This window comes from Novosphingobium aerophilum, assembly GCF_014230305.1.
Lineage (GTDB): Bacteria > Pseudomonadota > Alphaproteobacteria > Sphingomonadales > Sphingomonadaceae > Novosphingobium > Novosphingobium aerophilum.
In genome coordinates this window covers 1-57671 of record NZ_JACLAU010000008.1, presented here as the reverse complement: position 1 = coordinate 57671, position 57671 = coordinate 1, and the positions used below count along the sequence as shown (strand labels likewise).

Here is a 57671-nt window from a genome sequence, read left to right as displayed (position 1 = left end):
CGCCAGGACCCTGACCACGTAGCCTACTTTCCCATCGGCAGCGGATGCGGCCGCGGCGTCTGGCCGCCGTTGATGGCCCATTTGATCGCCTCGAGCGTCATGGTCCGCACCCGGGGATCGTCCCATGACGCGTCGGTGTGGCCCAGCCCGGTGTAGAACACCCGGCCCGCGCCGTAGGACTTGATCCAGGCCACCGGGAAGTCCGCATCGGTGCGGTGGACCATCGGCGCCTTGAGGTCGACGCTGGCCGGATCGAGCCGAGCCAGCACGTCGACCTTGTCGCGCGAATAGGGTGCGGGGCGCATCTGGTAGTGCTCGTCGCGGAACACCATCCCGGTTTTCCAGCCCTTCATCGCCGGAAAGTCCGGGCGCTCGACGATCACCTTGGCCTCGGCGATCATCCAGGGATGGTTGTCGAACACCCCGCCCAGCATCTCGCCATATTCGGGCCAGGCATAGGCCGTGGCGGTGGCGGTATGGACGCCGATGAAGCCCTTGCCGTCCTTGGCGACATAGTCGAGCAGGTCCTGCTTCTGCTCGGGGGTCATGTTCGTTTCGCCGTTGGTGTAGAACAGCACCGCGTCGAAGTAGTCGAGGTTCTTGCCCCGCGCCTGGCTCCTGCCGCCCTTGGCATAGTTGCCCTTGCCCCAGGTCTCGCCCTTGGTCACCCAATCGGTGTCGGTGCGGATGAAGGCAACATAGGCGCCGGATTCGCGGCCCAACTGTTCGATCACCGCGACCGCGTGGCTCACCGCCATGTGGGCGGACTGGTTGCCGGTCGACAGGTCGGCGACGATCAGCAGGCGCTTCTTGCCGGCATAGGGATCCTGATAGCCCGGCGGGGGCCGGCGCTCGGGCTGGGGCGCGGCCGGGGGTGGGGTTTGCCCCATCAGCGCGGCAGCGAGGGCTAGGGCGCAGAGCGTGCGACGGATCATTTGCGGTCCTCCGGGAGGGCAAAGGCGGTGATCGTGTCCGAGGCCAGCGGACTGTCGAGGAACGATCCGCCGGTGGCGGTGATCGCCACCAGCTGCCGCCCACCGACGTCGGTGTAGGTGATCGGCGTGGCATGGGCGGCGGCGCCAAGGCGGGTCTCCCACAGCAGCTTGCCCGTGGCCGTCTCATAGGCCCGGAAGCGCGAATCGTCCGAGGCGCCGATGAAGGTCAGGCCGCTGGCGGTGGTAATCGCGCCGCCGATGTTGGGGCGGCCGGTCAGGCGCACGGCCTCGGGCAGTTCGTCGGTCACCCCCAGCGGCACTTGCCAGCGGATCGCCCCGGTGCGGACGTCGACCGCGCTGAGCCGCCCCCACGGCGGGGCCTGGCACAGCAGCCGCGTGCCCTCCAGCTTGAACCGGCCGCTGACCGGGCCCCGCTCATAGGGCAGGGGCCCGGTCGAGGGGACCAGCGCGGTGACCTGGCCCAGGTCGCTGGTGTTGACCAGCAGCAGGCCCCGCGCGGGATCGAAGGTCGCCCCGCCCCAGTTGGCGCCGCCCTGCAGCCCGGGGAACGAGATCGTCACCTCATTGAAACCCACCGGCACGTAAAGCGCGCCGGGCTTCATCGCGTTCTTCGTGATCCAGTCGGTGCAGCCCTGCTTGAGCTCGGGGGTGAGGTCGGCGATCTCGGCCAGGCTGAAGCCGGTCCGCGCCAGCGGCGGGGTGGCGAGCGGCATCGGCTGGGTGGGCGCCGTCTGCTCGCCCGGGACCTGGCTGGCCGGAACCGGCCGCTCGGCCACGGGCAGCAGCGGCTTGCCGGTCACCCGGTCGAGCACGAACAGCAGCCCGTTCTTCGACACCACCGCCACGGCCGGACGCTTGCGCCCGTCCTTGCCGGTCCAGTCGAACAGGAGCGGGGGGGCCTGCAGATCGTTGTCCCAGATGTCGTGATGGACCACCTGGAAGTGCCACAGGTACTTGCCGGTCCGCGCATCGGCGGCGACCAGCGAGGTGCCGTAGAGGTTGTCACCCTTGCGGTCGCCGCCATAGCGATCGAAGGCCGGGGCGCCGAACGGCATGTAGACGATGCCGCGCGCCTGATCGACGGTGAGGAAGCCCCAGGCGTTGACGCCCGATCGCTTGTCGGCGCTGCCGGGTTCCCAGGTGTCATGGCCGGGTTCGCCCGGGCGCGGCACCGAATGGAAGGTCCACAGCAGCCGGCCGGTGCGCACGTCCCAGGCGCGCACGTCGCCCGCGGCGCCGCGGGGCGGGAACTCCTGCACCGCCGAGCCGGTGATGACCAGGTTGCCGAACACGATCGGCGGGCTGGTCATGCCATAGAAGCGGGCCGCGGCGCCCTGCAGCACCTCGGGCGTTTTCATGTCGACCACGCCGCTGGTCCCGAAGCCCTGGGCGAAATGGCCGGTCGCGGCATCGAGCGCGATCAGGCGGCCGTCCCGCGTGCCGAACACGATCCGCGGGGCGAGCTTGCCGTCACCCGGCCAGTATTCCACCCCGCGCAGGCTGGGCTGGCCCGGACCGGGGATCGGGGTGACCCACAGCTCCTTGCCGGTCGCCGGGTCGAGCGCCACCACCCGGCCGTAGGGCGTGGTGATGAACATGCGCCCGCCCACCACCAGCGGGGTGACCTGCGATCCGGCAAAACGGCTGCGGCCGGCGCGGCCCGGCACCGGGGCGCCACCCTCGGCGCTGCGCTGGGCCTCGGCATTGGCGTCGGGCGTCCCGGCCGTGGCCGTGCTCTCCGGCCGCATGTGATAGGTCCAAGCCGGCTTGAGCGAGGCGACATTGGCGGGGGTGATCTGGCGCAGGGGCGAGTGGCGCTGTCCGCCCTTGTCGTGCCCATAGGTCTGCCATTCCCCGGCCGGCGCCGCCAGCCCGGCCCCGGCCCATAGGGCTCCCGACAGCAACGCCGAGGCCAGCACGAGGCGACGCGGTGACATTGCGCTTCTCCCAAGCAATATGGTGGTCTTGCCAATTTTATGGACTAGTTCGTACATAACGGTTTGCTTGGCAAGACGGTTTCGCTAGAACGCCATCAGCGAGCGTCAGGGAACGAGGCTTACGGGGGAGCGATGGCAAAGACGATTCTGGTCCTCAGCGGACCGAACCTCAACCTGTTGGGCGAACGCGAGCCCGAGATCTACGGCCATGAGACGCTCGCCGATGTGGAGGCGATGTGCCGCGCCGCGGCCGAGCCCGCCGGCTTCGCGATCGACTTCCGCCAGACCAATGCCGAGCACGAGATGGTCGACTGGATCCAGCAGGGCCGCAAGGGCCTGGCCGGGATCGTCATCAACCCCGCGGCCTTCACTTATGCCGCCTATCCGGTGCTCGACGCCCTCAAGCTGGTCGACTGCCCGGTGGTCGAGGTGCACATCTCGAACATCCACCGGCGCGAGGCCGAGTGGCGCTCGCGCTCGATCATGACCCAGGTGGTCACCGGGATCGTCTCGGGGCTGGGCGTCCACGGCTATCCGCTGGCGGTGCAGCACCTGATCTGGCGCAGCGGGCGCGGCGCATGAAGCCGACCCGCGCCCGCCTTGGCATCCTTATGCTGATCAGCATGGCCACGCTGATCAATTACCTCGACCGGTCGGTGATGGGCGTCGCCAAGCCCGCACTGGTCGCCGAACTGAAGATCTCGCCGGAAGTCATGGGCCTGATCTTCTCCGCCTTTTCGTGGACCTACGCACTGGCGCAGATCCCGGGGGGCTATGTGATCGATCGGCTGGGCACCCGCCTGACCTATGCCCTGTCGCTCGGGCTGTGGTCGCTGGCGACGGCGATCCACGGCTTCATGACCAGCGTCGCCGGGCTCGTCTCCGCCCGGCTCGCGCTCGGCATCGCCGAAGCGCCGTGCTTTCCCGCCAACAGCCGGGTCTTGTCGACCTGGTTCCCGCAGCAGGAACGCGCCAAGGCCACCGGGGTCTATACCGTGGGCGAATACATCGGCCTGGGCTTTCTGATCCCTGTGCTCGCCTGGGTCATGGGGCACTTCGGCTGGCGTTCGCTGTTCTGGGTCGTCGGCGGCCTGGGCATCGCCTTTGCCTTCGTGTTCCACGCGATCTATCGCGAGCCGAACGAGAGCCCCAGGGCCAACCAGGCCGAGCGCGACCTGATCGCCGCGGGCGGGGGCTTTTCGGCCGGCGCGCCCAGCCTGGCCTTCTCGTGGGCGCGGGTGCGCCGTCTTGTCACCACCCGCCAGATCGCCGGGGCCTCGATCGGCCAGTTCTGCAGCAACTCGACGCTCGTGTTCTTCCTGACCTGGTTCCCGAGCTATCTTGCCGAAGAGCGCGGGATGGACTTCATCAAGTCGGGCTTCATGGTCTCCCTGCCTTACCTGGCCGCCTCGCTGGGGGTCATGCTGGGCGGAGTCGCCTCGGACTGGCTGATCCAGCGGACCGGCTCGCCCTCGATCGGGCGCAAGGCCCCGATCATCGCCGGCCTGTTGCTGTGCGCCTCGATGATGCTGGCGAACGTGCTGGAGAGCAACGCCGCAGTGATCGCGATCATGTCGCTGGCCTTCTTCGGGCAGGGCCTGGCCGGGCTCGGCTGGACGCTGCTGTCCGATGTCGCCCCGCGTGAGATGATGGGGCTCACCGGCGGCCTGTTCAACTTCTTCACCAACCTGGCCGGGATCATCACCCCGCTGGTGGTCGGCTTCGTGGTCGGCGCCACCGGCAGCTTCTATGGCGCGCTGGCCTATATCGGGGCGCTCGGCGTGGTCGGCGCCCTGGCCTACCTGTTCCTGCTCGGCCCGGTCGAGCGGGTCTCCATCGACTGACGCCGCGACGCACCCGTGCCAGGCCGCGCGGGTGCGTTTGCACGTTGACATGTACTAACTGGTTCACATAACAATCGTCACCAAGGGAGTCGCCTCTGTCCGGGCGATGACCCAGCAAACAGAAAATGGGAGGGGTTACCATGATCAAGTACCGCCTTGCGGCCTGCAGTTCCGTGCTCGCGCTGTCACTCTGTGCCGCTACCGCTGCCCAGGCGCAGTCGGCTCCGAATGCCAAGTCCGATGACGCCGCCGCCGCTGAAGAGATCGTCGTCACCGGTTCGAGCATCAAGGGTGTGGCCCCGGTCGGCTCCAACCTGATCAGCGTCAGCCGTGACCTGATCGAGAAGACCAACGCCCAGACCGTGCAGCAGATCCTCCGCTCGGTTCCCGCAGTGGTCGGCCTCGGGGCGGTCGGCCAGGGCTCGTTCGGCTCGGCCAGCCAGTCGGGCACCAATGCCCCGACCATCCACGGGCTGGGCGCTTCGGCCTCGAACTCCACGCTCAACATCATCGACGGGCACCGCATGCCCCTGTCGGGCGTGAACCACGCGCTGGGCGATCCCAACATGGTGCCCGCCAACATGATCGAACGGGTCGAGGTCCTGCCCGAAGGCGCCTCGTCGGTCTATGGCTCGGACGCGGTCGCCGGCGTGATCAACTTCATCACCCGCCGCAAGTTCGATGGCGTGCAGGTCACCGGCCAGGCCGGCTTCGGCGACAAGTACCGCACCTTCCAGACCGGCGTCGTCGCCGGCCATAGCTGGAGCACCGGCTGGCTGACCGCAGGCTACAACTATTCGCACCGCGATCCGCTGCGCGTCGCCGACCGCAGCTTCCTGGCCTCGGACCACCGCGCCGATGCGGCGGCGGCCGGGCTCGACCTGTCGACCGCGACCGCACAGAACCGCGCCAACCTGGCCTCGTTCAACTGCGATCCGGCCTCGATCCAGCCAGGCGGCACCACCAACATCTTCCGCTATGATCCGGTGACGCGGACCTATGGCAACCCGGTGTCCAACGCCCAGGCCAACGCCTTCTGCGATATCAACCAGAACGTCGACCAGATCCCGCGCGAACGCCGCCACAACCTGATGGTCAAGGCGCAGCAGGAAGTGGGCGATCGCCTGACCCTGAATGCCGACGTGCTCTATTCGAACCGCAAGAACCTGCAGCGCGTCTCGCGCGGCACGGCCGGGACCGGCGGCGGGGCTATCCTCGCCACGGTGTTCGGGCCGGGCAACACCACGGTCGGGGCTGGGCAGATCAACCCGTTCTACGTCGCCATGCCGGGGCAGACCTCGACCACGCAACAGGTCCGCTTCTCGGGAGATGACCTGTTCGGCCCCGGTGCGAAGATCGAATCCGGTGAGGAACACTACTTCGTCAACACCAAGGCCGAGTACAAGCTGTCGGATGCGTGGAGCGTCACCGCCGGCGCGACGGTCGGCTTCTCGAACAGCTTCGTGCGCGACAGCGGGCGCCTGAACGTCTCGGCCGCGCTGCTGGCCCTCAACGGCACGACCAACCAGGGCGGCAGCCTGACCACCATCTCGGTGCCGGCGACCGGGCTGATCGTCACCCAGTTGCCGCTGACCGCGGCCAACGCGCTGGACGTGTGGAACGCCGGGGCGGCCAACCGCACCTCGGCCGCGACGCGTGCCCGGCTGACCGACACGACCACCTACCGCTTCACCCGCCAGGGGCTGCAGAACTATCGCCTGCAGCTCGGCGGTGACATGTTCGCCCTGCCCGGCGGGGCGGCCAAGCTGGCGCTCGGCGGCGAGTACATCGGCTACACGATCCGCCAGAACGTCTCGCAGCCGCTCGGCATCGGGCCGGCCAGCACCGGTTCGTCGACGATCAACCTCGACTACAGCCGCAACGTCAAGGCGGGTTTCGTCGAAGTGCTGCTGCCGCTGGTCTCGCCCGACATGGGCGTGCCGATGGTGCATGCGTTCGACATCAACTTCGCCGGCCGCGTCGATGACTATTCGGACTTCGGTTCGACCACCAACCCGAAGATCGCCGTCAACTGGGAAGTGATCGAAGGGCTGAAGATCCGCGGCAACTGGTCGCGCTCGTTCGTGGCTCCGGCGCTGACCAGCTTCGGCGCCGACGGTCGCGGCACCACGGCGGAAACCAGCGTGGCCGGCGGGCCGACCAACCTGGCCGTGCCGATCGCCGCCTATCCGGGGGTGACCAGCATCCCCGGCGTGTCGTGCAACACCACCACCTGCACCATCGGCACGCCGACCATCCAGGGGTTGCAGATCAACGGCGGCAACAACGAACTGGTCCCGCAGAAGGGCACGAGCTGGTCGATCGGGGTCGACTTCGCGCCCAAGGCCGTGCCCGGGCTGCGCCTGTCGGCTACGTTCTGGCACAATGAGTTCACCGGTGGCGTGACCGCGCCGCTGGCCGGCTCGGCGGTCAACATTGCGGGCCTCCAGAACCTGCTGACGGTCTATCCCACCGGGGCGACCCCGGCGCAGATCGCCAACATCGTCGGCACCCGTCCGCTCACCACCTCGATCCCGGCGACGACCTACTACGTCTACGACTTCCGCCAGCGGAACGTCCTGAACCTGAAGGTCGAAGGGCTCGATGCCGATGCCCGCTACAGCCACAACACCGACTGGGGCAGCTTCACCCTCGGCGCGGCGATGTCGCTGAAGACCCGGTTCGATCAGAACTTCGGGGGCGGGCCGACCTTCTCCGTGCTCAACACGACCGGCTTCAACGGCACCTTCCCGTCGATCCGGCTCGACCTGCGCGGCGATGTCGGGGTGACCTATGGCCCGGTCTCGGGCACCCTGTTCGTCAACCACACGGGCGGGTACAAGAACTGGTCGGCAACCGCGGTCAACCCGGTGGTCTCGGTCAACGGCGTGCCCACCGGCGCGGGCGGCGATCCGGTCAAGGCCTATACCACGGTCGATTTCCACCTGGCGTGGGACCTGCCCAAGGCGCTGGCCGACTCGCAGGTCTATGTCGACGTGCAGAACCTGTTCAACACCAAGCCGCCGTTCTACTCCTCGACCCAGGGGTACGACACCTTCGCCGGCAGCCCGCTGCTGCGGATCGTGTCGGTCGGCTTCCGGACCCGGTTCTGACGCTTTGCCCCTGACTGCCCCGGCCCTGGCGCCGGGGCAGGCCACTTTGCCCATGGACCTGCCCGTGACCGCGCCCCTCCGTTCCCAACCCATTCGCGACGGCCGTATTCTGGCGGGATTGCTGGGGCGCGGGATTCTCGAATCGCGCACCCCCTGGCTTCAGGAGCAGGAAGCCGAGGCTCACGGGCTGCGGATGGTCTATTCGCTGTTCGACTTTTCCGATCGCGGGTGGGCCGATGCCGATCTGGGCGAGGTCGTGACGGCGGCGCAGCGGCTGGGCTTCGCCGGACTCAACGTCACCTTCCCGTTCAAGCAGGCGGTGATCCCCCTGCTCGATGGCCTGTCGGATGCCGCGGCCGGGATCGGCGCGGTCAACACCATCGCCTTCGTCGATGGCCGGCGGATCGGCCACAACACCGATGTCACCGGTTTCGCGGCCGGGTTCCAGTTGGGCTTGCCGGACACCCGGCCCGGGACGGTTCTGCAACTGGGTTGCGGCGGTGCCGGGTCGGCTACCGCCCATGCGCTGCTGGGTCTGCTCGATGCCGCGCAAGTGATGCTCTACGATCCCGACCCGACCCGGTCCGCCGCGTTGCACGGACAACTGGCTGCCCGCTATGGCGCCGATCGGGTCCGCGTGACCGACAGTCCGGAAGAGAGCGCCCGCCAGGCCGACGGGTTGCTCAACGCCAGCCCGGTGGGCATGAGCAAGCTGCCCGGGATGCCGATCCCCGCCGCCGCCATCGAGGCCCGGCACTGGGTGGCCGACATCATCTACTTCCCGCTCGAAACCGCCTTCCTCGCCGAAGCCCGGGCCAGGGGGTGCCGGACGCTCGACGGCAGCGGAATGGCCGTCCATCAGGCGATCGACGCCTTCGCGATCTTCACCGGCAGCAAGGCCGACCAGGATCGCATGCGGGCCAGCTTCTTCGCCTTCGAGGCGGCGTCCTTCGACTAGGCCGCGCCCTGCGGGGCCTGAGCCATGCCGCTGATGGCTGCCGCGCCCTCGCGCCTGGCTATGGGCCGTCCCTTGGATCGCAAGGGATTTCCGCCGTGAACCCGGAAAGTCTGTTCAGCTGAAGGACATATTGACTAAGATAGGCCAACTTAATGGTCGAAATGACAGATTCAGACGGCAAAAATGGTCCATAGATTATCTCCATCCTCATAATTTAGGAAAATCGCACATACCAATCGTGCTATGATCGAGGGCATGACAGAACCAACCTTCGCCCCGCCCTTCGCGCAGTTCGCTCCTTCATTGCGCCAGCCCACCCCGCTTCGGCGGGCGATCACCGCAGCCTATCGCCTGGACGAGGCGGAGGCCGTGCGGCCGTTGCTCGAGGCGGCGACCCTGCCCGAGCCGCTCTGCGCGCAGATCCGCGCCACGGCCAGCCGACTGGTCACCGGCTTGCGCCAGAACCGCCGGGGCAGCGGGGTCGAGGCGCTGGTCCAGGAATACTCGCTGTCGAGCGAGGAGGGCGTCGCCCTGATGTGCCTGGCCGAGGCGCTGCTGCGCATTCCCGACGATGCCACCCGTGACGCCCTGATCCGCGACAAGATCGCCGATGGCGACTGGACCGCGCACCTCGGCGGAGGCCGTTCGCTGTTTGTCAACGCGGCGAGCTGGGGTCTTGCGGTGACGGGCAAGCTGGTCGGCTCGGTCGACGAGCGCGGGCTGGGCGCGGCGCTGGCCCGGTTGGTGGCGCGCGCCGGGGAACCGGTGATCCGCCGCGGGGTCGATCTGGCCATGCGGATGATGGGAGAACAGTTCGTCACCGGCGAGACGATCGAGCAGGCGGTCGCCCGGGCACGCACGCTGGAGGCGAAGGGCTTTCGCTACAGCTACGACATGCTGGGCGAGGCGGCCACCACCGCCGCCGATGCCGAGCGCTATTACCGCGATTACGAAAACGCCATCCACGTGATCGGCGCAGCGGCCGAACGGCGCGGGATCCATGAGGGGCCGGGCATTTCGATCAAGCTGTCGGCGCTGCATCCGCGCTATGCCCGGGCCCAGGCCGACCGCGTCATGGCCGAGCTGCTGCCGCGGGTGCGGACGCTGGCCGGGCTGTGCCAGACCTATGGCATCGGGCTCAACATCGATGCCGAGGAGGCCGATCGGCTGGAGCTGTCGCTCGACCTCCTGGAAAGCCTCGCGCTAGACCCGGGTCTGGCCGGTTGGGACGGGCTGGGCTTCGTCATCCAGGCCTATGGCAAGCGCTGCCCCTTCGTGATCGACTGGATCATCGATCTGGCGCGTCGCGCCGGGCGGCGGATCATGGTCCGGCTGGTCAAGGGCGCCTACTGGGATGCCGAGATCAAGCGGGCCCAGGTCGATGGCCTCCCCGGCTTCCCGGTCTACACCCGGAAGGTCCACACCGATGTCAGCTATATCGCCTGCGCGCGGCAGTTGCTCGCCGCACCGGATGCGGTGTTCCCGCAGTTCGCCACGCACAATGCCCAGACCCTGGCAACGATCTATCACCTGGCCGGTCCCGACTTTGCCATCGACCGCTATGAGTTCCAGTGCCTCCACGGCATGGGTGAGCCGCTGTACGAGCAGGTGGTCGGTGCCGAGGGGCTCGACCGGCCGTGCCGGATCTATGCCCCGGTGGGCACGCACGAGACGCTTCTTGCCTATCTGGTTCGTCGTTTGCTCGAAAATGGCGCAAATTCCAGTTTCGTGAACCGGATTGGTGATCCGGCGGTTGGCATCGACGAACTGGTCACCGATCCGGCGGACCTGGTCCGCGCCATGCCCGTACCGGGCGCGCCGCATGACGGGATCGCCCTGCCGGCCCGGCTCTATCCCGATTGGCCGAACTCGCCGGGGATCGACCTGAGCAACGAGGATGCGCTCGCGGCCCTGTCGCTGGCCCTGGCTGAAAGCGCCGCCACGGCCTGGGATGCCGTGCCGCCGGGCTGTACGGCCCCCGCGCGGCCGGTCCACAATCCCGCCGATCACCGCGACGTGGTGGGGCATGTGGTCGATGCCGACCCCGCCTTCGCCCGAGCCGCAGTCACCCGCGCCGCCGGTTCGCGGTGGCCGGCCGAACCGGTCTTCAGCCGCGCCCGCATTCTCGACAGCGCGGCCGATGCCCTGCAGGCCCGGATGCCCGTCTTGCTCGGCCTGATCGTGCGCGAGGCCGGCAAGAGCCTGCCCAACGCCGTGGCCGAAGTGCGCGAGGCGATCGATTTCCTCCGGTACTACGCGGCGCAGGTGCGCACCACCTTTGGCGCGGCGCAGGTTCCGTTGGGGCCGGTGGTCTGCATCAGTCCGTGGAACTTTCCGCTGGCGATCTTCGTCGGGCAGGTCGCTGCGGCCCTGGCCGCGGGCAATCCGGTGCTGGCCAAGCCCGCCGAGGAAACCCCGCTGATCGCCGCCGAGGCGGTGCGCCTGCTCCACGCCGCCGGGGTGCCGGCCGACGCGCTGCACCTGGTCACCGGAGATGGCGAGATCGGCGCGGCGCTGGTCGCTGCTCCCGAGACCGCGGCGGTGATGTTCACCGGATCGACCGAAGTGGCCCGCCTGATCCAGCGCCAGTTGGCCGGGCGGTTGTCTCCGGCGGGGCAGCCGATCCCGCTGATCGCCGAAACCGGCGGGCAGAACGCCATGGTGGTCGACAGCTCGGCCCTGGCGGAGCAGGTGGTGGCGGATGTGATCGCCTCGGCCTTCGACAGCGCCGGGCAGCGCTGCTCCGCCCTGCGCGTGCTCTGCCTGCAGGAGGAGGTCGCCGATCGCACCCTGGCCATGTTGCGCGGCGCCCTGCACGAACTGCGGATCGGCCGCACCGATGCCCTTAAGGTCGACATCGGTCCGGTGATCACCGCCGCCGCGCGCGACACCATTGAGCGTCACGTGGCCGCGATGCAGGCCCGGGGCTGCGCGGTGGAGCGCCTGCCTCTGCCCGACGGGACACGGCATGGCACCTTCGTCGCCCCGACCATCATCGAGGTGGGGGCGGTCGGCGAGATTGGCGGCGAGGTGTTCGGCCCGGTGCTGCATGTCGTCCGCTTCCGCCGCGAGCAGCTCGGCCGGCTGATCGACGATCTCAACGCCACCGGCTATGGCCTGACCTTCGGGCTCCACACCCGGCTGGACGAGACGGTAGCGGCGGTCACCGCGCGGATCAGGGCGGGCAACCTTTACGTCAACCGCAACATGATCGGCGCCGTGGTCGGTGTGCAGCCGTTCGGCGGGCGCGGCCTTTCGGGCACCGGGCCCAAGGCGGGCGGGCCGCTGATCCTGGGCCGGCTGGTGGCGCGGCCGCCGGTCAGCCCGCTTCGCACATCGCACCTGGCGACCCCGATCCACGCCCTGGCCGACTGGCTGGACGCCACCGGCGATCGCGCCGGGGCGGAGCAAGCACGGCGCTATGCCGCCGCCTCGGCGCTCGGGGCCGAACAGGTGCTGCCGGGTCCGGTCGGCGAACGCAATGTCTACAGCCTCCATCCGCGCGGCGAGGTGCTGCTGTACCCGGCGAGCCCGGCCGGCCTGATCGAGCAGATGGCCGCAGTGCTCGCCACCGGAAACCGGGGCGTGGTGCGGGGCGCGGCGCTGCCGCCGGGCCTGCCGCCCATGGTGGCGGCGCAGTTCGCGATCGCGGGTGAGGGCCCCTTCGCGGCCTGCCTGGTCGAGGGCGATGCCGACCGGGTGCGGGCCATCACCCGCGAGGTGGCCGCGCTGCCGGGCCCGGTCGTCCCGGTCCACGCCGCCGACCCCGCGCGCGGGCTGGCCTATGCGTGCGACTGGCTGCTGGAAGAGGTGACGCTGTCGGTCAACACCACGGCAGCGGGCGGGAACGCCAGCCTGATGATGATCGGTTAGGGCCGGGGGACGGATCGAGACGGCCTGGGCGGCCCCGGGTATGGACGGGGCAAAAGCGAGCAGAATCGGGCTTTGGCCCCTCTCTCCTTGATCGTCGCCCCGGACCTGATCCGGGGCCCGGCTGCCCTCTGCGGCAGCGGCGCGAACAGAGAAGCCGGGTCCCGGGTCCTCGATCTGTGTCAGGGCAGGCCAGCCCGGGACGACGCGGGGTGCGAAGACAGATTGCAATGGTGATCGGGTCGTTTGCAAACGCAAGCCTCGAACCCCCACCCCCAACCCTTCCCTCCGTTGCGCCTGCGGCCCCATGGGGTCACGCCGCCCGCTTGTCCGGCCGCCCCGGGATGTTGCCGCGGGCCGGCGGCTCGGCTAGCGTCGGGGGGCGCACGGGCTGGAGATGCCGCCGATGGCCAAAGTGGTTCCCTTGCTGATGGTGGCGGCGATCATCGCGGCGCTGGCGTTCTGGCATGGCGCCACCGGGTCCTCCGCCAGCCGGGCCGCACTGTCGCTGTTTCCGGCGCTGCTCGCTATGGGCAGTTGGCGCACAGACCTCTTGCGCCAGCCTTGACCCGGCCCGCACCCCGATCGCCGGCGCGCCAGGCGGCGGCGCTGATGCTGCTGCTGCTCACCTCGGGCTGTTCGCGGCTGATCATGTTCAACACCGTCGTGCCCCGTGACGAGGGTGTGGTACGCGTGGTTCACGATGCGGCCTATGCCCCCGGGCGCCGTGGGATGATCGATGTCTATGCGCCGCGCGGCGCCTCGGGCGGGCCGGCGCGGCCGATCATCGTCTTCCTCTATGGGGGATCGTGGCGGTCGGGGACCAAGGACGGCTATGGCTTTGTCGGCCGTGCCTTTGCGGCGCGCGGCTTTGTCGTCGCGATCCCGGATTACCGGCTCGTCCCCGAGGTGCGTTATCCCGCCTTCGTCGAGGACGGGGCGGCGGCGGTGCGCTGGGTTCGCGCCCATGCCGGGGAATGGGGCGGCGATCCGTCACGGATCGTGCTCGTCGGGCACAGCGCCGGGGCCTACAATGCCGCCATGCTGGCTTACGATCCGCGTTGGCTGGGGCCCGATCGGTCGGCCATCCGCGGCTTTGCCGGGCTGGCCGGGCCCTATGACTTCGATCCGTTCGACGGTCCGATCGCCGCCGCCGCCTTCCAGGGCGCGGCGGAGGCGCGCGACACCCAGCCCGTCACTCATGTCGCCCCTGGCGCGCCGCCGGCCCTGCTCGCCACGGGGGACAAGGACACCACGGTGCGCCCGGCCAACTCGGAGAGTCTGGCCGCCCGGCTGACCCAGGTCGGCACGCCGGCCAGCCTGCGCCGCTATCCCCGGGTGGGTCATGTCGGCATCCTCACCGCGATCGCCAAGCCGTGGCGCGATCGCGCGCCGGTGGTGGACGATGTCGCGGCCTTTGCCGCCAGTGTGACCGCGCCGCGTTAGGGTTGGGCGTCAGGCTGGCGGTCGGGATGGGCGGCGGCCGCGGCGGGGAGGGCGCAGAGCGCAGCGTCGCAGGCCACCAGGCGGGGATAGGCGTCGAGCGGAACCTGGAAGCGGCGGGCGTTGTAGACCTGGGGGACGATCATGCAGTCGGCCAGGCTCGGGCTGTCGCCATAGGCGAAGGTGCCCCCGTGCCGCGCGATCAGCGCCTCCAGTGCGGCGAAGCCGGCATGGATCCACCGCGCGATCCAGGCCTGGACCTGATCCTCTCCGGCGCCCAGATCGTCCCGCAAGGCCTGCAGCACGCGCAGGTTGTTCAGCGGATGGATGTCGCAGGCGACCAGCGCGGCCATGGCGCGGACCACGGCGGCGGCGTCGGGATCGGCCGGGAGCAGCGGCGGGCTCGGCCAACGCGCCTCGATCCATTCCAGGATCGCCGGGCTTTCGATCAGGACGCGGCCGTCATGCTCAAGGGCCGGGACCAGCCCATGCGGGGCGAGGGCGAGATAGTCCGGCGCGGACTGTTCGCCCAGGCGCAGGTCGTGGGTCACCTGCCGGTACGCGATGCCCTTCAGCTCCAGGGCCAGGCGCACGCGGTAACTGGCGCTCGACCGCCAGTAGCCGTGCAGGACCAGCCCGCTCATCGGGCCGGCAGCACCGTGGCGCGGCATTCCCCGAAGCCGATCGGGGCGAAGCCCGCGGCGCGCGCGGTGGCGGCCAGGATCACCTCGTCCCCGTCCTCCAGGAAGCTGCGGGTCTCGCCCGAAGGCAGGGTGACCGGGGTCTTGCCGCCGGTCGACAGCTCCATCAGGCTGCCATAGCCATCGGGCGTGGGGGCCGAGATCGTGCCGGTGCCCAGCAGGTCGCCGGGACGCAGATCGCAGCCGTTCGAGGCGTGGTGCGCGACGATCTGCGCGACGGTCCAGTACATGTTGGTGGCTGGGCCATGGCTCAGCCGGTGCGGCGGCAGACCCGCGGCGCGCATCGCCGCCGTGGAGATCAGCACTTCGAGATCGACGGCGAGCGCACCGCGCGCCTGATCGCCGGCATCCCACAGATAGGGCAGCGGGGCCGGATCGCCGGCCGGGCGGGGCGGCTGCGCCGCGCGGAACGGGGCCAGGGCCTCGGCCGTGATCACCCAGGGGGAAACCGTGGTGTGGAAGTTCTTGGCCAGGAACGGCCCGAGCGGCTGATACTCCCAGGCCTGGAGATCGCGCGCCGACCAGTCGTTGAGCAGGCAGAAGCCCGCGACATGATCGCCCGCCGTGGCGATCGCGATCGGATCGCCCGGTTCATTGCCCTGGGCGATCCACACGCCCAGCTCCAGCTCATAGTCCAGCCGGGCGCAGGGGCCATAGACCGGCTGTTCGGCCTCGGGCGGCTTGCGCTGGCCCTTGGGACGCACCACCGGCACGCCCGAGGGCCGGACCGACGAGGCGCGCCCGTGGTAACCGATCGGCACGTGCTTGTAATTGGGCAGCAGCGGATTGTCCGGGCGGAACTGCCGGCCGATGTTGGTGGCGTGGTGGATGCCCACGTAGAAATCGGTGTAGTCCCCGATCGCGAAGGGCAGGTGCAGCGTGCAGTCGGCCGCGGCGTGGAGACAGGGCTCGGCCGCGGCACGCCGAGCCGGATCGGTCAGCAGCGCGAAGACTGCATGGCGCAGGGCCACGCGTTCGGCCGGGGGCCGGTCCATCAGGGCGTTCAGCGTCGGCGCGGCCAGGGCCGGGCGCACCGCCTCGGGCAGGCGTTCGGCCAGGGCGGCCAGGTCCAGGATGCACGCGCCGATCGCGGTGCCGATCCGCGGCCTGCCGTCCGCCGGGGCGAAGATCCCCAGCGGCAGGTTCTGGACTGGAAAGACCGGATGATCCCGGGCGGATTCGACCCAGCTGGTCGCGGCGGCTTCGTGGGTGTGGTCAAGCGGCATGGGATCAGCCTTCGTCCCCCGGCTGCCGGTGCAGCCAGTCGGCATGGCGGGGGGCCTGCTTGGTCTCGCTCCATTCGGCCAGCATCAGCGGCGCGACGCGGCGCAGCTCGGCATACTGGGCCTCGGTGCCGATGTCGGTGGCGAGCTCGACCCGGTGGCCGTTGGGATCGAAGAAATAGATCGACCGGAACACGCCGTGCCAGGTTGGACCCAGCACGTCGACGCCGTTCGCCTCGAGATGGGCCTTGGCCGCCAGCAGCGCCGCCTCGTCCGCCACGCGGAAGGCCAGGTGCTGGACCCAGGCCGGGGTGTTCGGATCACGCCCCATCTCGGGCTGCTGCGGCAGCTCGAAGAAGGCCAGCACATTGCCGTTCCCGGCATCGAGGAAGACGTGCATGTAGGGATCGTACTCGCCGGTCGAGGGCACGTGATCCTCGGCGAAGGCGGTGGTGTAGGTCATGCCGAGCATCCGCTCGTACCATTCGACCGTCTCGCGCGCGTCGCGGCAGCGGTAGGCGGCGTGGTGGATGCCGCCGAGCTGGATCGGGTGGGTCATGCCTCGGCTCCCTCGACGGTGAGCGTGCCCCGCCGGATCTGGTCGAGCTCCATCGACTTGAACAGAGCGGTGAAGTTGCCCTCGCCGAAGCCCTCGTCCTTCTTGCGCTGGATGAATTCGAAGAACACCGGCCCGATGCGGGGTTGGCTGAAGATCTGCAGCAGCAGGCGCGGATCGCCGGCCTCGGTCGATCCATCAAGCAGCAGTCCGCGCGACCGCAGTTCCTCGACCGGCTCGCCATGGCCGGGCAAGCGTTCGGCCAGCAGCTCGTAATAGGTTTCGGGCGGGGCCGGGACGAACGGGGTGCCGAGCGCGTTGAGCCGGTCCCACACCGCGTAGAGATCGTCGCAGGCGAAGGCGATGTGCTGGATGCCCTCGCCGTTGTAGGCCCGCAGGTATTCGGCGATCTGGCCGTTGCCGCCGGCGCCCTCCTCGTTCAGCGGAATGCGGATCTTGCCGTCCGGGGCGGTCATCGCCTTGGAGGTGAGACCGGTGTATTCGCCCTTGATGTCGAAATAGCGGATCTCGCGGAAGTTCGCGATCCGCTCGTAGAAGGCGGCCCAGTGCGCCATGCGCCCGCCATAGACGTTGTGCGTCAGGTGATCGATCAACCGCAGCCCCGCGCCCGCCGGATGGCGATCGCCGCCCGGTTCGAACACGAAGTCGATATCGTAGATCGACAGGTCTTCGCCATAACGGTCGATCAGGTAGATCAGCGATCCCCCGATCCCGCGGATCGCGGGCAGGCGCAGCTCCATCGGCCCGGTGGCCACCTCGACCGGCTCGGCCCCGCGCGCCACCGCCTCGGCATAGGCCCGGGCGGCGTCCTTCACGCGCCAGCCCATGCCGCAGGCCGAGGGCCCATGCTCGGCGGCGAAGTAGGCGGCCGGGCTGCGCGGTTCGTAATTGGCGATCAGGTTGATCCCGCCCTGGCGCCACAACTGGACGTCCTTCGACCGGTGCCGGGCGACCTGGACAAAGCCCATGGCGGCGAAGACCGGTTCGAGCAGCCCGCGCTCGGGCGCGGCGAATTCGACGAACTCGAACCCGTCGAGGCCCAGCGGATTGTCGGCCGGATGGTCGTGGTGGTCGGTCATGCACAGGCTCCTGGGGACGAAGGCGAAGGATGCGCGGCCTGGCCGCGGTTGTACACCCGGTCGGACGGGAGGACGGCATCGGGGGCGTATTCGGGGGTGTCGGCCAGCTCGGCATAGAGCGGGCCGAAATCGGTCTCGAGCGTCTGGCGCAGCAGATCCTCGAAGCTGTCGATCACGAAATAGGTCTGCTGATAGGCGTCGATCTTGTAATGGGTGCGCATCAGCCGCCGCAGGTCGAAGCCGATCCGGTTGGGGGCCGGGTCCTCCAGCGCATAGCGGCTTTCGCCATAGGACGAGACGATCCCCGCGCCATAGATCTGCAACGCGCCGTCCCGCGCGATCAGGCCGAACTCGACCGTGTACCAGTAGAGCCGGGCGAGCATCGCCGTCACCCCCAGCCCCCCGGCACGCAGGCCGCCCGCGCCATAGGCCTGCATGTAATCGGCGAAGACCGGGTTGGCGAGCAGCGGGACATGGCCGAACACGTCGTGGAACACGTCGGGTTCCTGCAGGTAGTCGATCTGGTCCGGCGTGCGGATGAAGTTGCCCGCCACGAAGCGGCGTTCGGCGAGATGGGCGAAGAACACCTCGTCCGGGACCAGCCCGGGCACGGCCACCACCTGCCAGCCGGTCAGGCCCATCAGCCGGTCGGACAGGTCGGCGAAGTTCGGGATGCCGGGGCGGTCCATCCGCAGCACGTCAAGCCCGGCCAGAAACTCGGGCGCGGCCCGACCCCTGAGCATGGCGGCCTGCCGCGCGAAGAGGTGATCCCACAGCGCGTGCTCGGCGGGAGTGTAGTGCTCCCACCCCTGATCGATCGTCCAGTCCGGCGCCGCGCCCGCGGGGCGTGCCTGCAGCGGTTCTCCCATGGTTCCAAGACTAGCGCAGAGGCACTGCAAATGCGTTTCAATTCTTGGCGTCCCATGGCAGAAAGATGAAACAGATTTTCGGGATAAGGCGGAATGTCGAAGCAAATTTCTCTCGATCCGATCGATCGCCGGATTGTCGAGCAACTCCAGGCCGATGCCGCGCTGAGCAATGCCGACCTGGCCGAGCGGGTCGGCAGCTCGCCCGCCTCGGTCTGGCGGCGGGTCCGCAGCCTGGAGGCGGCCGGGGTGCTGGGGCCGACGGTCCGGCTGGTCGATCCCGAGGCGGTGGGGCGCAGCGTCAACGTGTTCTGCAACGTCCGGGTCAGCAGCCACGCGCGCGAGGTGCGGGGGCCCTTCGAGGACTTCGTGCGCAGCCGGCGCGAGATCGTCGAATGCCATTCGATGTCGGGCGAGTGGGACTACCTGCTGCGGGTGGTCGTGGCCGACGTGGCCGACTACGAACACTTCCTGATGCGGGTCCTGCTCGACCATCCCGCGGTGGGCGGCGCCGCCTCGCACTTCGCGCTGTCGCAGACCAAGTACACGACAGCGCTGCCGGTGTGATGCGCGCAGCCCGAGGGGAGGCGGTTCAGAAGTCCAGCAGCGGACGCACCCGCTTGTCCTCGTCGCACATCCGGGACAGGGCCTGCCATTCGGCCGGGGACAGGGCCGGGCGATACCGGCGCGACCGGTCGACGGCGCCCCCGAAGGCTTTTGCGCGGTCGGCCGAGGCGGGGTGGGAGGCGAGCATGACCATCCATGGCCCGGCAGGCTCCTCCTTGGCCGCCTTGGCGAAGAAGGCGCCAGTCGCGGCGGGGGAGATGGCGGCGGCCGACAGGCGATCGCGGGCGAAGGCATCGGCCTCGCCCTCGGCTTCGCGGGAGTAGCGCAGGCCGGTCACCTTGGCGAGTTGGACGGGAACCGCCCCACTGGTTCCGGCGAGCACCACCGACAGGCCCAGTTCGCGCAGCAGCGCCTGCATGACGTGGCGCTTGCGGGCATGGCCCAGCTCGTGCGCCACCACGCCGGCCACCGCATCCGGGTCCTTCATCTCGTCGAACAGGCCGGAGAACAGGACCACCCGGTTGCCGGGCAGGGCGGCGGCGTTGATCATGCCGACCTTGAGCACCTGGGCCCGGACCGGGGCCTGGCCCGGCAGGTCGACGCTGGCCATCAGCTTGGCCAGCGCGGCATCGCCGGCGGGGGTGTGGCAGGTGGCCGAGGCCAGGTCTCCCACCAGCGCCTCGCCGATCCGCCGCTCGACCGGCAGCGGCACCAGCGGGCCCAGCCATTGCGGCGCGGTGAGCACCACGCCGACCAGCGCCGCGCTGATCGCGGCGAAGGCCACGGCTGCGCGGCCCAGGCCCATCCGATCGATCCACCGGCCATAGCGATGGGGGGCGGGCAGGGCGGCCGCCAGCGCGGTGGGCAGTCCGCCCGGGATGTCGAGCCGCCAGCCGGGTTGGTCCGGTCGGACCAGCCGGTCCCCCCAAGGGCCTGAGCCCTGCCGTTCGAGCGCGGCGAGGGCAATCCGTTCGATCGCGCCGGTCTCGTGGACGATCAGCAGGTCGCCTGCGTCACGGCCTATCGCGATCTCGTGTCGTCGGGCCGAGCGGCCGTCGAACAGGATGGCGGGGACGGCCTGCTCGTCTCCGCCGTCCCCACCCGCGCTCACAGCGCGCCCATGTCGAAGGCGTCGAGCAGGCCCTCGCCCTGGCGCACCTCGGCCGTGGTCGACTGGCTGATCGCGTCCATGTCGATCTCGCCGAAGGCCTCGAGGTGATCGATCAGGAACTTCCAGTGGCGATAATCCAGGAAGATCAGGCCGATCCCCAGAGTCACCAGCACCAGTCCGACATCGCCCAGCAGCAGCTTGAGCCAGTCCTTGGTGCTGGCATCGAACTGGAAGCTGAGCGGGCCCAGGTCCATCGCATCGACCATCTGGCGGAAGAACTTGGCGTAATAGGCCATGACCACCAGCCCGAAGATCAGGTAGAAGCTGAGAATGCCGACGAAGCCGACGAAAATTCCGGCGGCGCCGGGCGAGGCCGGGTTGCCATTCCCGCTCATGGCTTGGGTGGCGGCCATGACGGCGATCGCGATGAAGATACCGACGAAGCCGATGAACGGAGCAAGGTAGCACAGCAGATAGCGCTTCATCAGCCCATCCACCTGCCCCCCGGCCGAGAAGCGGTACTGGCCGAAGCTCATGCCATTCCAGCGCTCGTTCCACAGGCTGACCATGGCCCAGGGCAGCAGCAGCCCCAGCGCCAGATAGCCGACGGTGTTCTTCCACAGATAGGACCAGCCATAGCGCAGGCCGGGATCGTCGCTGCCGCCGCGAATGCCGCGCCAATAGGTGCGCGACAGGCGGTAGCGCAGGCTGCGGAACATGGCCACGCCAACCAGCAGCAGCACCACGGTGATCTGGATGAACGCCACCAGCCCGCCCAGCAGGAATTGCTGCCGCAGGATCAGCGACTGGGCCAGCGTGTTGAGCAGCAGCAGCGGCAGCACCACGAGGAGCAGCGCCATGATCGCGCCCTTGAACAGCTCCAGCCCGCTGCCCATCCACTCCAGCCGGTCATCGATGAAGCGGGTGCGCGACCACAGGTAGCGGCGCGTGCGGGCCTTGCCCCAGAAGCGGTAGATGCCCAGCGTGACGATCGTCAGCAGCAGGTTGGTGAACGCGATCGGCGCATAGTCCTGCCAGCGTCCCTCGAACTCGAACGCCGTGTATCCGTCGTCTTCCGCCATCCTCGCCCCCGAGACAGTGAACCGAACTCCGAGTGAAAACGATTTTCGGGTTCGGCGCAAGCCGCGACCGGATCGGCCCGGCAAGACCGCCGGGGATTGACAGCCGGGGTGGGAACGGGTGCAGCAGAGGCCTTGGCCATGCCGCACCTGAAAGGGCATCCCCTCCGATGGCGATCGACCTCGATACGATCACGGCGATCGACGTGCACGTCCACGCCGAAGTCAGCTGCCACGATCCCGAAGACCCGGTGATGGGCCAGTTCTTCGATGCCGCCAGCGCCTATTTCAAGGCCCCGCGCGAGCGGCCCAGGCTGCCCGAGATCGTCGAGCTCTACCGCGCCCAGCAGATCGCTTTCTGCCTGTTCACGGTCGACGCCGAATGCGGTCTCGGGGCAAAGCGTCTGTCCAATTACGAGATCGCCGACTTCGCCGCGCAGCATGCCGACATCTGCATCCCCTTCGCCTCGATCGATCCCCACAAGGGCAAGCTGGGCGCCCGCGAGGCGCGCGACCTGATCGAGAACCACGGGGTGCAGGGGTTCAAGTTCCACAGCATCATGCAGGACATCAGCCCGAACGACCGCGTCGCCTATCCCATCTATGAGGTGATCAACCACTACCGGCTGCCGGCGATCTTCCACACCGGCCATTCCGGCATGGGCACCGGCATGGCGGGGGGCGGCGGACTGCGGCTGAAGTACGGGCAGCCGATCCTGGTCGACGACGTGGCGGTGGACTTTCCGGATATCCGCATCATCCTGGCCCATCCGAGCTGGCCCTGGGTGGACGAGAGCCTGTCGATGGCGCTGCACAAGCCCAACGTCTACATCGACCTGAGCGGATGGAGCCCGCGCTATTTCCCCGAGCAGGTGATCCGCTATGCCAACACCCAACTGCGCGGCAAGATGCTGTTCGGATCGGACTTTCCCCTGATCCACCCGCGGAAATGGATCGCCGCTGCCCGGGAGGCAGGATTCCGCGACGAGGTGCTGCCCGCGATCATGAAGGACAATGCCGCCCGGGTGCTGGGGCTGGCCTGATCGTTCGGGGCGATGCGCCGGCGCCCGACCACAGCAGCGTTGCCCCCCGTCCCCCGAGGCGATAGGGCCACCGGGCGGGACTCGGGAGCCCGACGCAAGACGGGCGGACCCAGAGCCATGACAGCAGGCAGGCCATGACCACGGGCAAGGTTGTCATCGCGGGCGGCGGCATCGGCGGGCTCGCGCTGGCGCTGACCCTGCATCAGATCGGGGTCGACTGCGTGGTGCTGGAAAGCGTCCACGACCTGAAGCCGCTCGGCGTCGGGATCAACCTGCAGCCCAACGCCGTGCGCGAGCTGCACGATCTGGGCATCGGCGAGGACGAGCTGGACGAGGTCGGCATCGCCGCGCGGGAATGGGCCTTGGTCGGGCGCAACGGTCGCGAGATCTATTCCGAACCGCGCGGCAAGCTCGCCGGCTATCGCTGGCACCAGTATGCGGTCCATCGCGGGCGGTTCCACCTGTTGCTCTATCGCAAGGTGCTGGAGCGGCTGGGGCCGGAGGCGGTGCGGTTGGGACACAAGGTGACCGGTTATCGCCACGAGGCCAACGGCACGGTGACCGCGCTGGTGGATGGCCCCACCGGACCGGGCGAGCTGCCCGCACGGCTGCTGATCGGTGCCGACGGGATCCATTCGGCGGTGCGCGCCCGGATGCACCCGGACCAGCCGCCGATCAACTGGGGCGGCACGATCATGTGGCGGGGTACCGCCCGGGGTCGGCCGATCCGTACCGGATCCTCGTTCGTCGGGCTCGGCTCGAGCCGCCACCGGGTGGTGCTCTATCCCATCTCGCAGCCCGATGCCGACGGTCTGGCCGACATCAACTGGATCGCCGAGCAGACCTATGACGCGGACCATGACTGGGAAAAGGCGGGTTGGTTCCGCCCAGTCGAACTGGCCGAATTCGCGCACCTGTTCGACGGGTTTGTCTATGACTGGCTGGACCTGCCCGCCCTGCTGGCCGGGTCTGAGGTGGCTTACGAGAACCCGATGATCGATCGCGATCCCTTGCCCACCTGGGTCGATGGGCCGGTCGCGCTGCTGGGGGACGCGGCCCATCCGATGTATCCCACCGGATCGAACGGCGCCTCGCAGGCGATCGTCGACGGGCGCGTGCTCGGCCGGATCATGCTCGACCACGGGGTCACCGCGGCGGCGCTCGCGGCCTATGACGCCGAGCTGTGCGGGCCAATCGGCCAGGTCGCGCTGCGCAACCGCGGGGCCGGCCCGTTCGGCCTGCTCAATCTGGTGGATGAGCGTTGCGGCGGGGACTTCACCCATATCGATGATGTGGTGCCGCCCCAGGAACGGGCGGACTTCATGCTCGCATACCAGCGCGCCGCCGGCTTCGCCAAGGAGCAGCTCAACGCCGCACCGCCGATCATCCCGGCCGGGGCCAGGGTCGCCGCGGTTCCGGCATGATCGCCAACCCGGTGCCGACGCTGGTTCACGCCTTCGATCTGGTGGTCGAGCTGGCCGCACCCGTGGAAATGGGCCAGAGCCCGGCCGGCACCCGGCGGATCATCCCGATCGTGGGAGGGCAGGCGCAGGGACCGCTGCTGCAGGGCCGGGTCCTGCCGATCGGGGCCGACTGGCAGACCGTGCTCACCGGCGGGCTGGCCGATCTTGATGCCCGTTATGCGATCGAGACGCCGGACGGGGTCGTGATCGAGGTGCTCAGCCAGGGCCTGCGCCACGCTCCGCCCGAAGTCGGCGCCAGGATCGCGGCCGGGGAAGCCGTCCCGCCCACCGCCTACTACATGCGCACCCTGATCCGCCTCGAGACCGGTGCCCCGGCTTACGACTGGGTCAACCGTGCCCTGTTCCTGGCCAGCGGAGGCAAGGTGGGGGCGACGGTCAGCCTGTCGGTCTATCGCGTCGACTGAGCCCCTGCGGCAAACCCCGCCTCAGCTCTCGGCATAGGGCAGGGAGCGCAGGCGCTGGCCGGTCAGGCTGCTGATCGCGTTGGCGATCGCGGCGATGGCGGGCGGCATGGCCGGTTCGCCGAGGCCCGTGGGGGGAAAGTCGCTGCGGACCATCCCGATCTCGATCGGCGGCACGGCATCGATCCGCGGCAGCGGGTAGCTGTCGAAATTGGCCACGCCGATCGCGCCGCCGTCGACCGGCACCTTCAGGCCCGACAGCACATGGCCCATGCCCTCGATCACCGATCCGCGGATCTGCTGTTCGGCGTTCAGCGGGTTGATGATCGTGTTGCCGATATCCCCCCCGATCCAGACCCGCTCCACCCGGATCCCGGCTTCGCCTTTCGCCACGTCGGCCACGGCCGCGAAATAGCCGTTGTGACTGAAGTAGAAGCCGAAACCGCGGCCCTTGCGGGCGCCGCTCCAGCCCGACAGCCGCAGCACCTCGCGGATCACCCCGGCGGCGCGGCCGGTGTGGAAGCCCGGGCCGCGTCCGCCCGCAGGCGGCGGGATCAGGCGCCCGGTGCCCAGCAGTTGCAGCATCAGGTCGGGCAGGGTCAGCCCCGCGGCCTCGGCTACTTCGTCGAGGAACCCCTGCGAGGCGAAGGCCAGCGCGTTCGAGCCGGGCGCCCGCAGCCAGCCGAGCGGGATGTTCGTCTCCAGCACGGTCTGGCCCAGATCGACGTGATCGACCAGATCGGCCGGAACCAGATTGGCCGGCAGATCGGCGCCGCGTCCCGGCTTGCCCTTGGCCCCGAAGGTGACGAGGTGGTCGCGCAGGGCCACCAGCCTGCCATCGGCATCCAGCCCGGCCTCGAAGCGGTGGAACCCGGCGGCGCGGAAGAAGTCGAGCTTGAAGTCCTCCTGCCGATCGAGCAGCAGCTTGACCGGACGACCCGGGACCTCGCGGGCGATCGCCGCCGCGAGCACCATGTAGTCGTTCTGCAGGCGGCGACCAAAGCCCCCGCCGGAGCGGGTGATATGTACCGTGATGTCGGCCGGGGCGAGACCGAAGGTCTTGGCCAGCAGATCCTGCCCGCCGCCCGGCATCTGGGTCGGTGCCCAGAGCTCCAGCTTGCCGGCATGGAACAGCGCGGTGCAGTTCTGCGGCTCGAGCGTGGCGTGCGAGACGAAGGGATAGGTGTAAGTCGCGGCAAGCCGACGGGCTGCCCCGGCCAGGGCTGTCGCGGCATCGCCCTTGGCCAGCACCACGGCCTGCGGGCGGCCCTCGTGCGCGGTTCGGGCGGCGGCGGCGAAGCTGGCGTCGGAATGGCGATCGCGCCCCTCGGCGTCCCACTCGACCTGCAGCGCCTTGCGGGCTTCGCTGGCGGTCCACCAACTGTCGGCGACCACGGCCAGCGCGTCGACCGGCGCATCGGCCTCGCCCAGGCGGGTCAGGGCCACCACCTTGCGGACGCCCGGCCGGGCAAGGGCCGCGGCGGCATCATGCGATTTCAGCACGGCTCCGCGCACCGGCGGCGTGAGCAGCGCGGCGTGGAGCATGCCGGGCAGGCGGGTGTCGATGCCGAACAGCGGCTTGCCCGCAACGATCGCCGGGGTGTCCACGCCCTTGGTCGGCTTGCCGATGATCGTGAAGTCCGCCGGGTCCTTCAGCTTCAGCGCGGTCGCGGCGGGGACCGCCTGGCGCACCGCCCCTGCCGCGAAAGCGGCATAGGGCGCGCGCCGGGCCGAGCCGACGTGCAGCACGTCACCCGCCAGGGTCGACAGCTCGGCCACGGGCAGCGACCATTCCTGCGCCGCGGCGGCCAGGATCATCGCCCGCGCCGCCGCTCCGGCCTGGCGCATCGGCAGCCAGTTGAGCGGGGTCGCCATGCTGCCCCCGGCGAACTGCGGCGCGAACAGTGCCTGGTCGGCCACGGCCTGCTCGATCTTCACCGCTTCCCACGCGACGTCGAGCTCTTCGGCGATCAGCATGGGCAGCATGGTCTTGATGCCCTGGCCGATCTCGGGGTTCTTGGCCGTGATCGTCACGCTGTTGTCGGGATGCAGCCGGACGAAGGCATTGAGCCTGGCGGCCGGCTCGCCCGCGGCGGCCGGGGCGGCCGGGGCGGCGCCCAGCGCCAGCTCAATGTCGAACACCAGCGCGCCGCCCGCGCCGAGCAGGGCCTTGAGGACGAAGCGACGATCGGTTTCAGCCGGCATGGTCGCCTCCCGGGTTGAGCGAACCGGCCACCTGACCGGTCACGGCCTGGCGGATCGCCGCGCGAATGCGGTGATAAGTGCCGCAGCGGCACAGGTTGCCGCTCATCGCGGCGTCGATCTCGGCCTCCCCGGGGCGCGGGTTGGCGCTGAGCAGGGCGACCGCGCTCATGATCTGGCCGGCCTGGCAATAGCCGCATTGCGGCACGTCCTGATCGACCCAGGCCGCCGCGACCTTCTGGCCGACCTCGCTGGCGCCCACCCCCTCGATCGTGGTGATCGCGGCCTTGCCCACCGCGCTCAGCGGGGTCGAGCATGACCGCACCGCCTGCCCGTCGAGCAGCACGGTGCAGGCGCCGCACAGGCCCTGGCCGCAGCCGAACTTGGGCCCGCTCAGCTCCAGCTCCTCGCGCAGGACCCAGAGCAGGGGCTTATCGCCCGGCGCATCGACGATACGGGTCCGGCCGTTGACCTTGAGTGCCGTTTTCATGCGTTCCTTCCAGCGGCCGCGGGGCTGCGGCTTCGATGCTTCGGGCGTGAGGATAATGGGCTGGCGGGCCCAGGTGAACCCGCTTTCGGCGCCCCTGTCCGTCAAGGCACGCAGCCCGCTTGCCCCGCCACGATTGCTCCCGCATTATGCTATATCGAATCGCAATCACTGTCATGGCTGCGATCAGCGGAGAGATGGCATGGAGCGCAGGCAATGGATCGGCCTCGCCATGCTGGCGCTCACCGCCACCAGCCTGGGCGCGCAGGAGGCCAAGGTGCCACCGAAGCCGTTCGGGGTGGTCGGACAACCGGGCGGAACCGGCCCCGCGCCGGCGGTGGCGGAGTACCTCCCGGCCTTGCCGGACCACACGGTCTACCGCCCGGCGCGCCTCCCCGACCGGCCCCTGCCGATCGTGCTGTGGGGCAACGGCGCCTGCCGCGACGATGGTCTGGCCCATGCCGGGTTCCTCCGCGAGGTGGCGAGCCACGGCTATGTCATCGTGGTCCCCGGCCCTCCGCGCGAAGAGCCTGCGCTGGTCCCGCCGGTACGCATCACCGAAATGCCGCCGCCCGATCCCAATCGCCCGGCCCAACTGGCCCGGCGCGGGCCGGACGCGACCAGTCCCGAGCAGATCCTCGCCGGGCTCGACTGGCTGGAGCGGCAGAACGCCGATCCGGCCAGTCCGTTCTATCGCCATGTCGATCCGGCGCGCGTGGCGGTGATGGGGCATTCGTGCGGCGGCCTGCAGGCGATCCGCATCTCGGCCGATCCCCGGATCAAGGCGACCGCGCTGTTCAACTCCGGCGTGTTCAACAACAGCGCCGACGGCCGCACCGGACTGAACGTGGCCAAGTCCGAACTGGCCAGGCTGCACGCCCCGATCGCTTACATCCTTGGCGGACCAGGCGACATCGCCTGGCCCCAGGCGATCGATGACGTGGCGCGGATCGTCCATGTGCCGGTGTTCTTCGCCCATGCTCCGACCGGCCACGGCGGGACTTTCCGCACCGCGCCCAACGGCGGGGCCTATGGCGTGATCGCGACCCGCTGGCTCGACGCCATGCTCAAGGGTGATCGGGCCGCGCGACGGTATTTCGTGGGCGCCGACTGCGGGCTCTGCAAGGTCCCCGACTGGTCGGTGCCGCGTCCCCTGCTGCGCTGAGCGCGGCGGGTCAGGCGAGATCGTAGCCGCCGGCGCGGTCCGAGCGCAGCGTCAGACCCGGCAATCCGGCTTCCGAACCGATCCAGGCGATGTAGGCGGCCACCTCTGCCGCCCGGCACTCGGCCGGGACCGGACGGCCGGGGGGTTCGAACCACAGCGGAATGAAGCCCGGCGTGATCGTCCCGTCCGGCGCGATCCGCAGCCGTCCGATCATCCCGTGCCGGGCATCGGGGTGGAACGGGGCCAGCGGATAGTCGGGCAAGGGTTCGAACCCGAACAGCACCTTGCGCCGCTCGGCCCATTCGGCGCGGGCGGGATGGTCCTGCGCCGGGGCCAGGGCATGGGTGACGACGCAGCCGTTGCCGAGGCCGTGAAAGATCGGTTTGCCGCGATAGAGTTCGATCCCCCGGGTGATGTGGGCGTGATGCCCGGCGACCACATCGGCTCCGGCGTCGATCGCGGCCTGGGCCACCGGGCGTTCGTAGGGTGCCAGTTCGGCAACCCGGTGGGTGATGCCCTTGTGCAGCGCGACCACGACCACATCCGCCCGGGCTCGTGCCGCGGCAATGTCGGCCTGCATCGCGCCCAGCGAGGCTGGATCGATCTCGCGCAGGCTGGCCTGTGGGCGGCTCGGCCCGCCATCCTCGGCCCGGACGATGATGGGGGCGACCCCGGGCCGGTCCGCCGTGGCCCAGCACAGCTCGGGCCCGACGCAGTTGTAGCTCAGCAGGGCGACCTGACGTCCTGCCCAGTCGAGCCAGGCGGGCGCCCGCGCCGCAGCCAGGCCGGGTCCGGCCCCGGCGTGGGCGATCCCGTTGCGGGCGAGCCCGGCGATCGTGTCCGCCAGCCCGACCGGGCCGCAGTCCATCATGTGGTTGCCGGCCAGCGAGACCGCACCGATCCCCGCGCGTGCCAGGGCGTCGAGATGGGCGGGGTCGGCGCCGGGGGCGGGCACGTCGCCGGGCATCTCCTCCTGGCAGGTGGTGTGCGGCACCTCCAGGTGGCCGATCACCAGCCCGGCCGCACGGGTCAGCGGGGCCAGGCCCGACAGCCAGTGATCCGGCTCCGGCACGTCAAGGATCAGGTCTCCCAGCAGCAGCAGGTCGCTCACAGCACGCCCTCATCGGCCAGCGCGGCGATCTCCGCGGCGGTGAGGCCGAGCTCGGCGAGCACCGACCCGGTGTGCTCGCCAAGGCTCGGGACGTGGCGGGGCACGGGATCGGGTTCCACCCCGAAACCCGGCCCCAGCACGGTCAGCGGACGATCGTGGCCCGGCATCTCGGCCGCCTCGGCCAACCCGCGCGCCATGACGTGCGGATGGGTCAGGGCCTCGCCGATGTCGCGGATCCGGGCCGCCGGAACCCCGGCCGCGGTCAGTTCCGCCTCGAGATCGGCGGCGCGGCGGCTCAGCAGATGCTCGGTCAGCCAGCCCTTGAGCGCGGCATAGTGCTCGACCCGTGCGGCGTGGGTGGCGAAGCGCGGGTCGCTCATCAGTTCGGCATGGCCCAGCACGCGGAACAGCGCCTCGATCTGGTGCTGCATGTTCGCGCCGAGGGCGATCCAGCCCTCGGCCGTGGCATAGTACTCGGCCGTGGCGACCAGCCGGAAGCCGCGGTTCCCGGTGCCCTGCGGCGCGACCCCGGTGTACGACCACATCGCGGCCGCCGTGCCCATGATCTTGATCGCCGCGTCGAGCATGGCGACGTCGATCCGCTTGCCCTGACCGGTCACGTCACGCTCCCGCAGGGCGGCGAGCACCGCGATCACGCCGAGGTAGCCGGTGAAGCTGTCGACCACCGGAAGGCCGATCTTGAACGGGCGTTCGTCGAAGCCGTTCATCAGCGCCATGCCCGAGACCGCCTGGGCGATGTGGTCGTAAGCGCCCCAGTCGCGCAGCGGCCCGTCCTGGCCGAAGCCGCTCAGCGAGATCATGACAAGGCGCGGGTTGGCGGCATGCAGCACGTCCCAGCCGAGCCCGAGCCGCGCGATCACGCCCGGCCGGAAGTTCTCCGCGACAATGTCGGCGCCCTCCGCGAGCTGCCGAGCAAGAGCCTGCCCGCGCCCGGTCTTGAGGTTGAGCGCGACCGAGCGCTTGCCGGCGTTGAGCGCGGCGAAGGGCACGCTCATGCCCGGGGGGCCGGCATGCTCGGTGTAGTGGCGGAAGGCATCGCCGGTGCCGGGGGGCTCGATCTTGATCACCGTGGCACCCAGTTGCAGCAGCATCTGGGTGCAGGTCGACCCCGCGATCGCGTGGGTGAAATCGACCACGCGGATCCCGTCCAGCGGCCTCATGCCTCGCGCTCCGTCGAGAAGGCGCCGCGCGCCGCCAGGTCCGCCGGATCGAAGCCCAGCGCGTCCAGGATCGCGGCATTGTCCGCTCCCGGTGCGCCCGCCGGGCTCGGCGCGACCGCGCGGGTCGTGCCGAACACGAAGGGCAGGGACAATTGCCGGACCGACGCCTGTTCCGGCCCTACGCCTGGCCCCGGCATTTGCACCTCGCGCACCATGCCCCGGGCCAGGTGATGCGGATGGGCCACCGCTTCGGCCGGGGAATAGACCGGCATGGCCTGGGTTCCGGCAGCGGCGAGACGGGCGGACCATTCGTCCCGGGTCCGCGTCGCCATGATCGCGGCGATCTCCTGCTCCATCGCGGGATGGGCCGCCGCCTCGTGCTGGCGCGCAGCCAGGTCCGGCCGGTCGATCGCGGCACAGAACCGCGCCCAATAGGCGGGTTCCATGTCGGTGGTGCACAGGTAGAGCCCATCGGCACAGCGCCACACCCCGCCCTTGGGGTGCCAGGTGCCGGGACGGGGCAGCTCGTCCAGATCGTCATGGCGCCCCAGCGAGACCAGCAACAACTGCAGCGCCGCGTCGGACATGGCCACGTCAACCTGTTCGCCCGTGCCCCGGCGCTCGCGCGCCTGCAGGGCCAGCAGCAGGGCAATGGTCGCGCTCATCCCGGTCAGGGTATCGGCCACCTGCAAGCCGGGCAGCGAGGGTTCGGGCAGACCATTGAGGCGGGCGAGAGCTCCCGCCAGCGCCAGTGCCAGCGGGTCATGCCCGGCCCGATCGGCAAGCGGCCCGGTCTGGCCGGCGAAGCTGACCGACAGGGTGATGAGGCGCGGGTTGAGCGCGGCCATGGCCTCGTGGCCATAGCCCATCGCCGCCATCACGCCCGGGCGATAGTCTTCGATTACCACGTCGGCCGAGGCGATCAGCCGATGGAGCACCTCGCGCCCGGCCGCGCTGCCCGGGTTGATCCGCAGGCTGCGCTTGCCGCGGTGATAGGTCGGCCGGGCCCGACGCCGGGCGGCGGCCTGCGGATCGGCATCGCGGCCGAACATCGCCTCGGCCTTGGCCAGCTCGCGCGGGTGTTCGACGCGGATCACCTCGGCGCCCATCTCGGCCGCGACCCAGCCCGCATAGGCTGTGGGCAGGAAGCGCGAGAAGTCGATCACCCGCAGGCCAGCCAGAGCGGAGGGTTCAGCCGCCGGCATGGCGCTGCGCCGCCCGATCGGTGGCGGGGCCCTCGACGAAGGCGGTGATCGCCGCCTCGATCGCTGCGGCATCCTCGCCCTCGCGGTTGAAGTTGTCGGCCGTCAGCTCAAGGACGGGGATTCCGGCTGCCCGCAGGGCGCGGACCACGAAGGGATCGGCGTCCTGCAGCGCCACGGCGGCGTCGATCTGGTGGGTCCGCGCCTCATGCACGTGCCAGGGGCCGGCCCAGGTCGGCATGCGCAGTTCGTCCCCCATGCAGACGATCCGGCTGGCCAGCGCGCGCAGCGGATCCTGTCCCTGTGACAGGTCGCGCAGATAGCCGTCCGCGGCCAGGGCGAGGTACATCGACCAGACGAACACGGCGCCGTGGCTGTCCTCCCACTTCTGGTAGAACGCCATCTCGCTCCACAGCCCGCGCCCGACCCACATCAGGCGGATGCGCTCATCCGGACAGGCGCCCAGTCCGGCTTCCGCCCGCTCGCGCACCTCTTCGTAAAGCGCCCGGGCGGCGTCGCGCGCCCAGACCGTGCCGCGATGCCATTGCGGCACCATGGTCGCCGGCATCGAATCGACCACCCCGATCGGCGCGGGCACCGTGCGGGCGACCAGATCGCGGGTCTTGCGGTAATAGTCCTCCTGCTCGTTCACCAGGGCCATGACTTCGGCGAACCGGGCCGGATCGAACCGCCGCCCGGTGCGGGCCTCGACCCGGGCGATGACCTCGCGCATCTCGGCCACCATCAGGTCGACCCGTTCGGGTTCGACCGCGGTCTCCCAATGGTCCGGCAACTGGTCCCACCAGTCGGCATAGAGATCGGGGCGCGGATCGATCGTGCGTTCGTAGACGTAGCAGTCCGCCCCGCTGGCCGCGCCCCACTGGGTGAACAGCTTCAGCGTCGGGTCCGACGAGGCCACCGCGTGGACGAAATCGGGCCGGGGCAGGCCGCCCCACGGGGCGTGGTCCGGATCGTCGTCGAACAGGGCGGCCAGGCCCTGCGCCGAATAGGCCTCGACATCGGCAGGATAGTCGTGCGCGCGGAGCAGACCCTGATAGCGCCGCGACTGCTGCTTGGCCGCGACGATCGAGGCCCACCACTGGTTGACCACGAAGGGCACGTCCATCGCGCGCAGGATTTCCTGCGGAGCATTGGCATTGACCACGGCGAAGGGCGATCCGGCCGCCACGGCTGCGCGCACCGAAGCGAACCAGTCGCGCTGCCAGGCGTTGACGTCGCCGGTCGAGCTCAGCGCCTTGCGGCTGCGTTGGGGGGCCGGGCGCGAGGCGGTCGGCCGGGCCGGGCGGGACGGCGCCGCGGCGGGCTCGGCCCGGCCCAGCGCGACGGCGAGATCACGCGTGAAGCGGTCGTCCGGCGCGCTCGAACAGCGCAGCGCGGCGAAACCCTGATCCGCCGGCAGCATGCGGCGCAGGGCAGGGACATCCCACGGCGCCGCCTCGTCCCCGTCGATCGTCAGGTGCAGCACCAGATCGGGGCGCAGCCGGGCAGCGTCGGCGGCGACCCGGGCGGCCGTGGCGGTCGGATCGGCGACGCGGGCGGGGAGTGCCAAGGGCGTCAGCGACCAGGCATGGACCGCACCGACGATCGCGCCGCCGCCCGCCTCGATCGCGCCGCAAAGCCGGGCGTCCTCGTGCGCGGTGCCGCAGACCAGGATCCGGGGGACGGAAGCACGCACCGGCAGGTCGGCCGCAAGCAGGTCGGCAGCAAGCAGGTCGGACAGGGCGGCGCGCGCCTCGTCGACCGGGAGCACCGCACATCCGCCAGCCACGGCGAGCGCATCGCTGCCCGATAGCCGCCCCGCACCCTGCAACTCTGCCGCCTGGGCCAGAAGCGCGGTCAGATCGGGATCGGTGGCGCCGGGCGAAGCCCCGAACCCGGCAAGCCAGGTGTCAAGCTGCGCCAGCCGGGCCCGATTGTAAGCCGTCGAGGCCGGGCGATCGAGGTGGAGCAGGTCGAGGAAGTGGATGTGTTGCGGCACAGCCTCTCCCAGCCGGCCGAGTTCACGAAGGGCGGCGAACAATTGCGGCTGCACGCTGTCGGCCTGGGTGATCAGCACCGGAACGTCGGGGTGAGGCAGGGTGAGCAGGGCTTCGAGCAGCCGCCGCCCGCGCGGCCCCATCTCGGCCGCGCCCATCACCGCGTCGGCGCGGGGGGTGACCTGCAGGGGCGGGGCGACCAGACGGACCGGCTGGAAGCCCGCGGCGATCAGCCGGGCCCGCGGGGCGTCGGTGCCCAGCACGCGGATCGGCCGCCGTCCCTCCGCCAGGGCGCGTGCCACTTCGCCGTCCGGATCGGCAAAGGCCCGCCGGAAGCGGTCGAGCATCAGATCGCCCCGGCCTCGGCCAGGGCGGCGATCCGGCCCTCGTCATAGCCCAGGAAATCGCGCAGGATCGCCTGGTTGTGCTCGCCGATGCGCACCGGCAGGGCATCGTCGAAGCCGGTGGTGGCGCCGGAGAACTGGATCGGCACGCCGGCCGTGCGCAGATCGATGCTGGACCGGTAGCTCGGGTGCTTGACCGCCATGGTCTCCTGCCGCGCCACCACCCGAGGATCGACCAGCGCGTCCTCGGGATGGCGCACCGGGGCGACCGGCACGCCCTGCGCTTCCAGCGCGCGCAGCACCTCGACCATCGGCAGGGTCCGCGACCAGGCGTTGATCCGCGCTTCCAGCTCGGTGGCATTGGCGACGCGGGCATCGCGGCTGCAGAAGCGGGGATCGTCCGACAGCTCGGGCTGGCCCATCGCCGCGAACAGGCCGCGGGCGAGCGGTTCGTGCACCGCCACCACCGCGACATAGCCGTCGGCGCATTCGAACACGCCGAAGGGGGAGAGCCGCTGGACCGTCAGCCCGGTGCGCGCGGGGAGCCCGGCGGCGGCCATGGCCGACCAGTTCTCGATCGCCACGAACGAGGTAAGGGCGCCGAGCATCGAGACGTCGACATGCTGGCCGACCCCGGAGGTGTGGCGCTGCTCGATCGCGGCGAGGATGCCGATCACGGTGAACACCGGGGCGAGCATGTCGGCGATCGGGATGCCGATGCGGACCGGGGGGTGCCCAGGCTCGCCGCTGGTGAACATCGCGCCCGACAGCGCCTGGATGATCACGTCCATGGCCTTGCCGTCGCGGTCGGTCGCGCCGAAGCCCGACAGCGAGGCGAAGACCACCCGCGGGTTGACCGCCTTGCACGCCTGGTAACCGATGCCCAGCCGGTCAGCGGTGCCGGCGGTGAAGTTCTCGACCACGACATCGGCCTTGCGCACCAGATCGAAATAGACCGCCTTGCCCGCCTCGCTCTTCAGGTCGAGCGACACGCCATACTTGCCCCGCGCGCGAGTGAGGTGCGAGATGGAGATGTCGTCCTCGTGCCGCCGTTCCACGATCACCCCGTCGCGGCCGACATAGGGGCTGTTCTCGCGGGCGAGATCGCCGCCCTTGGGTTCCTCCACCTTGATCACCTTGGCGCCGAGGCCGGCCAGCAGCATCGTCGCATAGGGGCCGGCCAGGGCGCGGGTCAGGTCGATGACGGTCAGGCCCTCGAGCGGCCTGTGGGTGAGGTCGCTGCCGTTGCTCATGGGGTTACTCCGGAAGGGCTGGGCGCGCAGGCGATCGGGCCGGCGGCGATGAGGCGCTGGGCCTCGCGGAACACGGGGACGCCGTCGATGCCGACAGCGGACAGGCGCTGCGCCTGGTCGAGCGCGAAGCGGTTGTAGAGCGTATCGAGCCGGGCCTGCTCGCCGGCGGGGAAGGGGATCATCTCCACCCCGTGGCCCGAGGCGTAGGCCACCCCGGCCGCTTCGGCCTTGAGCACCTCCTTGGCGAGCGCCGCTTCCCAGACCCGGCGCGATTCGGCCAGGAGGCGCTGCTGGGCGGGGGAGAGGCGTTGCCAGGCGCGGTCCGACATGGCCCTCGCCGGATAGGCGCCGCGGCTGAAGCGCAGGCTGGTGAAGTGATGGGCCACCTCGGCGAAGTGCAGGCTCTTGATCGTGTCGGCCGGGGCGACGACCCCGTCGATCACCCCCTTGGCGAGCGCGGAGTAGACCTCGCCCATCGGCATGTTGACCGGATCGGCCCCGAGCGCGCGCAGCACATCGATCGCGTCGCTCTGGGCGCGCAGGCGCAGGCCCTTGAGATCGGCCAGGCTGTGGACCGGGCGGTTGCGGGTCAGCACGCCGGGGAAGTTGCCGCCCTGCGCGGCGAGGACATGCAGCCCCTTGAGCTCGTTGCCGAAGGCCGGGAAGCGGCGATCGAGGCAATCGTAGACCGCCACCTGGTCCTGCAGGCTGCGAATGCCGCCATAGAACCCCGACTGCGCGCGCAGCATGTGCGCCCCGCCCCGCGCATAGATCGGAGTGATCAGGCCGATGTCCGCCAGGCCATGGCGGATCTCGATCATCGACATGTCGGACGAGAGCAGCGCCCCCGACCAGTAGGGCTTGATCCGGATGCGTCCCCCGCTCGCCTGCTCGACGTGCTTCATCCAGGTGATGTCGGCCTTGGAGAAGGGGTGGGTCGGCGGATAGGGACTGGCGTAGGTCAGGGTTGTGGTCAGGGTGGTGACGCCGGGATCGGCGGGACGGCCGCAGGCGGCGAGAGCCGCGCCAAGGGCGAGGACGAGCAGGGTGCGCAGCGGGCTCATCCGGCGACCACTCCGGGCAGCCAGAGGGTCAGCGCCGGCACGGCGATGATCAGGGCCAGGTGGCAGAAATCGGCGACCAGGAAGGGGATCACCCCGCGGAAGATCGTCCCCAGCGACAGGTCCTTGGCCAGACCCTGGATCACATAGATGTTCAGGCCCAGCGGCGGATGGACGAAGCCGATCTCCATCGTCCGGACCAGGAAGATCCCGAACCAGATCGGGCTGTAGCCCAGCTGTTCGGCAATCGGCAGGAAGATCGGCGTGGTCAGCAGCATCAGCGCCACGCCGTCCAGGAACGATCCCAGCAGCAGCAGGATCAGGGTCATCGCGATGATCGCCACCACCGGGCTGGCGTGCAACTGGGTCACCGCGCCGGACAGGGCCTCGGTGATCTCGCTCGCCGAAATGAACGTGGCGAACAGCAGCGCGCCGATGATCACCACATAGATCATCCCGGCAGTGCGCAGCGTGGAGCGCAGGGCTCCGCCGACCGCGGCGCGGGTGAAGCCGCCGCGCACCGCGAGCAGGGTCAGGGCGCCGACCACCCCCACCGAGGCCGCCTCGGTGGGGGTGAACCAGCCGATCATCAGCCCGCCGATGACGAAGATCATCAGGGCGAGGATATCGGCCACCTGGCGCAGCGCGGGCAGCCGCTCGCGCCACGGCACGCGCGCCGTGGCCGGGCCCAGCTCGGGCCGCCACAGGCAGAGCAGGGTGATGGTCAGCATGTAGGACAGGGCCTGGGTGGCGCCGGGGACGATCGCGGCGGCGAACAGCTTGCCGATCGACTGTTCGGCGATGATCCCGAAGACGATCAGCGCGCCCGAGGGCGGGGTGAGCGAGCCGAGCGTCCCCCCGGCGGCGAGCGCGCCCGAAGCGAAGCCGGGATGATAGCCGGCGCGGCGCATCTCGGGCAGGGCGACCGAACTGATCGTCGAGACGGTGGCGAGGCTCGACCCGCTGATCGCGCCGAACCCGGCGCAGCCTCCGATCGAGGCGAGCGCGAGCCCGCCGCGGCGGTGGCCGAGGAACTTGGCCGCGACATCGAAGAAGTCCCGGCTCGCCCCCGCCGCGAAGCAGATGTGGGCCATCAGCAGGAACAGCGGCAGGACCCCCAGCTCGTACTTGGAGATCACCTCGAACGAGACCACCCCGGCCTTCACCAGCGCCGCCTCGGGCGAGATCATCACCGCCAGCCCGCCGATCCCGACCAGCATCAGGCCGATCCCGATCGGCACCCCGCCGGCGAGCAGCAGCAGGAGGATGGCGATGCCGATCGCGCCTATCAGCTCGGGGGTCATCGCCGGTGATCCCCGCGATGCCCGTCCAGCCCCCCGGCCCGGATGGCCCGGCGCAGGAAGGTGAGCGCGATCAGCAGGGCAAAGCCGATCCAGGCGGCCCGTAGCCAGCGGATCGGGATGTGCAGCAGCTCGGTCCGCTCGAAACCGGACCACAGGTCGCCCGCCACCCAGGCGGAGCCGGCCGCGACCGCCAGGAACACGAGCCCGCTGATCAGCGCCGCCAGTCGCGCCAACCGCGCGGCGGTGGGCCTTGCGAGACGTTCGGTGACCATGTGGACCGATGCATGTTCGCCCTGGACCGTGGCGATCAGCATGGCCGATCCTGCCAGCAGCACGGCGGCGGCCTGGACCAGCTCGATCGATCCGAGCAGGTGGAAGCCGGCGTGGCGCCCGGCCACCGCGATCGCGTCGGCTGCCGTCGCGCCGAGCAGGCCGCAGCCACCCAGCCCATAGACCAGGCGCAGCCATCCGGCTGGGGGAATCCCTCCGGGAGACGCCCCGGTTGGCCCGTCCGGGCCGGAGGCTTCCGGCGCTTCAGGCTGGCTGTGGTCCATCCTGCTCCTTCTCCGCAGCCGCCCCGGTTGACAGCGCCATGGTCGACGCCTCTAATAGGGCGACATTCGTGACAGTAGATTATTTCAACTATTTTTGCTGTCAATCATCTCCGTGAATCCAGCGGCAGGCATCCGGCATGGCAACCAATTCCAACCTTACGGCGCGCGGCGGCGAGACCGAACGGTCCAACCTGGCGCTTGGCCGGCTGGGAGACTTCGTCGGCTTTCGCCTGCGCCGCGTCCAGAACCAACTGTCGCGCAAGTTCGCCGCCGCCAATGCCGACATGGGACTGCGCTCCGGGCTGTTCTCGTCGCTGGCGATCGTCGCGGCGAACCCGGGCATTTCGCAAAGCGAGCTGTCCAGCGAGGTCGGGCTCGACAAGTCGGTTACGGTGACCATCATCGACGAGCTGGAGAAATACGGCTGGGCCGAGCGCCGCCGTTCGCCCGATGATCGGCGTCGCCATGCGCTTTACGTCACCCCGGAGGGGGACCGCCAGCTCGACCGCCTGTTCGCCCGGATGGAAGAGGTGGAGGGCGCCGTGCTCCACTCGCTGACCGAGGCCGAGCACCAGATGCTCAACGACGTGCTGGACCGGATGTACGACGCGGTTGTCCGCGAATTGTGAACCGGTCCGTCCGTCCGGTTCAACCGTGCGGGAAAACGATAGTTGACATTTTCCACCATTGTTCGATTAATGGGCAGAACCGGCGGAATGGGCGCCGGTTGGCGCGAGTCCGGCAAACGGACCGGCCGGGGAGAGGATGGTCATAACGCCGCGTGACGGCGCGCCGATTGTCCTTCGCCTGGTCCGTTGCGGGCATGAGGGAGGAACTGATGGCAATTTCCGGCAAGCTCGTTTCGCACGGGTCCAGTCTCGCGCTGGCTCTCGCGCTGGTGGCGCCCGGCGTCGCGGCGGCCCAGAGTCGGTCGACCGCTCCGGCCGACAAGCCGACGGCCAGCGCCGAGGCCGCGCCCGAAACGGAAATCGTCGTGACCGGCACCTCGATCCGTGGCCAGGCCCCGGTCGGATCGGCGATCATCTCGCTGGGCCGCGCCCAGATCGAAAGCTCGACGGCGGTCACCGTCGATCGCATGATCAAGGAAATCCCGCAGAACTTCGATCTCGGCGTGTCCGAGAACTCGCGTGGCCAGTCGGGCGGTTCGGGCAACATCACCTTCGGCAACTCGGTCAACCTGCGCGGGATCGGGCCCTATGCCACCCTGGTGCTGATCGATGGGCACCGCGTGACGTACAACAGCCGGTCGATCGATCCCTCGGTCATGCCTTCGCTGGGTGTCGAGCGGGTTGAGGTCGTGGCGGACGGCGCCTCGGCGATCTACGGGTCGGACGCGGTGGCCGGCGTGGTCAACCTGATCCCGCGGCGCAGCCTGAACGGCGCCGAGGTCTTCGCCCGCACTGGTATCGCCCAGCAGGGTGACCTGCACGAGATCACCCTGGGCGCGGCCCTGGGCAAGGTCTTCTCGCGCGGGCAGATCATGATTGCCTACGAGCATGTCGAGCGATCGAACCTGTCGGGCGACAACCGCAACTTCTTCGTGTCCGATCAGACGCCCTTCGGCGGGCCGGACGGCCGCACCACGCGCTGCAGCCCCGGCACGATCCGCGCCGCCGGACAGACCTATGCCATTCCCGCCGCAGGGGTGACCCAGGCGACCGCGGGCACGCTGGTGGCGGGCACCAGCAACAAGTGCGAGCTGCTCGCCAACCAGGACCTGATGCCCCGCCAGCAGTACAATTCGGTCAACGGCACGGCCACCTTCGAGGTGAACGATTCGATCAAGCTGTCGCTCGACGGGTTCTATTCGCGGCGCGAATTCTACCGCAAGTCGGCCTGGACGGCTGCGACCATCACGGTACCGCAGACCAATGCCTTCTTCGTCCGTCCCGCCGGCTTCACCGGGACCAGCTACACGATCGACTACATGTTCCGCGAGCTGCCGTCGCCCGACTCCTGGGGCTATGCCCAGAGCTGGCAGATAACGCCCAAGCTGTCGATCAAGCTGCCCCACGACTTCCAGTTCGAGGCGCTGGCCGGCTTCGGCAAGACCAACGACAATTCGACCTCGGTCGCCGCGATCAACAACGCGGCGCTCAACGCGGCCCTGGCCAGCAGCGATCCCAACGCCGCCTTCGATCCCTACGGCCTGCGCCGGACCAATCCGGCGCTCTATCCGACCCTGGCCAACCAGATATTCCTGGCCCCGACCAACGGCCGCCTGCGGACCTACGAGGCGCGGCTGAACGGTTCGCTGGTCGATCTGCCCGGCGGATCGGTGAAGCTGGCGGCCGGTTACCAGCGGCAGGACTTCGCTGTGTCGCTGGGCTCGGCCCGCGGCGCGCCGACCACTCCGCTGGTCTTCCGCAACTTCAGCCGCGTGGTCGACTCGGTCTATGGCGAGCTCTACGTGCCGGTGTTCGGCGCCGACAACGCGGTGCCCGGATTCCAGAAGCTCGAGCTGAACGCCGCCGTCCGCCACGACAAGTACAGCGACGTGGGCGGGACCACCAACCCCAAGTTCGGCGTCAACTGGACCCCGGTCGACGGGCTGAAGCTGCGCGGCAGCTATGGCACCTCGTTCCGCGCGCCGACCATCCCGGAAATCTACGGCAACTCGAACAACCTGTTCGTCCAGAACTATTCGAACCCGGCGGGTGGCACCCTGGTGGGCGTGGCGCTGTCGGGGCAGAACCTTGGGCTCAAGCCTGAAACCGCCAAGACCTGGTCGATCGGCGCCGATCTCGATCCGGTGCGCGGGCTCCACTTCGGGCTGACCTACTGGGACGTGAACTACAAGAACCAGGTGATCGCCAACCTGTCCAACCTGGCGATCCTGGGCGACCAGGCGTTCTACGCCGGCACCAACGTGATCTTCCAGGGTGCGGCCGCGGCGACCCAGGTGCAGAACTACATCAACTCGGGCGTCGGCGTGGTCGGCGCGCTGCCCGGGGGCAGTGCGGCCAACGTCACGCTGTTCGTCGATGGCCGCGGCCAGAACCTGGGCGCCTCGCGCACCCGGGGGATCGACTTCACCGCGGACTATTCGGCCACCCTCGGCAATGGCGACAAGCTGGGCCTGATGGTCGGCGGCACCTACCTGACGAGCTACCGGATCTCGGTCGCGCCGAGTGCGCCGACGGTCGATCGGCTCAACACGATCTTCAACCCGCTCAGGCTCAAGGTCCGGTCGATCCTGACGTATGAGCACGGGCCGATCGGGGCGCGGGTGCAGTGGATCCACGTCAACGGCTATCGCAACATCGCCGCCAATCCAGTGCAGAACGTGCGCGCGTTCAATCCGGTGGACTTCTCGCTCAACTGGCGGATCGGTGACCGCACCGCCTCGGGCTTCTTCGAGAAGGGCATGACGCTCACCTTCGAGGTCCGCAACCTGTTCAACGAACGGCCGCCCTACGTGAACATCGCGCCGAGCGGCAATGGCAGCGGCGGGTATGATGCCACCGCCGCCGACCCGACCGGCCGGCTCTTCGCGGTCTCGGTGCGGAAGGCCTTCTGATGCGGGCGGCGCTCGCTGCCCTGGCCGTGATGCTGGCGACGGCGACGACCGGGGCAGGGGCGCAGACCGCCACATCTTCCCCCGCGGCGGGGCCGGCGCTCTCTCCCGCGTCGGTCCCGTCGTCCTTCGGGCATTACCAGCCCCCCCGGACCTATTCCGAGCAGGTCACCAGCTCGTTCTACCTGCCCTTGCGCGACGGGACGAAGGTGGCCGTGCTGGTCGCCCGCCCGGCGCAGGGCGGCAAGCCGGTCGACAGCCGGTTCCCGGTGATCTGGCATCATTCGCTCAGCGCCACCCAGCAGCCCGCCGACGGGGTGGGATCGCGCGCGGCGGGCTTTGTTACCATGCCCCGGCTGACCGACTATGGCTATGTCGTGGTCCAGGTCGCGCGGCGCGGCAATGGCCAGTCGTTCGGGACCATGCGCGGCTATCACGATCGCAACGAGGCGCATGATGCCTATGAGCTGATCGAATGGCTCGCCCGCCAGCCCTGGTCGAACGGCATGGTCGGGCAGTATGGCTGCTCCAACACCGGCGATGCCGCTGCGCAGGCGATGACCGTCAACGCCCCGCACCTCAAGGCCGTGTTCGCCGGGTGCTTTTCCTGGAACAAGTACGATGCCATGCGCCGCGGCGGAATCTTCGCGCAGTGGGGCACCGGGCCCACCCGCACGATCGCGCAGGACATGGCGGTCAAGCCCGTCGACACCGATCCCGACAAGGTGCTGCTCCGCCAGGCCGCCGAGCAGCACCAGCGGGCGGTGCCGCTGTTCGAGGTGTGGAAGGCCTTGCCTTACCGCGACAGCTTCTCCCCCCAGTTGCAGAGCCCCTTCTGGGCCGAGGGCAGCGCGTCGAGCTATAGGCCGCAGATGATCCAGGGCGGCGTGCCGCTCTACGTGGTCGGCGGGTGGCGCGACGAGCTGCGGGATCAGGGCCTGATCGCCCAGGCCAACATTCCCGGCGCGCGCATCCTGATTGGCGACTGGTTGCATTGCGAGAACGACGGCTTTGCCCTGGCCGAGGAAGCGCTGCGCTTCTTCGATCGCCATCTCAAGGGCATCGACACCGGGATCGATCGCGACGATCCGGTCCACTACTTCGTGGTGGGTCCGAACGTCTGGCGGTCGAGCGCGGTCTGGCCCCTGCCCGAGGCAAAGCCGGCCAGCTTCGCCCTCACCACGAAGGGGCTGGTCGAAGGCGCGTTCGCGGGCGCTGCGGTAAGGCGGGAATTCGCGGTCGACTATGCGGTGACCTGCGAGAAGAGCGGGTTCGGCCCAACCATGCAGCCTTGCCACAATCCCGGCCACGGCTGGTCGATCGCGGGCCGGCCTTTCGCGGCCGCCGCGGAGTACACCGGGCATGGCGTGGCCGACCTGTGGATCGCGGCCGACACGCCCGACGCCAACCTGTTCCTCTACGTCGAGGATGTCGCCCCCGATGGAACAGTGAAGGTGATCACCGAAGGGCGGCTCAAGGCCAGTCTGCGCAAGACCGGCACGGCGCCCTGGACCCTGCCCGGCGGCTATCCCTGGCACCGCGCCTTCGCCGAGGATGCCGAGGCCCTGACCCCCGGGGAGCCCGCGCGGCTGCAGTTCGACATCATGCCGACCAGCTGGACCTTCCAGCCGGGCCATCGCCTGCAGGTCACCCTGACCGGCTCCGACTGGCGCGAGCGTGCGCGTGATCCCCAGGCCCAGCCCCGGGCGATCACTATCCTCAGCGACCGCGCGCGTCCCTCGTCCGTCACCTTGCCGCTGATCCGGCGATGACGGCGCGGCGCCCCATCGCGCCCGCTCGCCTCAGAAGCGGTTGAGCAGGTTTTCCAGCCACTCCTGCCGCCCCGAGACCGGCCCCGGCGCAAGATCACGTGCCACGGCCAGATCGGCGATCTCGGCCAGGCTGGCCGAACCGATCGTCCGGCCCAGATCGCCCCGCCAGCCGGCGTAGCGCTCGGCGCGGAAGGCGTCGATCCGGCCGTCGGCGACGATCGCCTCGGCGCGGAGCAGGGCGCGGGCGATCACGTCGACCCCGCCGATGTGCCCGTGCAGCAGGTCCACCGCATCGACCGACTGGCGCCGGACCTTGGCATCGAAGTTGAACCCGCCGGTGGTGAACCCGCCCGCGCGCTCGATCTCGAGACAGGCCAGGGTCAGCTCCTCGACCGAGTTGGGAAACTGGTCGGTGTCCCAGCCGTTCTGCGGATCGCCGCGGTTGGCGTCGATCGATCCGAACACGCCGAGGGCGCCGGCCATGGCGATCTCGTGCTCGAAGGTGTGGCCCGACAGGGTGGCGTGGTTGGCCTCGATGTTGACCTTGACCTCGTCCTCCAGCCCGAAGCGCTTGAGGAAGCCGTAGACCGTCTGGGTGTCGAAATCGTACTGGTGCTTGGTCGGCTCGTGCGGCTTGGGCTCGATCAGGATCGTGCCGGTGAACCCGATCCTGTGCTTGTGCTCGACCACCAGGCTGAGGAACCGGCCGAAGTTGGCCTGCTCGGTCTTGAGGTCGGTGTTGAGGATCGTGTCATAGCCCTCGCGCCCGCCCCACAGCACATAGTTGGCCCCGCCCAGGCGGTGCGTCGCTTCCAATGCGTCGCGCACCTGACTCGCCGCCCAGGCATAGACCTCAGGCCGCGGCGAGGTGGCGGCACCCGCCAGATAGCGCGGGTGGCTGAACAGGTTGGCCGTGCCCCACAGCAGCCTGCGCCCGTGCCGGTCCTGCAGCTCTTCCAAATGATCGACCGCGCGGGCGAAGCTGGCGCGGAACGCGGCAATGTCCTCGGCCGGGGCCATCACGTCGACATCGTGGAAGCAGTAGAACGGCAGGTCGAGCTTGTCGACAAAGGTCAGTGCCGCCTCGCGCTTGGCCCGGGCGGCGGCCTCGTCCTGCGGGCCCTGCAGCCAGGGGCGGCTGAAGGTCCCGGCACCGAACACGTCGCTGCCCGGCCAGCAGAAGGTGTGCCACATGCACACGGCGAAGCGCAGGTAATCCTCCATGCGCTTGCCGAAGACCACGCGGTCCTTGTCGTACCAGCGATAGGCCAGGTCATTGGCGCTGTCCGGGCCTTCGTAGCGGACCGGGGCGAATTCGGCGAAATAGGCGGCGGACATGGGACTACTCCGTGATGGCCGAAAGGGCGGGATAGGCGGCGCGGAAGCGCGCGCGGCGTGGGGCAAGGCGGGCGGCAAAGGCGGGGTCGGGCTCGATCACGGCGCGCACCGGCGGGCGCGGGCAGGCCTCGCTGGCGCCCGCGCCGGTCACCCCCATGCGGGCCAGATGCGCGGCGCCCAGCGCGGGGCCGACCTCACCCCCGTCAAGGTAGACCAGCCGGACGTCGAGCGCGCTGGCGAGGATGCGGCCCCAGTGCGCCGAGCGCGAGCCGCCGCCGATCACCGCCAGCTCGGCGATCGGGGTGCCGGCGCGGCGCAGGGCATCGATCCCGTCGGCATGGGCGAAGGCGACGCCCTCCAGCACGGCGGCGGCCAGGTCGGCGGTGGTGGTCTGGTTGCCCAGGCCGAGGAATGCGGCGCGGATCTTCGGATCGTTGTGCGGGGTGCGCTCGCCCGAGAGATAGGGCAGGAACAGCTCGTCCCCGGCGCGCTCCGCCCCCTGCTCGGCGAGCGCGAGCAGCTCGGCCGGGCCGGGCAGGTTGCAGGCCTGGGCCGCCCAGTCGAGGCACGACGCGGCGGACAGGTGCACGCTCATCTGGTGCCACAGCCCGGGCAGGGCATGGCAGAAGGCATGGACCGCCTCGGCCGGATTGGGCCGGAACGCGGCCGTGGCGACGAAGATCACCCCCGAGGTGCCGAGCGAGAGCATGCCCTGGCCCTCCGCCAGCACGCCGACGCCGAGCGCCCCGGCGGCATTGTCGCCGGCTCCGGCTACCACCGGGACAGGGGTCATGCCCCATTCGCGGGCGATCTCGGGGCGTAGTGTCCCCGTCACCTCGGGTCCTTCGTGGAGCCGGGGCATATGGCTTTCGTCGAGGCCGGTCGCCGCGAGGAGCGCCGGGGACCAGCGCCGCGCCCCGACATCGAGCCACAGCGTCCCGGCGGAATCGGACAGGTCGCTGGCCTTGTCGCCGGTCAGGGCGAGGCGGACATAGTCCTTGGGCAGCAGCACGCTGCGGGTTGCAGCGAACAGGTCTGGCTGATGGGCGCGGACCCAGGCCAGCTTGGGGGCGGTGAAGCCCGGCATGGCGAGGTTGCCGGTGATCGCGCGCAGGTCTGGCACTGCTGCCTCGAGCGCGGCGCATTCGGCCTGGCTGCGGCCATCGTTCCACAGGATCGCGGGGCGCAGCGGGCGATCGTCGGCGCCGAGCAGAGTGGCGCCGTGCATCTGCCCGGCCAGGCCGATGCCCTGCACCCCCGCGCGCAGGTCGGCCGACAGGGCCAGGACCGCAGCATGGGTCGCCGCCACCCAGCTGTCCGGGTCCTGTTCGGACCACAACGGCTGCGGGCGCGAGACGGTGAGCGGCGCGCTGGCCTGGGCCAGCACGGCACCATCCGCCCCGGTGATGACCGCCTTGACCCCGCTGGTGCCGATATCGATCCCGAGGAACATGGGTTCAGCGCGCCCCCTGCCGCACCGGAATCACCTGCACCGCCATCGCTCCACTCTCCCCTGCCGGCCGGTTCGCCCCATCGCGCCCGGCCCCGGCTTCATCCGACTGTTCCGCAGCCGGCAGCTGCCGGGGACTATAGCAAGGCCTTATTTAAAACAAAGGTTCTATTTTATGGACATGCCCAACGCCGGTCCACCGGGCATTTCTGTGGTGATCGGGTCGAATGCCAACTCGACGGTCGAGCCTCCTCCCCGCTGCGACTAGCCCAGCCTGCGGCAGGGCCAGTCTCGCTCCCCTCCCCGTTGGGGAGGGGCAGGGCCAGTCTCGCTCCCCTCCCCGTCGGGGAGGGGATGGGGGTGGGGGTTCCAGGCCAGTGTTTGCCAGCAACCCAAGCCCCATTTTTATGCGTTGTTTACGCGCCGCGTGGGCGATCCGCATGGCGCGCTAACGTCGATCCGGACCAAGGCAGCCTGACCATCAGGAGGCTCCGTCCGTGTCAAACTCGCCCGATCTGCCCAACCAATCGCTTGGCATCCTGACCCTCGGCGCGATCGGGGTGGTCTATGGCGATATCGGGACGAGCCCGCTCTATGCCTTCCGCGAGGCGCTGGCCCAGTCGGGGGCCGACGGCATTTCCTTCGGGGAAATCCTGGGGGTCCTGTCCCTCGCCCTGTGGGCGTTGATCATAGTGGTCACGCTCAAATACGTCGCCTTCCTGACCCGCATGGACAACAACGGCGAGGGCGGGGTCCTGTCGCTGATGGCGCTGGCCCGGCGCGCGACCGGTGGGGGCTGGCGGATCGTGCTGCTGCTCGGCGCCACCGGCGCCGCCCTGTTCTATGGCGACGCGATCATCACCCCAGCGCTTTCGGTGCTTTCCGCGGTTGAGGGGCTGCGGACGATCCCCGGTCTGGAAAGCATGTCCGAACCGGTCATCCTGGGCGTGACGGTGGGCATCCTGTGCGGTCTGTTCGCCTTCCAGGCGCGCGGCACGGCCGGGGTGGCGGCGCTGTTCGGGCCGATCTGCCTGATCTGGTTCGTGGCCCTCGCCGCTCTGGGGCTGTGGCAGATCGCCAAGGCTCCCGGGGTTCTGGCCGCCTTGAACCCCATGCAGGCCATAGAGTTCCTGCACGGGCATGGGGTGACCGGGCTCTTCGTGCTCGGCGCGGTCTTCCTGACCGTGACCGGCGCCGAGGCGCTGATTGCCGACATGGGCCATTTCGGCCGGCTGCCGATCCAGCTGGGCTGGCTCGGTCTGGTCTGGCCGGCCCTCACGCTCAACTACCTGGGGCAGGGAGCGCTGGCGCTGCAGGCCTTGGCCCAGGCCGAGGCCCGGGGCCAGGTTCTGGCCAATGCCGACTGGTTCTTTCTGCTCGCCCCCGATGCGCTGCGCGCGCCGCTGGTCGTGCTCGCCACGGCCGCGACGGTGATCGCCAGCCAGGCGGTCATCACCGGGGCCTTCTCGCTCACGCACCAGGCGACCGCGCTGGGCCTGCTGCCGCGCCTGACGATCCGCCAGACCTCGGCCCAGCAGATCGGCCAGATCTATCTCCCCGCGGTCAACTGGATTCTGCTGGGCGGCGTGGCGGTGCTGGTCTTCGCCTTCCGCAGCAGCTCGGCGATGGCCGCCGCCTATGGCATCGCCGTGACCGGCACCATGGTGGTCACGACCTGCCTGGCCTTCATCATCGCCTGGCGACACTGGCATTGGGATCTGGGCTGGGCAGCCCTGCTGATCGCGCCGTTCCTGGCGCTCGACGTGTTCTTCTTCGGCGCCAACATCCTGCGCGTGACCGAAGGGGGCTGGGTTCCGCTCGTCGTGGCGGGGATGGTCGGGCTGGTCATGGTCACCTGGCTGCGCGGGCGGCGTGCCGTGACCGAGCGGAGCAGCCGGATGGGGATCGCCCTCGACGAGTTCGTCCACGCCCTGTCGGTCCGGCCGCCGGTCCGGATCGAAGGGACCGCGGTGTTCCTGACCCAGGACCTGACGCAGGTCCCCGCCGCGCTGCTGCACAACCTGAAGCACAACAAGGCCCTGCACCGCTGTTCGATCCTGCTGCGGGTCGAAACCCTGCCGCAACCCTGGGTCGCGCCGGACGAGCGGCTGTCCCTGGACCCCTTCGATGCAACCTTCGTCCGCGCCCGGCTGCGCTATGGCTATATGGACAGGGTCGATGTGCCGAGCGATCTGGCGCGCAGTCCTGGGCTGCTCGACGGGCCCGGCGGCACCTCGTTCTTCGTCGGACGCAGCGCGATCCGCTTTGCCGCGCGCCCGCTGCTGCCCCGCTGGATGACGGTTATCTACATGTTCCTGCACCGCAACGCGGCCGATCCCACCGCCTATTTCAACATCCCCCCCAATCGTGTGGTCGAACTTGGCAGCCAGATCGAGCTATAGCCCGAGGCCGTGACTCGACTGCCCGGCTCATTCCTGCTCGCGCTGGCGGCCGTTGCCGCGGTGGCGGCCGTGACCACCGCGCTGCTGCCGGTGCTCGGGCTGGCATCGGCCGCGCTGCTCTTCCTGTTGCCGGTGCTGCTTGCCGCGGCGCGTGGAGGGCTGTGGCCTGGTCTGCTGGCCGCGCTGGCGGGGACGGCCGCCTACAATTACCTGCTGGTCGAGCCGCGCTACACCTTTCGGATCGATCGGCTGGACGGTCTGGTCAGCGTCTGCGTGCTGGGCGCCGTCGCGGTCGTGACGAGCCGCCTGGCGACCCGGCTCCTCGCGCGCGAGGCCGAAGCCAACGCCCGCGCCCAGGCCAGTGCGGAGCTGGCGCAGCTCTCCGCCGTCCTGGCGGCGGGGGATGCGAACGACGCCCTGGCCAAAGGGATGGCCTTCGTCGGCGGGCGTTACGGCCCGGCCCGGCTGATCGAAGCCTTGACCACCGCCAATCGCGATGCGGTCTTCACCTCGCTCGATCTGGCGGCGGCGGCCTGGGCGCTGCACAATGGCGACATGACCGGTCACGGCACTGAGATCATGGGGGCGGCCGACTGGAGCTTCGTCCCGGTCGTGGCGAAGAGCCGGCCGGACCTGGCCGTGCTGGCCCTGGCCCGCCGGCCGGAGGGCGGCGCGCGCACCATGTCCGAGCTGGAACAGGTGCAGCAGCTGGCCTGGCTGCTGGGCCAGTGCCGTGACCGCGCCAGTCTGGACCGGGAACGTGGCGAACGGGCGGTGCTGGAACAGAGCGAGCGGCTGCGCCGTACTTTCCTGGCCTCGCTGGCGCATGACTTCCGCACCCCGCTGACCATCATCACCGGTCGCCTCGAACTGATCGCCCAGCGCGGATCCGGGGGGCGGGACCCCGCGGTCGACGATGCCCTCGCCGCGGCGCACCGACTCGACCGGACCATGGCCGATCTGCTGGGGGCGGCCCGTCTGGAAGACGGCTCGCTGCGGGCGGCGAACGAAAGCTGCGATCTGGTCGACGCAACGGCTTCGGCCTGCGCTGCGCTGGTGATCCCCCCCGGACTGGCCGTCACCCGGAGGGTCCCGGCCGATCTGCCCTTTGTCCACGCCGATCCCGTGCTGCTGCAGCACGTTCTGGCCAATCTGATCGACAACGGCCTGCGTCACGCGCGGCGTGCGCTGACCATTGCCGCGGAACCGGAGGATGACCGGATCGTGCTGACCGTCGACGACGATGGTCCCGGTGTGCCGGTGGCAGAACGCGAGCGCATCTTCGCCCGGTTCCAGCGTCTCGCCGGCACGGATCACAGCCAGGGCAGCGGGCTGGGGCTGGCGATCGTGAAGGGCTTTGCCGAAGCCATGGGGGCCAAGGTGTCGGTGGGCGAGAGCCCGTTGGGTGGCGCCCGGTTTGCGCTGAGCCTGCCCCGTTCCTCGGGAGCAAGCGGATGAGCCGGATTCTGTGTGTGGACGACGAGGCCGCGATTCTCAGGCTGTTGAGCGTCATCCTCCAGCGCGACGGGCACGCGCCCGTGCCGGCGCCCGATGCCCGCGCCGCGATGGCTGCGCTTGGGGCAGGGGGGATCGATGCCGTCTTGCTCGATCTCGGCCTGCCCGACCGCGATGGTCTCGAACTGCTGCCCGCCCTGCGCGCGCTGGCCGCGGTGCCGGTGATCGTCATCTCGGCGCGGGCGGATGTCCAGGAAAAGGTCGCCGCGCTCGATCTGGGGGCCGCCGACTATGTCACCAAACCGTTCGATGGCGACGAGCTGCTCGCCCGGCTTCGGGTCGCGCTGCGCGGGGCAGGCACCCAGGCGGGCCGCGATGGAGTCCTGACTCATGGACCGATCCGTCTCGACCGGTCCCGCCACGAAGTGTCCGTCCACGATCGCCCGGTGGCCCTGACCCCCCGCGAGTTCGCCGTGCTGGCCGAGCTTGTCGCCGCAGGCGGGCGCATCCTGACCCATGGCGCCCTGCTCGAGAGCGTCTGGGGCAAGGCGCACCAGCAGGACGTCGAGTACCTGCGCGTCGTGGTGCGGGCGCTGCGGTTGAAGCTGGAGGATGATCCAGCCCAGCCACGCCTGATCCGGAACGAGCCGGGCATCGGCTACCGCCTCGATTGACCGCCCCCCCCGGGGGGGTGCAGCCGCCAGGCGCTGTTTCCGTTGCACTGAACCCGCCCGGCCCCGGCCCGCGGCCGATTCCCCGCAAGTGGAAAAGACTCTATCCCGGGAAAACCACCGTCCGGCTGCCGTTGAGGAACACCCGGTCATGCAGGTGGAGCCGCACCGCTTCGGCCAGGACGCGGCGTTCGATGTCGCGGCCCTTGCGGACCAGATCGTCCGGGGTGTCGGCATGGCTGATCGCCTCGACGTCCTGGTGGATGATCGGGCCTTCGTCGAGATCGGTGGTCACGTAGTGCGCGGTGGCGCCGATCATCTTGACCCCCCGCTCGTGCGCCTGGTGATAGGGTTTGGCGCCCTTGAATCCGGGCAGGAAGGAATGATGGATGTTGATGCACCGGCCCGACAGGAAGGCGGCAAGATCGTCCGACAGGATCTGCATGTAGCGGGCGAGCACGACCAGCTCGGCCCCGGTGGCCTCGACCAGCGCCTTGATCTGCGCCTCCTGCTGCGGCTTGGTGTCGCGCGTGACCGGCAGGTGGTGATAAGGGATCTCGCCGATCAGCGAGGTGTGCAGCACCTCGCGCGGGTGGTTGCTGGCGATCCCGACCACCGCCATCGGCAATTCGCCCAGCCGGTGGCGGTATAGCAGATCGCCCAGGCAATGGTCGAACCGGCTGACCATCAGCAGCACCTTCCGCGGGATGGCCTGGTCGGTCATGGTCCAGTCCATGCCCGCCGCCTGCGCCTCGGGCGCAAAGGCCCGCTGCACCGCCGCCAGGTCCATGCCTGCGGGCGTGACGAAGGTTGCCCGCATGAAGAACCGCTCCGACAGCCGGTCATTGTATTGCTGGGCATCCTCGATGTTGCAGCCGACCCGGGCGAGCACGTTCGCCACCCGCGCGACCAGTCCGGGGCGGTCGTCGCATTGCAGGCGCAGGGTGATGGTCTGGGTCATCGACGGAGTTCTCCCTGGTTGAGCGGGCTCAGCGGGGCCGGATCAGGCCGTGCCCGTGATCGTAGGCCCGGATCCATTCGACCGTCCGGCCGACGCCCCCGAACGGATAGAAATGCAGCCGCACCCGGCCGTGCTCGACCGCGAGACCGGCGGCGAAGGCTTCGATCAGCCGGTCGGGCCCGGCGCTGCCGAGCAGGTTGCCCAGGCTGATCCCGTACTTCTTCAGCACGCTCGTCGAAGCGCCCACCCCGCAGCGCGCGGCGAAGGCGATCAGCCGCTTGATCCCGGCCGGACCGGGCACCCCGATCCGGACCGGAGCCTCGATCCCTCGCGCCCGCGCCTCGGCCAGCCAGCCCAGGACAGCGTCCGGATCAAAGCCGAACTGGGTGACCACCAGCGGCGCCATGCCCCGCGCGGTGATCTCGGCGACCTTGGTGTCCAGCACCTGCCAGCATTCCTCCCGGGACATCACCGGATGTCCTTCCGGATGCCCGCCCACGCCGATCGCGCGGATGCCGTTGCGTTCGAAGGTGCCGGTCGCGATCAGCGCCATGCTGTCGGCGAAGGGGCCCTGCGGCTCCGGCGGGTCTCCGGCGACGACGAAGCAGCGCCGCACTCCGGCGCGCTCGACAACAGCGCCAAGGTACTCCTCGAACTCCTCCGCCGAGACCAGCCGCCGCGCCGAGAAGTGCGGCATCGGCTCGAACCCTAGCTCGCGCACGGCCACTGCGGCGGCGATCCGGTCGGGCTGGGCCTCGCCGGGCAGGAAGGTCACGGCCACCGGGGTATCGACCGGCATCGCGGGCGCGGCCTCCTGCAGGGCCGGGACATCGCGGGCTGTGATCTCGATCGAGTAGCCTTCGGTAATGCCTAGTGGCGGGCGTTCCCAAGCGGGATGGATCACGGGAGCGACCATGCTTGTCTCCGGCGCGACAGGGTGCGACAGGCGGGCCCAGGCCGAACGAGCCGGCTTGGGCCGGAGCGCCTCAGCGCGCGGTGCGCCAGCCTTCCTGATAGGTTTCGCGGGCAACGCGGCTGTAGGGCACCGGGCTGACCACGGCGCGGACCTCGATCTGCTTGTGCGGTTCGACCGTGGTCTTGCGGGTCCCGCCGTTTTCCTCGCCCCACACGACGCGCAGTTCGGTGCCGACGGGAATCTCGGGATCGATGGTCGCCAGGCTCAGCGCCTGCTTTTCATTGAAGGAGTAGCCGGTGAACATCGACAGGCCGACCGTCCTGCCCCCCGCATCGACCACCCGGTCGTAATTGGACGAGGCATAGTTGGCGAGCGGTACGTCGAAGAACTTGTAGGTCTCGCCATCGGGGTTGAACAGCGAGGCCATGATCCTGGCCATGTCCTCGGGGTGCCAGGCCAGGGTCACCTTCTTGCGCTGCTGCGCCGGATCGATCGCCTCCAGCGCCTCGCGGCCATGAAAATCATGGTCGAACTTCACGAACCCGCCGTAGCCCAGCTCCCACGGGTTGAGGTAGTAGTCCTCGATCCGGTCGGAGACGAACGAGCCGCCGATCGAACCGGTCGCCTCGTAGCTGTCGGCGCCCAGCCATTCGCGATAGCCGCGCAGCTTCTCGCCGGTGTAGATCGCGGGGAGGGGCGAGGGGATCCAGCCCGATTCCAGCGTGTTCGACGGATAGGCGCGGCTGCCGCAGGCGATCAGGCCGAATTCCTTGCCGGCCTCGAGGATCGCGGCGCGGATCTCCTCCTGTTCGGCATAGGGACCCCAGATTTCCAGACCCGGCGCGCCCGACATGCCGTGGCGCAGGGTGCGCACGGTCTTCCCGGCGATGGTCATCGTACTCATGTTGAAGAACTTGAGCTGTTCCAGCGGACCGCCGTTGAGCTTTTCGATCACGTTCCAGGCCTGCGGCCCCTGGATCTGGAAGCGCCATTCCTTGCGGGTGACCGGCTTGCCCATCGGGCGCATCGGGGACCTATCGTCCAGCTCGATCTCGACGTCGTAGCCGCCGGTCGCGCCATGGTAGCGCAGCCAGTTGGAGGCGGGGGCGCGACCGACGTAGGTGAAGCTTTCTTCCTCGGTCCAGAAGATGATGCCATCGCCGATGACATGGCCATAGGGCGTGGTCGGCACGTACTGCTTGGCCTTGTTGACGCTCCAGCCCTTGGTGCTGTTGACCATGGTATCGGACAGCAGCTTCAGTGCGTCCTTGCCGCGGATATAGAGGTTCACCATGTGGTGCGACTGGTCGAACAGGACAGCCGAGTGCTGCCAGGCCCACTGTTCGCTGCGCCAGTTGGAAAACTCCGGGGCGACCACCGGGTAGACATAGGCGCCGAGCTGCGAATTGCGCAGCATGCCAACGATATCGCCCGAATTGTCGAGCACCTGCTGCAGGTTTGCCATGACTTGCTCTCCCATCGCCACTTGCGGCCAAGACTCACCGAGCGGCGACTCGTCGCGCCGTCACGGCTCTCCCGATATTTGTATGCAACACATACGGCTTTTGGCAAGGGACAAGTTGACGCCGGAGGCCCGCAGGGTAGGGTATCGGCCATGGACAGCGGTTGTGCGGGTCAGGGCGGGGAACGATCGTGAGCGAATGGGATGGCCCTGGCGCGGGCGATGCACCGCCCCCTGCGTCCAATCTCCCAGCCGATCTGGACGGGATCGTCGGCTTCCACCTGCGCCTCGCCCACGGGGCCGTCTATCGCCATTTCACCGAGACCTTCGCCGCGCTGAATCTCACGCAGAAGCAGGTGTCGGTGCTGTGGCTGGTCGCCGCCGAACCGGGCCTGGCCCAGACCGCGCTCTCCGCCCGTTTGCAGATGGACCGCGCCACGGTGATGGCGATCGTCAACCGCCTGCAGGACCGTGGCTTCGTGGTGCGTGGCAAGTCCGCGGTCGACGGCCGCAAGCAGACGCTCCACCTCACCCCGGCGGGCCAAGCGGCTCTCGCGGAGGCCCGCACCGCGATCGGCGCGCACGAGGATTGGCTCAAGGCCCGCTTCACCCGCGCCGAGGTGCGCAAGCTGATCGAACTGCTCGCACGCATCCACGGTTGAGGTCATCGGCCCTAGGAGGCAAATGGGCTGGGGTTCAGCCGCCCAGGGCGAAGTCAATCGCGGCCGCGGCGTGGAGCGCGGTCGTGTCGATCAACGGCACGGGGCAATCACCGGGTCCGACCAGGAGGGCGATCTCGGTACATCCGAGGATCACCGCCTCGGCCCCGCGATCGACCAGCCGGCGCATCGCCTGGCGATAGGCTTCGCGCGATTCCTCGCGCAGCACGCCGGCGATCAGCTCTTCGTAGATCACCCGGTGCACGGTCGCGCGGTCGGTGTCGTCGGGGACGATCACCTCCAGCCCGTGACGCTCCGCCAGGCGGCCGCGATAGAAGTCCTGCTCCATCGTGAACCGGGTGCCGAGCAGGCCGACGGTGCCCAGCCCTTGGTTGCGGATGGCCAGCGCTCCCGGATCGACAATGTGCAGCAAGGGCACGCCGATCGCCGCCTCGACCCGGTCCGCGGTGCGGTGCATCGTGTTGCTGGCGATGAGCAGGCCCTCGGCTCCGGCGGTCTCGAGCCGCTGCGCTGCCTCGATCATCGCCGCCGCGAGGCCGTCCCAGTCGCCGCGCATTTGCAGCGCCTCGATCTCGGCGAAGTTGCAGGACCATAGCAACAACCGGGCCGAGGCGCTGGGGCTCAGGCGGTCCCGTACGCCCTGGTTGATCAGGCGATAGTATTCGGCCGTACTCTCCCAGCTGAGCCCGCCGATCACTCCGAGAGTGCGCATGACCGTTCTCCTATCCTTGCCGCGCGGCCGGGCCGCCGATTTCCTGACGCGCTGACGATGCCGCGGCCCTACCGGGCGAGGGGCGGGGCGGGCAGACCGGCAAAGCGCATGGCAACATTGCACCGTTCATACCGGGCACCGTACTCGGCCATGATCTGCGCATCGTCCACGAAGCCGAGCTTTCGGTAAAGATGGATCGCGGCCTCGCAGCGGGCGTTGGTCAGCAGATAAAGCAATTCGGCCCCCATCGCCCCGGCCCGCTCGATCATGGCCTGAAGCAGGAACTCCCCGGCCTTGAGCCCGCGGGCACTGTCGCGAACGCCCATCTTGGTCAGTTCGAAACGCCCCGGTCCGGTCCGTTGCAGCGCGCAGGTGCCCACCACCCCCAGACCGGGCGCCTCGACGAACAGGATCGTCCCGCCGGGCGCGATGATCCGCTGCTGCGGATGTTCCAGCACGTCGCGATCGGTCGGCTCGAGCGCGAACATGGCGGTGATCCACTGCGCGTTGATGTCATGGAAGTCACCGGCCAGACTGTCCTCGAACTCGCGAATGCGCAGCCCCCCGGCGCTCGCGTGAGCGGCCCGTTCCGCAATCGAGGCTTGATCCAGCGCCCGTTCGATGGCCGTCAGCTGGGCAAGGAACCCATGCCCGCCACCGCCCAGAACCTCTTCGGCGGCCAGCCCGATCCGCGGCCAGAGGTCCGTGGCCGCCCTGTACGCTGCCGCCTGGCCAGCCGGCGTGAGGCCGATCATCCGGGTGCGCTGGTCGGCGGCCGGAACCCCGGCGACGATCCCCAGCTTCTCCAGCTGCCCCACCGCACGGGTCACCCCGGGCTGGCTGATCCCGATCGCCTCGGCCAGCTGCCCGATGGTCAGGGCCCGGCCGCGCAGCGCGGCAAGAACCGCCATATGTCCGGGCTGCAGCGGAAGGCCTGCCTCCTCGATCACCCGCATCGCTCCGGCCTGGAGCCGTTCGGCCAGACGCTTGAGCCTGCTGCCGAGAAAGGCCGGCCCCATGTCGACCAGAACGTCCTGCATCGCAATCTCCATAGCACGTTATATAACATGATATGAAAATCCGTGGGGCTGTCAACCGGAGTGGTCTGGCCGGCAGCACGGGAAATGCCCGTGATGACACTTTGCCGGGTCACCCAGGCCAGCTTGCAGGGCTGATCCCCGTCTGGCCCGGTCTTTGTCCGGTCCAGTGGCGATCGCACGGGTGCGGGGCAGGGGACGTCCGGGCCGGGCCCTCGATGGCCAGGTGGCGCGGACGACACTTCATCGCCGGTAAAGTGTCATAGGCGACTCACTGACAGCGTTGATGGAAAAGGGATTCACACGATTCCCTCAATGTGCTTGATTCCGTCTCCTCATGTTCCATGCACCTTGCCATGTCGTACGGGCGCCACGGGCCGAAGTGGCGGGTCTTCTGGGAACGCTGGCCCGCGTCAGCAGCCGTCCGCGCTATGCCTTCATGTTGCTGACTCTCATCGCCGAAGCCGCGGATGAGCGAGGTCGTGCCGGACCGTGGGTCGATTCCGGCGGTAGGCCCGTGCTGCTGCGGGACTGGCTCGGCGATGCCCTGGCGCAGATGGCGGGCCGGGACAGCCAGCGCCAGGACCTGATCGAGCGGGTGAGAGCCGAACTTGTGCGGGACGGGCTTCTGCCGCCCGAGCACCAGGCCGCCGATCGGGCGATCGCGCTGGAAGTGGCGAGCCGGGCTCGGGCATCGGCCCGGACCAACATCAGTCGCTCGGTGTCAGAGCTCGTCAAGGGGGGTCTGTTGCGTCGGCACTACCAGGGTTACGCCGTCGATCATGTCAACCGGGGTGGGCAGCGGCACGTGGTCTACACGCTCGACGGTCCAGCCCTGGTGCTGCTGGGGAAAGGGGCGCCGCCACGTGCGCCGCAGCAAGGCAGGCAGGGAGAGCTGCCGTTCTGACGAGGCGATGGCGCAAGCCTGCCCTCCCCGGATCGGATCGCTGTTCTGGCTGGTTAGAGAAGACACTATTTCCGCCAGATAGAGATGTCACCGCTGGATGCAGCAGGGGCTGTGCGGAACCCTTCGAGCTTGTGCAGCACAGCCCCTGCTGGTGCGCTGATCTCGCGGTGATGGTGCCCGGACCCACTGCGCCAGCAGTGGGCTCCCTCAAACGGCCTCGACCAGCTCGCGCCGAGCCTGCTCGATAGGGGGGAGCC

The 57671-nt window shown here is 69.6% G+C and carries 46 protein-coding genes; 20 read left to right on the top strand and 26 right to left on the bottom strand.

Translation table 11 applies throughout. From position 1 onward, the window contains the following. Nucleotides 1–23: 23 nt before the first annotated feature. Both H7F49_RS07785 and H7F49_RS07780 read right to left on the bottom strand, forming a co-directional pair. Nucleotides 24–935: a ThuA domain-containing protein gene (locus H7F49_RS07785; RefSeq protein ID WP_185683020.1), complete on the bottom strand. Its 912-nt coding sequence runs from the start codon at nt 933–935 to the stop codon at nt 24–26. Next, nucleotides 932–2893 carry a pyrroloquinoline quinone-dependent dehydrogenase gene (locus H7F49_RS07780; RefSeq protein ID WP_235982003.1) on the bottom strand — a complete coding sequence of 654 codons (1962 nt, stop codon included), beginning with the start codon at nt 2891–2893 and terminating at the stop codon, nt 932–934. The genes H7F49_RS07785 and H7F49_RS07780 overlap by 4 nt, the downstream gene beginning before the upstream one ends. 132 nt (nt 2894–3025) lie before the next feature. Here H7F49_RS07780 and H7F49_RS07775 point away from each other — a divergent pair, with 132 nt between their 5' ends. The 7 genes from H7F49_RS07775 (at nt 3026) to H7F49_RS07745 (ending at nt 14124) form a co-directional block, all read left to right on the top strand. After that, entirely contained in the window at nt 3026–3475 is a 450-nt protein-coding gene (locus H7F49_RS07775) for a type II 3-dehydroquinate dehydratase (RefSeq protein WP_185683018.1), read from the top strand. Beyond that, nucleotides 3472–4737 carry an MFS transporter gene (locus H7F49_RS07770; RefSeq protein WP_185683017.1) on the top strand — a complete coding sequence of 422 codons (1266 nt, stop codon included), beginning with the start codon at nt 3472–3474 and terminating at the stop codon, nt 4735–4737. Before H7F49_RS07775 ends, H7F49_RS07770 begins: the two co-directional genes overlap by 4 nt. A gap of 140 nt (nt 4738–4877) precedes the next feature. Further along, complete coding sequence (locus H7F49_RS07765) at nt 4878–7850, top strand: TonB-dependent receptor plug domain-containing protein (protein ID WP_185683016.1); 2973 nt, start codon at nt 4878–4880, stop codon at nt 7848–7850. Nucleotides 7851–7914: 64 nt separating this feature from the next. After that, nucleotides 7915–8808: a shikimate dehydrogenase gene (locus H7F49_RS07760; RefSeq protein ID WP_328806597.1), complete on the top strand. Its 894-nt coding sequence runs from the start codon at nt 7915–7917 to the stop codon at nt 8806–8808. 255 nt (nt 8809–9063) lie between these two features. Further along, entirely contained in the window at nt 9064–12681 is a 3618-nt protein-coding gene (putA, locus tag H7F49_RS07755) for a trifunctional transcriptional regulator/proline dehydrogenase/L-glutamate gamma-semialdehyde dehydrogenase (RefSeq protein ID WP_185683014.1), read from the top strand. A 403-nt stretch (nt 12682–13084) separates the two neighbouring features. Further along, a complete protein-coding gene (locus H7F49_RS07750; protein ID WP_185683013.1) occupies nt 13085–13246 on the top strand; it encodes a hypothetical protein in 162 nt (53 codons plus the stop codon). Then, complete coding sequence (locus tag H7F49_RS07745) at nt 13243–14124, top strand: alpha/beta hydrolase (RefSeq protein WP_235982002.1); 882 nt, start codon at nt 13243–13245, stop codon at nt 14122–14124. The genes H7F49_RS07750 and H7F49_RS07745 overlap by 4 nt, the downstream gene beginning before the upstream one ends. Here H7F49_RS07745 and maiA read toward each other — a convergent pair. Genes maiA through phhA form a run of 5 tightly spaced genes read right to left on the bottom strand, consistent with a single transcriptional unit; the run spans nt 14121 to nt 18570 of the window. Continuing rightward, nucleotides 14121–14765 (bottom strand): maleylacetoacetate isomerase, encoded by a 645-nt coding sequence (maiA, locus tag H7F49_RS07740; protein WP_185683012.1) that lies wholly within the window; start codon nt 14763–14765, stop codon nt 14121–14123. The two genes, H7F49_RS07745 and maiA, sit on opposite strands and share 4 nt — an antisense overlap. Next, a complete protein-coding gene (gene fahA, locus H7F49_RS07735; protein ID WP_185683011.1) occupies nt 14762–16048 on the bottom strand; it encodes a fumarylacetoacetase in 1287 nt (428 codons plus the stop codon). Before fahA ends, maiA begins: the two co-directional genes overlap by 4 nt. 4 nt (nt 16049–16052) lie before the next feature. Beyond that, on the bottom strand, nt 16053–16604 hold the full coding sequence (locus H7F49_RS07730) for a VOC family protein (protein WP_185683010.1): 552 nt from the start codon (nt 16602–16604) through the stop codon (nt 16053–16055). Next, the gene (gene hppD / locus H7F49_RS07725) at nt 16601–17701 is read right to left on the bottom strand and encodes a 4-hydroxyphenylpyruvate dioxygenase (RefSeq protein WP_185683009.1); all 1101 of its coding nucleotides are present in this window, start codon (nt 17699–17701) and stop codon (nt 16601–16603) included. The genes H7F49_RS07730 and hppD overlap by 4 nt, the downstream gene beginning before the upstream one ends. Next, the gene (gene phhA, locus H7F49_RS07720) at nt 17698–18570 is read right to left on the bottom strand and encodes a phenylalanine 4-monooxygenase (protein ID WP_185683008.1); all 873 of its coding nucleotides are present in this window, start codon (nt 18568–18570) and stop codon (nt 17698–17700) included. The genes hppD and phhA overlap by 4 nt, the downstream gene beginning before the upstream one ends. 93 nt (nt 18571–18663) lie before the next feature. Here phhA and H7F49_RS07715 point away from each other — a divergent pair, with 93 nt between their 5' ends. Next, a complete protein-coding gene (locus tag H7F49_RS07715; RefSeq protein ID WP_185683007.1) occupies nt 18664–19134 on the top strand; it encodes an Lrp/AsnC family transcriptional regulator in 471 nt (156 codons plus the stop codon). Between the two features lie 25 nt (nt 19135–19159). On the opposite strand, the gene H7F49_RS19870 is transcribed toward H7F49_RS07715, so the two are convergent. Both H7F49_RS19870 and H7F49_RS07705 read right to left on the bottom strand, forming a co-directional pair. Next, nucleotides 19160–20245 (bottom strand): M48 family metallopeptidase, encoded by a 1086-nt coding sequence (locus H7F49_RS19870; protein ID WP_185683006.1) that lies wholly within the window; start codon nt 20243–20245, stop codon nt 19160–19162. Then, complete coding sequence (locus tag H7F49_RS07705; protein ID WP_185683005.1) at nt 20242–21327, bottom strand: YjgN family protein; 1086 nt, start codon at nt 21325–21327, stop codon at nt 20242–20244. Before H7F49_RS07705 ends, H7F49_RS19870 begins: the two co-directional genes overlap by 4 nt. 167 nt (nt 21328–21494) lie before the next feature. On the opposite strand from H7F49_RS07705, the gene H7F49_RS07700 reads away from it, so the two are divergent. The 3 genes from H7F49_RS07700 (at nt 21495) to H7F49_RS07690 (ending at nt 24255) form a co-directional block, all read left to right on the top strand. Beyond that, entirely contained in the window at nt 21495–22367 is an 873-nt protein-coding gene (locus H7F49_RS07700) for an amidohydrolase family protein (protein ID WP_185683004.1), read from the top strand. A gap of 134 nt (nt 22368–22501) precedes the next feature. Next, nucleotides 22502–23791: a flavin-dependent oxidoreductase gene (locus tag H7F49_RS07695; protein WP_185683003.1), complete on the top strand. Its 1290-nt coding sequence runs from the start codon at nt 22502–22504 to the stop codon at nt 23789–23791. Beyond that, nucleotides 23788–24255: a DUF3237 domain-containing protein gene (locus H7F49_RS07690; protein ID WP_185683002.1), complete on the top strand. Its 468-nt coding sequence runs from the start codon at nt 23788–23790 to the stop codon at nt 24253–24255. Before H7F49_RS07695 ends, H7F49_RS07690 begins: the two co-directional genes overlap by 4 nt. 21 nt (nt 24256–24276) lie before the next feature. On the opposite strand, the gene H7F49_RS07685 is transcribed toward H7F49_RS07690, so the two are convergent. Both H7F49_RS07685 and H7F49_RS07680 read right to left on the bottom strand, forming a co-directional pair. Next, complete coding sequence (locus tag H7F49_RS07685) at nt 24277–26457, bottom strand: xanthine dehydrogenase family protein molybdopterin-binding subunit (RefSeq protein WP_185683001.1); 2181 nt, start codon at nt 26455–26457, stop codon at nt 24277–24279. Further along, nucleotides 26447–26944, bottom strand: coding sequence for a (2Fe-2S)-binding protein (locus tag H7F49_RS07680; protein ID WP_185683000.1), 498 nt, complete (start codon nt 26942–26944; stop codon nt 26447–26449). The genes H7F49_RS07685 and H7F49_RS07680 overlap by 11 nt, the downstream gene beginning before the upstream one ends. A 199-nt stretch (nt 26945–27143) precedes the next feature. Here H7F49_RS07680 and H7F49_RS07675 point away from each other — a divergent pair, with 199 nt between their 5' ends. Further along, complete coding sequence (locus H7F49_RS07675; protein WP_185682999.1) at nt 27144–28106, top strand: alpha/beta hydrolase; 963 nt, start codon at nt 27144–27146, stop codon at nt 28104–28106. Nucleotides 28107–28116: 10 nt separating this feature from the next. Here the strand turns inward: H7F49_RS07675 and H7F49_RS07670 are convergent, their stop codons facing one another. From H7F49_RS07670 to H7F49_RS07635, 8 genes are read right to left on the bottom strand one after another with little or no spacing between them, the layout of a single operon-like run. Then, the gene (locus tag H7F49_RS07670) at nt 28117–29217 is read right to left on the bottom strand and encodes a CapA family protein (protein WP_328806595.1); all 1101 of its coding nucleotides are present in this window, start codon (nt 29215–29217) and stop codon (nt 28117–28119) included. Continuing rightward, complete coding sequence (locus H7F49_RS07665) at nt 29214–30398, bottom strand: CaiB/BaiF CoA transferase family protein (RefSeq protein WP_185682998.1); 1185 nt, start codon at nt 30396–30398, stop codon at nt 29214–29216. Before H7F49_RS07665 ends, H7F49_RS07670 begins: the two co-directional genes overlap by 4 nt. Further along, a complete protein-coding gene (locus tag H7F49_RS07660) occupies nt 30395–31603 on the bottom strand; it encodes a CaiB/BaiF CoA transferase family protein (protein WP_185682997.1) in 1209 nt (402 codons plus the stop codon). Before H7F49_RS07660 ends, H7F49_RS07665 begins: the two co-directional genes overlap by 4 nt. Then, a complete protein-coding gene (locus H7F49_RS07655) occupies nt 31590–33944 on the bottom strand; it encodes a 2-hydroxyacyl-CoA dehydratase family protein (RefSeq protein WP_185682996.1) in 2355 nt (784 codons plus the stop codon). Before H7F49_RS07655 ends, H7F49_RS07660 begins: the two co-directional genes overlap by 14 nt. Continuing rightward, nucleotides 33944–35194 carry a CaiB/BaiF CoA transferase family protein gene (locus H7F49_RS07650; RefSeq protein WP_185682995.1) on the bottom strand — a complete coding sequence of 417 codons (1251 nt, stop codon included), beginning with the start codon at nt 35192–35194 and terminating at the stop codon, nt 33944–33946. Before H7F49_RS07650 ends, H7F49_RS07655 begins: the two co-directional genes overlap by 1 nt. Further along, the gene (gene dctP, locus H7F49_RS07645) at nt 35191–36258 is read right to left on the bottom strand and encodes a TRAP transporter substrate-binding protein DctP (RefSeq protein WP_185682994.1); all 1068 of its coding nucleotides are present in this window, start codon (nt 36256–36258) and stop codon (nt 35191–35193) included. Before dctP ends, H7F49_RS07650 begins: the two co-directional genes overlap by 4 nt. Further along, nucleotides 36255–37559, bottom strand: coding sequence for a TRAP transporter large permease (locus tag H7F49_RS07640; RefSeq protein ID WP_235982001.1), 1305 nt, complete (start codon nt 37557–37559; stop codon nt 36255–36257). Before H7F49_RS07640 ends, dctP begins: the two co-directional genes overlap by 4 nt. Next, nucleotides 37556–38113, bottom strand: coding sequence for a TRAP transporter small permease subunit (locus tag H7F49_RS07635; RefSeq protein WP_185682993.1), 558 nt, complete (start codon nt 38111–38113; stop codon nt 37556–37558). Before H7F49_RS07635 ends, H7F49_RS07640 begins: the two co-directional genes overlap by 4 nt. 137 nt (nt 38114–38250) lie before the next feature. Here H7F49_RS07635 and H7F49_RS07630 point away from each other — a divergent pair, with 137 nt between their 5' ends. The 3 genes from H7F49_RS07630 to H7F49_RS07620 all read left to right on the top strand — a co-directional run bounded on the left by H7F49_RS07630 (nt 38251) and on the right by H7F49_RS07620 (nt 43423). Then, nucleotides 38251–38742, top strand: a complete 492-nt coding sequence (locus H7F49_RS07630) for a MarR family winged helix-turn-helix transcriptional regulator (RefSeq protein WP_185682992.1) — start codon at nt 38251–38253, stop codon at nt 38740–38742. Between the two features lie 209 nt (nt 38743–38951). Further along, nucleotides 38952–41654, top strand: a complete 2703-nt coding sequence (locus H7F49_RS07625; protein WP_185682991.1) for a TonB-dependent receptor domain-containing protein — start codon at nt 38952–38954, stop codon at nt 41652–41654. Further along, nucleotides 41654–43423 (top strand): CocE/NonD family hydrolase, encoded by a 1770-nt coding sequence (locus H7F49_RS07620; RefSeq protein WP_185682990.1) that lies wholly within the window; start codon nt 41654–41656, stop codon nt 43421–43423. Before H7F49_RS07625 ends, H7F49_RS07620 begins: the two co-directional genes overlap by 1 nt. Before the next feature lie 30 nt (nt 43424–43453). Here H7F49_RS07620 and xylA read toward each other — a convergent pair whose 3' ends face one another. Next, complete coding sequence (gene xylA / locus H7F49_RS07615) at nt 43454–44761, bottom strand: xylose isomerase (RefSeq protein ID WP_185682989.1); 1308 nt, start codon at nt 44759–44761, stop codon at nt 43454–43456. Between the two features lie 4 nt (nt 44762–44765). Beyond that, entirely contained in the window at nt 44766–46214 is a 1449-nt protein-coding gene (gene xylB, locus H7F49_RS07610) for a xylulokinase (protein WP_185682988.1), read from the bottom strand. A gap of 494 nt (nt 46215–46708) precedes the next feature. Here xylB and H7F49_RS07605 point away from each other — a divergent pair, with 494 nt between their 5' ends. From H7F49_RS07605 to H7F49_RS07595, 3 genes are read left to right on the top strand one after another with little or no spacing between them, the layout of a single operon-like run. Continuing rightward, on the top strand, nt 46709–48613 hold the full coding sequence (locus H7F49_RS07605) for a potassium transporter Kup (RefSeq protein ID WP_185682987.1): 1905 nt from the start codon (nt 46709–46711) through the stop codon (nt 48611–48613). Nucleotides 48614–48622: 9 nt separating this feature from the next. Next, nucleotides 48623–50071 carry a sensor histidine kinase gene (locus H7F49_RS07600; protein ID WP_185682986.1) on the top strand — a complete coding sequence of 483 codons (1449 nt, stop codon included), beginning with the start codon at nt 48623–48625 and terminating at the stop codon, nt 50069–50071. Then, nucleotides 50068–50742, top strand: coding sequence for a response regulator (locus H7F49_RS07595; protein WP_185682985.1), 675 nt, complete (start codon nt 50068–50070; stop codon nt 50740–50742). Before H7F49_RS07600 ends, H7F49_RS07595 begins: the two co-directional genes overlap by 4 nt. A gap of 100 nt (nt 50743–50842) precedes the next feature. Here H7F49_RS07595 and purU read toward each other — a convergent pair whose 3' ends face one another. The 3 genes from purU to ligM form a co-directional block, all read right to left on the bottom strand. After that, nucleotides 50843–51700, bottom strand: coding sequence for a formyltetrahydrofolate deformylase (purU, locus tag H7F49_RS07590; RefSeq protein WP_185682984.1), 858 nt, complete (start codon nt 51698–51700; stop codon nt 50843–50845). 28 nt (nt 51701–51728) lie between these two features. Then, nucleotides 51729–52616 (bottom strand): methylenetetrahydrofolate reductase, encoded by an 888-nt coding sequence (locus tag H7F49_RS07585; RefSeq protein WP_185682983.1) that lies wholly within the window; start codon nt 52614–52616, stop codon nt 51729–51731. A gap of 70 nt (nt 52617–52686) precedes the next feature. Continuing rightward, the gene (ligM, locus tag H7F49_RS07580) at nt 52687–54081 is read right to left on the bottom strand and encodes a vanillate/3-O-methylgallate O-demethylase (RefSeq protein ID WP_185682982.1); all 1395 of its coding nucleotides are present in this window, start codon (nt 54079–54081) and stop codon (nt 52687–52689) included. 188 nt (nt 54082–54269) lie between these two features. Between ligM and H7F49_RS07575 the strand changes: the two genes are divergently transcribed. Continuing rightward, complete coding sequence (locus H7F49_RS07575; protein ID WP_328806592.1) at nt 54270–54740, top strand: MarR family winged helix-turn-helix transcriptional regulator; 471 nt, start codon at nt 54270–54272, stop codon at nt 54738–54740. 34 nt (nt 54741–54774) lie between these two features. On the opposite strand, the gene H7F49_RS07570 is transcribed toward H7F49_RS07575, so the two are convergent. Together H7F49_RS07570 and H7F49_RS07565 are read right to left on the bottom strand one after the other, a co-directional pair. Next, on the bottom strand, nt 54775–55470 hold the full coding sequence (locus H7F49_RS07570) for an aspartate/glutamate racemase family protein (RefSeq protein WP_185682981.1): 696 nt from the start codon (nt 55468–55470) through the stop codon (nt 54775–54777). A gap of 68 nt (nt 55471–55538) precedes the next feature. After that, nucleotides 55539–56510, bottom strand: a complete 972-nt coding sequence (locus H7F49_RS07565) for a bifunctional helix-turn-helix transcriptional regulator/GNAT family N-acetyltransferase (RefSeq protein ID WP_185682980.1) — start codon at nt 56508–56510, stop codon at nt 55539–55541. A 334-nt stretch (nt 56511–56844) separates the two neighbouring features. Between H7F49_RS07565 and H7F49_RS07560 the strand changes: the two genes are divergently transcribed. Continuing rightward, complete coding sequence (locus H7F49_RS07560) at nt 56845–57414, top strand: hypothetical protein (RefSeq protein WP_185682979.1); 570 nt, start codon at nt 56845–56847, stop codon at nt 57412–57414. Nucleotides 57415–57671 lie beyond the last annotated feature (257 nt).

Coding starts and splice junctions, on each gene's coding strand:
- H7F49_RS07685 (WP_185683001.1), bottom strand. CDS start 26,457: ATGCCGGCTGAAACCGATCGTCGCTTCGTCCTCAAGGCCCTGCTCGGC.
- H7F49_RS07785 (WP_185683020.1), bottom strand. CDS start 935: ATGATCCGTCGCACGCTCTGCGCCCTAGCCCTCGCTGCCGCGCTGATG.
- H7F49_RS07620 (WP_185682990.1), top strand. CDS start 41,654: ATGCGGGCGGCGCTCGCTGCCCTGGCCGTGATGCTGGCGACGGCGACG.
- xylB (WP_185682988.1), bottom strand. CDS start 46,214: ATGTTCCTCGGGATCGATATCGGCACCAGCGGGGTCAAGGCGGTCATC.
- H7F49_RS07770 (WP_185683017.1), top strand. CDS start 3,472: ATGAAGCCGACCCGCGCCCGCCTTGGCATCCTTATGCTGATCAGCATG.
- H7F49_RS07630 (WP_185682992.1), top strand. CDS start 38,251: ATGGCAACCAATTCCAACCTTACGGCGCGCGGCGGCGAGACCGAACGG.
- H7F49_RS07640 (WP_235982001.1), bottom strand. CDS start 37,559: ATGACCCCCGAGCTGATAGGCGCGATCGGCATCGCCATCCTCCTGCTG.
- H7F49_RS07775 (WP_185683018.1), top strand. CDS start 3,026: ATGGCAAAGACGATTCTGGTCCTCAGCGGACCGAACCTCAACCTGTTG.
- xylA (WP_185682989.1), bottom strand. CDS start 44,761: ATGTCCGCCGCCTATTTCGCCGAATTCGCCCCGGTCCGCTACGAAGGC.
- H7F49_RS07565 (WP_185682980.1), bottom strand. CDS start 56,510: ATGCAGGACGTTCTGGTCGACATGGGGCCGGCCTTTCTCGGCAGCAGG.
- H7F49_RS07675 (WP_185682999.1), top strand. CDS start 27,144: ATGGAGCGCAGGCAATGGATCGGCCTCGCCATGCTGGCGCTCACCGCC.
- H7F49_RS07635 (WP_185682993.1), bottom strand. CDS start 38,113: ATGGACCACAGCCAGCCTGAAGCGCCGGAAGCCTCCGGCCCGGACGGG.
- H7F49_RS07585 (WP_185682983.1), bottom strand. CDS start 52,616: ATGGTCGCTCCCGTGATCCATCCCGCTTGGGAACGCCCGCCACTAGGC.
- H7F49_RS07690 (WP_185683002.1), top strand. CDS start 23,788: ATGATCGCCAACCCGGTGCCGACGCTGGTTCACGCCTTCGATCTGGTG.
- H7F49_RS07730 (WP_185683010.1), bottom strand. CDS start 16,604: ATGACCCACCCGATCCAGCTCGGCGGCATCCACCACGCCGCCTACCGC.
- H7F49_RS07660 (WP_185682997.1), bottom strand. CDS start 31,603: ATGCCGGCGGCTGAACCCTCCGCTCTGGCTGGCCTGCGGGTGATCGAC.
- maiA (WP_185683012.1), bottom strand. CDS start 14,765: ATGAGCGGGCTGGTCCTGCACGGCTACTGGCGGTCGAGCGCCAGTTAC.
- H7F49_RS07665 (WP_185682998.1), bottom strand. CDS start 30,398: ATGAGGCCGCTGGACGGGATCCGCGTGGTCGATTTCACCCACGCGATC.
- H7F49_RS07705 (WP_185683005.1), bottom strand. CDS start 21,327: ATGGCGGAAGACGACGGATACACGGCGTTCGAGTTCGAGGGACGCTGG.
- H7F49_RS07695 (WP_185683003.1), top strand. CDS start 22,502: ATGACCACGGGCAAGGTTGTCATCGCGGGCGGCGGCATCGGCGGGCTC.
- H7F49_RS07560 (WP_185682979.1), top strand. CDS start 56,845: ATGTTCCATGCACCTTGCCATGTCGTACGGGCGCCACGGGCCGAAGTG.
- H7F49_RS07750 (WP_185683013.1), top strand. CDS start 13,085: ATGGCCAAAGTGGTTCCCTTGCTGATGGTGGCGGCGATCATCGCGGCG.
- H7F49_RS07625 (WP_185682991.1), top strand. CDS start 38,952: ATGGCAATTTCCGGCAAGCTCGTTTCGCACGGGTCCAGTCTCGCGCTG.
- H7F49_RS07655 (WP_185682996.1), bottom strand. CDS start 33,944: ATGCTCGACCGCTTCCGGCGGGCCTTTGCCGATCCGGACGGCGAAGTG.
- putA (WP_185683014.1), top strand. CDS start 9,064: ATGACAGAACCAACCTTCGCCCCGCCCTTCGCGCAGTTCGCTCCTTCA.
- hppD (WP_185683009.1), bottom strand. CDS start 17,701: ATGACCGACCACCACGACCATCCGGCCGACAATCCGCTGGGCCTCGAC.
- purU (WP_185682984.1), bottom strand. CDS start 51,700: ATGACCCAGACCATCACCCTGCGCCTGCAATGCGACGACCGCCCCGGA.
- ligM (WP_185682982.1), bottom strand. CDS start 54,081: ATGGCAAACCTGCAGCAGGTGCTCGACAATTCGGGCGATATCGTTGGC.
- H7F49_RS07570 (WP_185682981.1), bottom strand. CDS start 55,470: ATGCGCACTCTCGGAGTGATCGGCGGGCTCAGCTGGGAGAGTACGGCC.
- dctP (WP_185682994.1), bottom strand. CDS start 36,258: ATGAGCCCGCTGCGCACCCTGCTCGTCCTCGCCCTTGGCGCGGCTCTC.
- H7F49_RS07765 (WP_185683016.1), top strand. CDS start 4,878: ATGATCAAGTACCGCCTTGCGGCCTGCAGTTCCGTGCTCGCGCTGTCA.
- fahA (WP_185683011.1), bottom strand. CDS start 16,048: ATGCCGCTTGACCACACCCACGAAGCCGCCGCGACCAGCTGGGTCGAA.
- phhA (WP_185683008.1), bottom strand. CDS start 18,570: ATGGGAGAACCGCTGCAGGCACGCCCCGCGGGCGCGGCGCCGGACTGG.
- H7F49_RS07680 (WP_185683000.1), bottom strand. CDS start 26,944: ATGAAAACGGCACTCAAGGTCAACGGCCGGACCCGTATCGTCGATGCG.
- H7F49_RS07700 (WP_185683004.1), top strand. CDS start 21,495: ATGGCGATCGACCTCGATACGATCACGGCGATCGACGTGCACGTCCAC.
- H7F49_RS07595 (WP_185682985.1), top strand. CDS start 50,068: ATGAGCCGGATTCTGTGTGTGGACGACGAGGCCGCGATTCTCAGGCTG.
- H7F49_RS07650 (WP_185682995.1), bottom strand. CDS start 35,194: ATGAGCAACGGCAGCGACCTCACCCACAGGCCGCTCGAGGGCCTGACC.
- H7F49_RS07780 (WP_235982003.1), bottom strand. CDS start 2,893: ATGTCACCGCGTCGCCTCGTGCTGGCCTCGGCGTTGCTGTCGGGAGCC.
- H7F49_RS07715 (WP_185683007.1), top strand. CDS start 18,664: ATGTCGAAGCAAATTTCTCTCGATCCGATCGATCGCCGGATTGTCGAG.